The organism is Xanthobacter sp. (assembly GCF_041911315.1).
GTDB classification, from domain to species: Bacteria; Pseudomonadota; Alphaproteobacteria; order Rhizobiales; family Xanthobacteraceae; genus Xanthobacter; species Xanthobacter aminoxidans.
The window spans coordinates 1-55117 of the sequence record NZ_JAYRPE010000017.1 but is presented as its reverse complement, the minus strand read 5'-3'; the positions used below and the strand labels follow the sequence as shown (position 1 = coordinate 55117).

Genomic DNA, 55117 nt, shown 5'->3' with positions numbered 1-55117 from the left:
TCGAAGAAGGCGAGCGGGGTGCGCCCGCCCGAGACGGCGAGGCTCGCCATGCCGTCGCGGGCGATGCGGCGGCGCAGGGCCTCGGCCACATGGGCGGCAAGCGCCCGGGCGAGGCCGGCCGAATCCTCATAGGTGTTGAGGGCGATGGGTGTGGTCGGCGGGGTCACGGGAAGCCTCAGGCGTCATCGGTCCAGGTGCGCCCGTCCCGTTCGATCAGGGCGATGGCGGCGGAAGGCCCCCATGTCCCGGCCGTGTAGGGCTTGGGCTGGTCGCGCGAGGCCCGCCATGCGTCGAGGATGGGATCCACCCAGCGCCAGGCGGCTTCCACCTCGTCGCGACGCATGAACAGGGTCTGGTTGCCGCGCACCACGTCCATGATAAGCCGCTCGTAGGCGTCCGGGTTCCGCACGCCGAAGACGGAGGCGAAGCTCATGTCCAGCGGCACATGCTGCAGGCGCATGCCGCCGGGGCCGGGATCCTTGATCATCAGCCAGAGCTTCACGCCCTCGTCCGGCTGCAGGCGGATCACCAGGCGATTGGCCATGATGGGGCCGGCGTGGTCGTCGAACACCGAATGGGGAATGGGCCGGAACGCCACCACGATCTCGGACACGCGCGAAGCGAGCCGCTTGCCCGTGCGCAGGTAGAACGGAACGCCGGACCAGCGCCAGTTGCCGATCTCCGCCTTGATGGCGACGAACGTCTCGGTGCTGCTCTCGCCGGAGCCGAGCTCCTCCAGATAGCCGGGCACCGCCCCGCCGGCCGAGGCGCCGGCGCGATACTGGCCGCGCACCGTCATCTGCGCGAAATTGCTCTCGTTGATGGGCTCCAGCGCCTTGAGCACCTTCAACTTCTCGTCGCGCACCGCGTCGGCGTCGAGCGAGACGGGCGGCTCCATGGCCACGAGGCAGAGGAGCTGGAGGATATGGTTCTGCACCATGTCGCGCAGCGCGCCGGCGGTGTCGTAATAGCCGGCGCGGCCGGCGGTGCCGATGCTTTCGGCCACGGTGATCTGCACATGGTCGATGTGCGCGTTGTTCCACACCGGCTCGAACAGGGCGTTGGCGAACCTGAGCGCCATCAGGTTCTGCACCGTCTCCTTGCCGAGATAGTGGTCGATGCGGAACACCGCCTCCTCGCGGAAGACGCGCCCGACCGCCGCATTCACCTTCTGGGCGGAGGCGAGGTCCTTGCCCACCGGCTTTTCCACCACCACGCGGGACAGGTCGGTGACCAGACCGAACGCGCCGATGCGCGCGCAGATGGGATCGAACAGGTCCGGCCCCACAGCCAGATAGAAGACGCGGACGCGATCTTCCCCCGCCTTCAGCGTCGCGGCGAGATCGGGCCAGCCCTCGTCGGAGAGGGCATCGACCGCCACATAGGTCAGACGGTTGAGGAAGCGGGCCAGCACCGCCTGGTCCACGTCCTCGACACCATCCGCAACGCCGAGCGCATCACGGGCGAAGGCACGGAAGTCGTCATCGGGCAGAGGGCGGCGGGAGGTGCCGATGATGCGCGCGTCGTCCGGCATCTGGCCGGCGAGGTCGCGCTCGAACAGCGCTGGAAGGAGTTTGCGACGGGCGAGATCGCCGGTGGCACCGAAGACGACGATATCGAAGGGCTCGACAGTGACCACGCGCGCGACCATTCGGCCTTTCTCCCTCATCGGAGGCCTTGCGCCCCCTGCGCCGACCGGCCGACCCGCAGCCGGATCAAGGCCCGGCATGCCGGCGCAACGGCAGTCTAGAGCAGGCGTCGATCGGATTGCACCGCAATCTGAGCGAACACCACTTTCTCTTCCCACGGCTTCGGAGACAGGCGCGCGACAGGCGGGAGCGTGGCGCCAGGCGGCGCACGAAAATGCCCGGCCGCCATAAAAGCAAATCCGCGCGACCGGGATCGCGCGGATGCAAAAGCTCATAAACCGACTGAGGGAACGCTTTCGACGGTCAGCTCGAATGCCCGGCGTTGCGGACCTCAGCGACCTGGGCGTTTCAGCGGGTGGTGGGGCGCGGCTTGGACGGAATCAGGCCTTCGCGCTGGGCGCGCTTGCGGGCCAGCTTGCGTGCACGGCGGATGGCCTCGGCCTCCTCGCGGGCGCGCTTCTCGGACGGCTTCTCGTAGTGGCCACGCAGCTTCATCTCGCGGAAGATCCCCTCGCGCTGCATCTTCTTCTTGAGCGCCTTGAGGGCCTGATCGACGTTGTTATCGCGGACGAGAACTTGCACGTGTTTACCTCTTCGAGCTGTTGCGCCGAGCCGGAGCCTTACCTGATCTGAAACATCGGACCGCAGAAGATGGCGCGTGCGCCTGTCCTCGACCTGTCCGAAGGAAGCGCTCTCTTACCAGAAGAGGTGCAGCTTGTCCACACGCCTCGCAACGGCGAAAACGGGAGGCGGCGCCTTGCGCCGGCTCACTTTCCCGCGCGCCGGCATCGACTCGCGGGGTACTTCGCCGAACGCGTCAGCCGGCCGTCGTCAGGCCGGATTCGCTCCGGGCGGGCAGCATGAAGATCGGGGTGCCGCTCTTCTGCGCCTCGCGGCAGAGGGCGTCGAGCTCGCTGCGGATGGCGGCATCGGAGAAGCAGGTGGCCGCCTCGCGGATGCCCTGCATGAAGCGCAGTTCGATCTGGATGACCCGCCAGCTGCAATAGCGCCCGGACCGGGCCATATGCCGTGCAAGGTCGCGCAGCCATTCGGAGAAGCGGTCCTTGATGCGATCGTCGGACAAAGACATCTGCCACCACAGTTTCGGATCATGGCTTCGACGGTACAAAAAAACCGCCGTGGACGCCCGATTCATGCGTCAAACGCTGCGATGCGTCATCATGGCGATTCGTCTCAGTCCCTAGGGGAAGAGCCGGCTCACGAGTCAGCAGCCTTCGCCATCCGGCACGTTCGCGCAGGCTTCGGGATCGCGCGCGACCCGCACCACATGGCCCATCTTGCGGCCGGCGCGGGCTTCTTCCTTGCCATAGAGGTGCAGGTGCGTGCCCGGCTCTGCGAGGAGAGCGTGCCAGTCATGCACGTCCGCACCGATGAGATTGGTCATCTGCGCCCGACCGAGGCGCGAGACCTCGCCGAGGGGCCAGCCGGCGATGGCGCGCACATGCTGCTCGAACTGGGAGGTGACGGCGCCGTCCTGGGTCCAGTGGCCGCTGTTGTGCACGCGCGGGGCGATCTCGTTGACGATCACCCGCTCGCTCGACCCCTGGCAGACCACGAACAGCTCGACCGCGAACACGCCCTCGTAGTCGAGCGCGTCGCCGATGTCCCGCGCGATGGCTCGGGCCTTGCGCGCCGCATCGGCGGTGAGCGTCGCGGGAACGGTGGAGGTGTGCAGGATGTGCTCGCGGTGCACGTTCTCGGTCACGTCATAAGCGCAGAAGGCGCCGTCGCCGCGACGGGCCGCGACCACGGACACCTCGCGGACGAAGCTGACAAAGCCTTCGAGGATGGCACTCTGCCGTCCGAGGGCGTGCCACGCGGCGGTGAGATCCTCGCCGGGGCGGATCATCACCTGCCCCTTGCCGTCATAGCCGAAGCGGCGCGTCTTCAGCACGGCAGGCAGGCCCAGCTGCGCAACCGCGGCTTCGAGATCGGCGAGGCTGTCCACTGCGGCGAAGGGCGCGGTCTCGATGCCGAGGTCGCGCACGAAGCTCTTCTCCGCGAGCCGGTCCTGCGTGATGGCGAGCGCCTTGGCGCCGGGCCGCAGCGGCACCCGCGCGGCGAGGAACTCGGCGGTGGCCAGCGGTACGTTCTCGAACTCGTAGGTCACGACGTCGACCCCGGCCGCGAAGCGCGCCAGCGCGTCGAAATCGTCATAGGCGGCGCAGATATGGGCGGCGCTGACGTGGAAGGCGGGGCTGTCCTTGTCCGGGCACAGTACATGCGCCTTGAGGCCAAGCTCCGCTGCCGCGAGCGCGATCATGCGGCCGAGCTGCCCGCCGCCGAGGATACCGATAACACTACCGGGCTTGAGCATGGTCAGACCGGCCGTTCCGCCACCGCTTCCGTGCGCGCGGCGCGCCAGGCGTCGAGCCGGTCGGCGAGGGCGGGGTCGGAGAGCGCCAGCACGGCGGCCGCCAGCAGGGCGGCGTTGGTGGCGCCCGCAACGCCGATGGCCAGCGTACCGACCGGGATTCCGGCCGGCATCTGCACGATGGAATAAAGGCTGTCGAGGCCGGAGAGCGCCTTGGACTGCACCGGCACGCCGAACACCGGCAGGGGCGTCAGCGCCGCCACCATGCCCGGCAGGTGCGCCGCGCCGCCGGCACCGGCGATGATGACCTTGAAGCCGTCCGCCTTCGCGCTTCTGGCGAAGGCATACATGCGATCCGGCGTGCGGTGGGCGGAGACGATGCGGCAGTCGTGCGTGATCCCGAGCGCATCCAGCGTCTCGGCCGCATGGCGCATGGTCTCCCAGTCGGACTGGCTGCCCATGATGACGGCAACGTCAGCCGTGCTCATCCCTCATACCTTCGCGAAAACGGAAAGCGCGGGCTTTATAGGATTGGCCGGGGCGCGGCAAGGGGGAGGGGCGGGAACCTCACCGCCAGCGGCGGTGGAGCCAGAGCCATTGTTCGGGATATTCGCGCACCCAGCCCTCGATGACTGACGTGACGGCCTGCATGGCGCCCACCACCTCGATCTTGCCCTCGCCGTCGCGGGGGAGGGCGATTTCCTCGGTGATCTCCACTCGGAAGCGGGCGCCGGGCAGGCGGATGACGCGCATGCCGTGCACCGGGCAATCGAACTGGCGGGCGAGGCGGGCGAGCGTCGGGTTGGTGGCGCAGGGGCGGCCGAAGAACATCACCGGCGGACCGCCGGTCCAGTACTGGTCGATCAGCATGCCCAGATGCTGCCCCTCGGCCAGCATGCGCGCCATCTGGCGGCCCGCATCGCGGCCGGCGCGCACGAGGCCGGGCATGGTGCCGGAGCGCATCTCCTCGATCAGCTCGGCGGCGCGCTTGTTGTTGGGCGCGCGATAGAGCACGCCGCCCGGCACGCCGAACGCGGCGCCGGCGATGGCGCACAATTCCCAATTGCCGGTATGGGCGGTGAAGAACAGCGCGGGGCGGCCGTCGTCCCGCAGGCGCTGGAAGATTTCCGCGCCCTTCACCTCGATCCGGCCCGCGTTCGGATGCGCGGGATCGTAGTCCCACAGGCGATCCTGCTGGGCGAACTCGGCGGCGAGGCGGCCCATGTTGGCCCAGATGCCGCGGATGAGGGTGTTGATTTCCGCCGGGCTCTTCTCCGGGTAGGCAGCGGCGAGATTGCGCCGCGCCACCTTGCTGACCGCGAAGAACGGGCCGAGCAGCTTGGCCCAGAAGGCCATGCCGCCGGCCGAGAGCCACAGCGGCCACAGGCGCAGCCACCACACGGAGAAGCGCACGTAGCCCGCGACCAGCACCTCGATGGCGGGCGCGAGCGCCAGCTTCAGCCGATGGATGGCCTTGCGGACGGGGAGGGGGAGCCGGGCCACGGTTGCGTGCGCCGCCCCCGCCTCAGAACTTCACCACGATCTTGCCGAACACCTTGCGGCTTTCCAGCCGCTCCAGGCCCTCGTTGAAGTTCTCCAGCGGCACCACGGTGTCGATGACGGGCTTGACGCCCCGGCCCATCTTCTCGAGCCCGTCCGCCACGTTGCGGATGGTGGCGCCGAACGAGCCGAAGATCTTGTACTGGCGCTGGAACAGCTGCATCAGGTTCATCTGCACCGAGACGCCCGAGGTGGAGCCGCAGGTGACGAGCCGCGCGCCGGGCTTCATGGAGAGCAGCGAGGCGTTCCAGGTGTCGGCGCCCACATGCTCGAACACCACGTCCACGCCCACCTTCTTGGTGATCTTGCGGACCTCGTGCTCGAAACGGTCCTTGCGGTAGTTGATGACGTGGTCGGCGCCCAGCGCCTTCGCCTTTTCCATCTTCTCGTCATCGCCCACGGTGGTGATGACGGTGGCGCCCACGTCCTTGGCGAGGCGGATGGCGGCGGAGCCGATGCCCGAGCCGCCGGCATGGACGAGCACGGTCTCGCCCTTCTCCAGCTTCGCATTGTCGAACAGCATATGCTCGACGGTGGAGAAGGTGATGCCGGCGCAGGCCGCTTCCTCGAAGGAGACGCCCTCAGGGGCGGGGATCACCAGTCGCTCGGGCATGTTCAGCACGTCGCGGGCGAAGCCGTCGATGTGGAAGCCGAGCACGCCGCCCACGTTCTGGCAGAGGTTGTCGCGGCCCTTCAGGCAGTTGGCGCAGTGGCCGCAGGTCATGGCGCCGTACATGGCGACCGTCTGGCCGACCTTGAGGCCGCGCACGTCGGCGCCCAGCGCCACGATCTCGCCGGCGGCCTCGGCGCCCACCACGAGGGGCATCTTGCGCTTGGCGAAGGCCATGCCGCGCCAGCCCCACACGTCGATGTGGTTGAGCGCCAGCGCCTTCACCCGGATCTGCACCTCTCCGGCGCCCGGGGCTTCCGCCTCGGGGAGATCGACGAGTTCGAGCTTGCGGTCGGAGACGAGCTGGAGGCCACGCATTGTTATTCTCAAAAGGTTGGATCAGCGGTGGGCGGCGAGCGAGGCGGAGAGCCCGCCATCCACCGGCAGAATGGCGCCGGTCATATAGCCCGCGCCGGGGGAGAAGAGAAAGGCCACCACCTGTGCCACGTCGTCGGGGGTGGCGAAGCGGCCGGCGGGGATCTGCGCCTCCATCTTCGCCCGATAGTCCGCGAACTTCTCCAGCATGGCGGTATCGATGAAGCCGGGGGCGACATAATTCACCGTCACGCCGCGCCGTGCGGTCTCGATGGCGAGGCCGCGCACATGGGCGAGCAGGGCGGCCTTGGACGCGGCATAGGCGGCATTGCCCTGGTTCGCCTGCAGTGCCGCCACCGAGCCGATGGCGACGATGCGGCCGGCCCTGGCGCGGGTCATGGGACGCACCAGAGCACGGGCGAGGCGCACGAAGGCGAAGTGGTTCACCTGCATCACCGCCTCGGCCTTGTCCTGGTCGATCATGGCGGCGAGCGTGTCGTAGGAGGCGCCGGCGTTGTGGCAGAAGCCGAAGTAGGTCTCCCCGGCCTCCAGTTCTTCGGCGAACGCCTCCACCGCCGCGCGGTCGGCGAGGTCGAGGGGGCGAGCCGAGATGACGGCACCGGGCGTCGCCGCACGGACGTAGGCGATCAGCGCCTCCGCCTCGGCGACCGCCGAGCGGTAGGTGAAGACGACGGGATAGCCGGCCTCGGCGAGCCGCCGCACGATGGCCGAGCCAAGCCCGCGGCCGCCGCCGGTGACGAGGATGGGAGCGGTCATCGGTTGAGGCCAGTTCCGGTGCGCGATCCGCTCACGCCGGTTCCGCCGCGAGCACGAGGCAGACGTTCTGGCCGCCGAAACCGAACGAGTTGGAGATCACCCGCCGCACCTGGGCGTCGCGGGCGACGTTCGGCACCACGTCGAGCGGGATGGCCGGATCGGGGATGTTGTAGTTGATGGTCGGCGGAATGCGGCCGTTCTGGATGGTCAGCAGCGACACCGCCGCCTCGATGGCGCCCGCCGCCGTCAGCGTGTGGCCGATCATGGACTTGTTGGAGGAGATCGGCGTTGCCGCCAGCTTCTCCTCGCTGAACACGCCCTTGAGGCCCACATATTCCATGCGGTCGTTTTCGGGCGTGGAGGTGCCGTGGGCGTTGATGTAGTCCACGTCATCAGGGGTCACGCCGGCGTCGGCAAGTGCATTCTTCATGCAGCCGATGATCGGGCGGCCGTCCGGGCTCGACCGGGTGCGGTGGAAATTGTCGGCCATCTCGCCGCAGCCTTCCAGCACGCCGAGGATCTTCGCGCCGCGCGCCACCGCATGGGCGTAGCTCTCCAGCACGAAGGCGGCGGCGCCCTCGGCCATCACGAAGCCCTCCCGATTCTTGGCGAAGGGCCGCGCGGCTTCCTCGGGCTTGTCGTTGGCGGTGGTGAGCGCCGACAGCAGGGAGAAACGGATCAGCGCCTCGGGATGCACCGAGCCGTCGGTGCCGAGGGACAGCGCCACTTCGGTCTCGCCGCGGCGGATGGCCTCGACGCCGAGCTGGATGGCGGTGCCACCCGAGGCACAGGCGGTCGACAGGGAAATGGGCTGGCCCTGCGTGCCGAACTTGTCGGCCAGCCGGTCCGCCACCGAGCCGAACAGGAAGCGCTCATGCCACGGCCGGAACTGGCCGGAGGCAGCGGCGCCGAGGAGGTCGCGATAGACGATGGGGTAATGGCCCACCGCATCGGCAAGCTGCTGGCGCTCGGGCCATTCCAGCTCCACCGGAGGAACGGCGGCGAACAGCGGGCCGGGGAACTCGCCGGGCGTGCCGATGCCGGATTCGGCGATGGCTTCCTCGGCGGCGAGGGTCGCCAGCTTCTCGGAGAGGTTGGGGGCGGCCACGCGGCCGTCGAACAGGAAGTCCACCGTGCCGGCGATGGTCGTGCGCATGCCCTCGATGGGGAAGCGCGTGATGGTGTGGATGCCGGATTCACCCGCGGTGAGGCGGCGCCAGTTGTCTTCCTTGCCCTGGCCGAGGGAGGTGACGATGCCGATACCCGTCACCACCACGATGGGGCGGCCGAATTTGTCGAGATGCGCCTGCGTCATGATCGCGGCTCCTGTCGTTGAAGCGCGCCCGCCCCGGCGCCGCTCGAAGGGCGCGCCGGGACCCGCGCTGTGGGAGGGCCCGGCACTCGCGCCGGAAAATACGCCGAAGCCGGCGCAAAGGACAATCGTCCGTCCTCCCCTCGCGGGAGAGGGAGAAAAGCCCTCAGGCCTTCTCCACCAGTCCGGCGCCTTCGCCCCGCCAGTGGCCCACCTGGGTCACGATCACGCGGGATACGCCGTCCGCCGCCTTTTCAAGCGGGTCGCCGGCGAGTGGCGGGAACAGGGTGCCCTTGGACACCGTCAGCGCCGCAAGGGCGAGGGCGGCGATGAACTGGGCCTCGAAGCCGTGCCCGATGCGATTGGCGACGGCCCGCACGGGCAGGCCGCTCGCTGTCAGCGCCTCGGCCTCGGCCTCGGTCGCCTCACGAGCGCCGGTGACGCCGGAGATGACAGCGGTGCCCGGCGCGGTGCCGGCCTTTTCGAGGAGCGACTTCACCTTGGCGGTCACGGCCCCGGCGACGGCGCGCTTGGCCCGCTCCGACCAGACGCCGGACAGCTTGGCGATGGGCGTGGCGCCGCGGGCCTTGGCATGCTCCGGCGATTCCAGCACCAGGAAGGCGCCCATGGAGCCGGAGGCGATGCCGGGGGCGGTGAAGGCCGGGCTGAAGTCGCCCTTCATGCAGAAGGCGTCGAGATCGTTGAGGAGCAGCGTGTCCTCGCGCTCGGCATTGTAGGCGCCGCCCACGAGGCCGATCTCGCTCTGGCCCGCCGCGATGCGGGCATAGGCGATGCGCGCGGCGTCCACGCCCGAGCTTTCCTCGCCCATGAAGGTGCGCGAAGAGCCGGTGACGCCGTGGACGATGGAGATGTTGCCGGCCAGCAGATTCGAGAGCTGGGCCAGCGAGAGGGTCGGCCGCAGGTCCGACAGCAGGCGCTCATTCAGGAGGCGGCCAGCATCGTTGGAGGCGGAAAGATCGTTCAGGATCGCCGCATCCACCTGGAAATCGCGTTCGCCGCCGCCGGCCGCGACCACCATGTCGGTGTTCGACAGGATTTCGGCGTTCTTGGCGATGCCCGCGCTGTCGAGCGCCAGGCCGGCCGCATAGGTGCCGATGCGCTGCCAGGGCTCCATCTGCCGCTGGTCGCCCTTCTTGGGGATCTGGCTGTCGAAGCTCACCTTCACCAGCGGATGGACCACATAGGGCGCGAAGGTGGTATTGTCCGTCACCGGGGCCGAGCCGGCGGCGAAGGCCTGCCAATGGGCATCGAGCCCCTCCCCGAGGGAGGAGACGAGGCCGATGCCAGTGATCCAGACGTCGCGCTGGATCCGGCCCCGGCCTTCAGTCACGTCAGGCATCGGCAAATTCCGAAAGGGGGAAAGAGACGTACTCGGCAACCTTCATCACCACCGCTTTCATCTTGCCCTCGGGCCAGGGCAGCACGCGGAAGGTAAGCTCGGCGCTGCAGATGGGCTTGCCCTCAAGGGTGGCGTTCGTCTTGGCGACGACGAAACCGGAACCCTCGTGCAGGATCTGCGAGTAGAGGTCGAGGTTCTGCCCCGGCAGCACGAAGGTGCGCAGCTTCGCTTCCTTCACGGTGGCGAGGAAGGGCATCTTTTCGAAGCGGTTGCGCGCAAGCACCAGCCAGCCGGTGGTCTGCGCCATGGCTTCTATGAGCAGCACGCCGGGCATGATGGGGTAGCCGGGGAAGTGCCCCTCGAAGATGGAGCTTTCCTCGGGCACCATGCCCTGGCAGTGGATCTTCTCCAGCGACGGGTCGATGGCGACGACCCGGTCGATCATCTTGAAGACTTCAGGACGCATCTATCGGCCTCAGGCGGCCTTCGCAGCGACCAACTCGTCGATGCGGGCGCAGAGGTTCTTGAGCACGAAATACTGCTCGGTCGTGGCCTTGCCGTCGTTCACTTCCTGCGTCCACTGCTCCAGCGGCAGCTTGATGCCGAAGGCCTTGTCGATGGCGAACGCGATGTCGAGGAAGTCGAGGCTGTCGATGCCCAGATCGTCGATGGCGTGGCTGTCCGGCGTGATGGTGTCGCGCGGAATGTCGCAGGTTTCCGCGATGATGTTGGCCACCGTGTCGAACGTCGAAGACATGGACTGACGCCTCTCGTATGCTCGGCCCTTGCGGTCGCGGCCCGCCCGCGTGGCGCGCAGGCTTTGGTGCAAGGCACCGACCGGGGCCGAGGGATGGCCGCATGGCCCCTTCGGAATGAGTTGTCGGCCCCTATAGCGAAGGCTGCAAGAGGTTTCAATGGCCGACGCCGAACGGTCCGCGCGAGAGGCTTCTCCCGCGGCGGCGCCGTGCGTTGATGCTGCTTCGCACGCCAGCCGCCCGGAGGCAAGGGGGCATGCCTCCCGCCGCGCTCAAGCAGACAAGGGAGAGCAGGTCCTGGACAGGCGTTTGGCACGCCGGCGGCGTGCGTTCACCGACACCGTGGGGCGGGCATCAGCGGCCATCAGACGCGTCATTCCGGAAGGCAATGACGCGTCGATTCGGCCGGGGGCGGCGCGGGCGTCCCTCAGATCGCGCCGGAGAAGGTATTGCACTGCTGCATGGAGCCGGTCTTCAGGCCGCGCGTGAACCAGTTCACCCGCTGCTGCGACGTGCCGTGGGTAAAGCTGTCCGGCACCGCAAAGCCCTGGGACCGCTTCTGCAGCGTGTCGTCGCCGATGGCGCTCGCCGCGTTGAGCGCCTGCTCCACGTCGCCGGGCTCCAGAATGCGGAAGCGGTCGTTGGCGTGGTAGGCCCATACGCCGGCGAGGCAATCGGCCATCAGCTCGACGCGGACCGAGAGGTTGTTGGCCTCGGCGCGGGACGAGGCGCGGGCCTGGGCCTGCTGCACCTTGGGCAGGATGCCGATGAGGTTTTCCACATGGTGGCCGACCTCGTGGGCGATCACATAGGCCTGCGCGAAGTCGCCCCCCGCCTTGAAGCGGTTCTTCATCTCCTGGAAGAAGGTGAGGTCGAGATACACCTTCTGGTCCAGCGGACAATAGAACGGCCCCATGGCCGACTGGGCACCGCCGCAGGCCGAGCGCGTGGAGCCGGAGAACAGCACCAGTTTCGGATCCTGGTAGATCTTGCCGTCGGCGCGGAACAGCTCGGTCCACACGTCCTCGGTCTGGGCGAGGACCGCCGCCGCGAAGCGCCCAAGCTGGTCCGTGGGCGGGGCGGTCGGCCGGCCGCGCTGGGGCGCGGGGGCGGCCTGCTGGGTGGAGCCGCCGCCGTTGATGGCCTCCAGCCCGCCGATCAGCAGCGCCGGATTGATTCCCAGCGCCCAGCCGATGAGGCCGACGATGATGATGGTACCGATGCCGAGACCGCCGCGGCCGCCGGGCATCTGGAACCCGCCGCCGCCGCCGCCATCGCCGCGCCGGTCCTCAACATTATCGCTGGAGCGGAAATCCTCCCACCGCATGCTCTTCTCCCGCGGACGCCAACGCCGGCAGCTTGAACCCTGAGCTTGAACATGGGCTGACACGGCACAAGGAGCAATCCCCGGCCCCCGCCCCGGTTCCATGCTATCAACGACGGCGTGGCCGAATCGCTCGGCCCGCCTGTCGCCGGGGCCTCGTCGGGCGCGCCGAGACCCATGCCGCCGCGTCGAGAGCCGAACCCCAGCCGCACCTCGATGGAGCCGCAGCCCGCTGCGCGCCAGCGCGGCCGTCCGCCGAAGGTCAAGGTGCCTGTGGCGGATGCGTGGATCGGCCTCGATTTCACCCGGGAGCGCGGCCTTTACGCCCAGGGGCATGCGCCCATCGCCGGTGCGGACGAGGTGGGGCGCGGGCCGCTGGCGGGGCCGGTGGTTGCGGCCGCGGTCGTGCTCGATCCGGAACGGGTGCCGCAGGGCCTTGACGATTCCAAGCGGCTGACGCGGGCGAAGCGCGAGGCGCTGTATCTCGAAATCTGCGCCACGGCCGAGGTGGCGGTGGCCATGGCGCCGCCCGAGCGCATTGACCGCGACAATATCCGGCAGGCGACCCTCTGGGCGCTGGCGCAGGCGGTGCGCGGGTTGTCGCGCCGCCCGGCCTTCCTGCTGGTGGATGGCAACGATCCGCCCAAGGTGCCCTGCGCGGTCGAGGCGATCATCGGCGGCGACCGGCTGATCGCCTCCATCGCCGCGGCCTCCATCGTCGCCAAGGTGGTGCGTGACCGGCTGATGGCCTCCCTCGGCGCGGCCTTTCCCGCCTATGGCTTCGAGCGGCACATGGGCTACGCGACGGCGGAGCACAGCACCGCGCTCGTCACCCACGGCCCCTGCCTGCACCACCGCCGCTCCTTCGCGCCGGTGCGCGAGCAGCAACTGGGCCTGTTCGGCGGCGGGCCGGTCCCGGACGCTGCGGAATAGCTCTCAACGAGAGATTGGAAGCGGTCGAGAAGCTGGCGCAAGCCGGCACCGCGCCACGCGTTTGAGCGGCGCGCTTGAATTGGCCCAATCCAAATCTGGCGCAAGATTGATGCGTGCCGATTGATCCGCCGCCGCCGGCTCCTGCACACCCGTGCGGGAAGCGCGGTCGTGGCCGGCCATGGACAGTGCCGGTGCCGCCCTTCCCCGTTCCGCCGGCGTCATGCGCGGCGGTTCTCTCTTGGTGGAGAAGGCGATGGTCAGTGAAAAGCTGGAAGCGAAGCTGAACGAGCTGTTGAACGGCGAGATGGAGGCCCATCACGTCTACACCCAGGCCGCCGCCTGGGCGTCCGCCCACAAGTTCTAGGGCGTGACCAAGTTCCTTCTCGGCCATGCCAAGGAGGAGATGGGGCACATGCTGAAGTTCTTCGAGTTCCTCGATGACCTCGGCGCGCAAATCGCGCTGCATGGCCACCAGCGGCCGGTGATCTCCGCGGGCAACGTCCGCGAGCTGTTCCTGCGCATTCAGGAAGAGGAGCGCAAGGTGACGGCCCACATCGTCGAGGCCATCACGCTCGCGCGCGCCGAGAACAGCTTCGAGACCGATTCCTTCCTCGAGTGGTTCTCCCGTGAGCAGCACGAGGAAGAAAAGCTCTGCCGGAAGATCCTCGACCGGATCGACCTCATCGGCGAGGGACCCCACACCGCCTATTTCATCGACAAGGAGCTGGGCAGCCTCGCCGCGTGAGCCGAGCCCAAGCGCATGAGACGCGGGCCGGGGCCGGGGTCGTCCGGCCGCGGCCCCGGCTTCAGTGGTAGCCTTCGCCTTCCCGCACCTTCCCGCGGAAGATCCAGTAGACGAAGACGATGTAGCCCAGCACCACCGGCAGCAGGAAGATGACGCCGAACAGCATCAGGATCTGGCTCGGCGGGGCGGCCGCCGTCTGCCACACGGTGAGGCTCGGCGGCACGAGGTAGGGGAAGGTGGAGATCGCGAGGCCCACGAAGCCGAGCACGAACAGCCCGATGGTGCCGAAGAAGGGCAGCATCTCCCGCCCGGTCTTCAGCCAGTGCCAGACCAGATAGGTGAGCACGGCGGTGATGATGGGCACCGGCGCCAGGAAGAAGATGTTGGGCCGGGAGAACCAGCGGGTGGCGATGCGATCGAACGCCAGCGGCGTCCACAGGCTCACCAGCCCCATCAGCACGACGACGGCGAGGAGCAGCGGGATGGCGTGGCTCCGCGCCCGGTCGGCGACGGCGCCCTCGGTCTTCACCAGCAGCCAGGTCGAGCCGAGCAGGGCATAGCCCACGACCACGCCGACGCCGCACAGCAAGGCGAAGGGCGTCGCCCAGTCGAGCGGGCCGCCGGCGAAGGCGCCGTCCTTCACCGTGATGCCCTGCACCAGCCCGCCGAGGATGATGCCCTGGAAGAAGGCCGCCACCAGCGAACCGGCCGCGAACGCGAAGTTCCACAGTCGCCGGCTGGAGGCCGCGACCCATCGGAATTCGAAGGCGACGCCGCGGAACACCAGGGCCAGCAGCATGATGATGACCGGCAGGTAGAGCGCCGGCATCACCACGGCGTAGGCCTTGGGGAAGGCCACCCACAGGCCGCCGCCGCCGAGGATGAGCCAGGTCTCGTTGCCGTCCCAGAAGGGGGCGACGGTGTTCATCATCACATCGCGTTCCTTCTCCTCCTTGGCGAAGGGGAAAAGGATGCCGATGCCGAGGTCGAAGCCGTCGAGCACCACATACATGATGACCGCGACGCCGATGATGAGACCCCAGATGACGGGGAGATACCATTCCATGGTCATGTCCTCCTGCGCGTCGGCGGATCAGGTTCCGGGGGTCATCTGGCCTTCGCCATGGGCGGCGGCGATGGGGCGGGTGGGGCGTTCGCGGGCCGGCGGCTGGATCAGGGTCTGGTCGGGACCGCGGACGATGAGCCGGTTCATGAAGTGGATGCCGGTGGCGAAGATCACGGCGTAGACGACCACAAACAGCGTCAGCGACAGCCCCACGGTCCAGCCGGCGAGGGGCGACATGGCATCCTCGGTTCGCAGCAGCCCCTCCACCACCCAGGGCTGGCGGCCCTGCTCGGTGACGATCCATCCGGAGAGGATGGCGATGAAGCCCAGCGGCCATGCCCAGGAGGTGACGATCAGGTACCAGCGGGTCGTGGTCTCACGGCCCTTGAAGATCAGCCAGGCGCCGATCCAGCCCAGAAGGATCATGACGACGCCCACGCCCACCATGGCGCGGAAGCCGAAGAAGGGGCCGAACACCGGCGGGCGATCCTGCGGCGGGAAGTCCTTGAGGCCGGGGAAGAGCCCGTCGAGGCTGTGGGTGATCATCAGCGAGGCGCCGTGCGGGATGGAGATCTCGAACAGGTTCTTCTCGGCCTTCTCGTCCGGCCATGCGAACAGCACCAGGGGCGCGGGCTTGGAGCTGTCCCAGTGCGCCTCCACCGCCGCGATCTTGGCCGGCTGGTAGTGCGCGGTATTGAGGCCGTGGCTGTCGCCGACGAAGGCCTGGATGGGGCCGACGATGGCGAGCATGCCGATGCCCATCACCATCATCACCTTCGATTCTTCCTTGAACTTGCCGGCGAGCAGGTAGCGCGCGCCCACCGAGAGCACCACCAGCGAGGTGGTGAGGTAGGCGGCGAGCAGCATGTGCGGCAGGCGCCAATGGAAGCTCGGGTTGAAGATGATCTCAAGCCAGTCGAGCGGGTATGCCGCGCCACTGCGGATATCGAAGCCGGCCGGCGTCTGCATCCAGCTGTTGGCGGCGAGGATCCAGAAGGCCGACATGAAGGTGCCGAACGCCACCACGCAGCAGGACAGAACGTGCAGCCACGGCGGAACCCGGTTCCAACCGAACAGCATGATGCCGAGGAAGGTCGCCTCCAGGAAGAAGGCGGTGAGCACCTCGAAGCCGATGAGCGGCGCGACCACCGAGCCGACGAATTCGGCATAGCGGCTCCAGTTGGTGCCGAACTGGTAGGACAGCACGATGCCGGACACCACGCCCATGGCGAAGGAGACGGCGAAGATCTTGGTCCAGAACCGCGCGAGGCGATGGAACACGTCCTTCCCGGTCCACAGCCAGATCAGCTCCAGCGTCGCGATGAAGGCGGACAGGCCGATGGTGAAGGCGGGAAATATGATGTGGAAGGAGACCGTGAAGGCAAACTGCATGCGCGCGAGGGTGACGGGATCGAAATCCATGGCGTCCGCTCCTGGGGCAATCCCGGCAGGGCTGCGCGCCATCCCGCCGCGGATGGGTGCATGCAACCTGCTGGATGCCATCGGACCATAGACGGGGTAACCGGCGGCGTCGATACTCCGGTGCGTGAATCGCTCCTCCGGCCGATGCCCGGATGCCGCACCTTCCGCATGCCGTTACGTGCGGCGCCGCAGGACGCAGAGGAGTGCGGCAACGAGCGCCATGATGGCGACGAGGACGAGGCCCCATTCCACGGCATTCACCAGCGCCGGCCCCGACACATCCCTTATCCGGTCCGTCATTCCCCCGGCCTGCTTCAGGCCCAGCGACAGGGTGGACGTCGCCCCCGCGACGCCGAGGCTGGTGCCCAGCACGCGCATGAGGTTCAGCAGGGAGCCGGCCTGCGTCGCCAGCTCCGGCGGCGCGGCCTTGAGGGTGGCGTGGTTGTTGGGGGCGATGAACAGGCCGAGCCCCGCGCCGAACAGCATGAAGGCGCCGAAGCTCACCAGCGGGCTTGCGGCCGAATCGCCGACGCCGAGGCCCAGCACCAGCAGACCCAGCAGGCACACGCCCATGCCGCTGGCGCCGAGCACGCGGATGCCGAGGCGATCGGCGAGGCCGCCGCTGAACGGCGCCACCAGCCCGAGAATCACCGGAATGACGGCAAGGCGCAGGCCCGCCTCCCAGGCGCGTTCCCCGTAGCCGTGCTCCAGCAGGAACGACATGAGAAAGAACATGGCGTAGAGCATGGCATAGCCGAGCACCACGGCACCCGCGCCCAGCGCGAAGCCGGGATTGGCGAACAGCTTCAGGTCCACCAGCGGAAACGCCGCGCGCCGCTCCTGCCGCACCAGCAGCCAGATGAGCCCGGCGGAAAGGACCACGCTGCCGATCGTCTCGGGAGAGGTGAGGCCCCAGCCGGCGGCGTGGTTCAGCGCGCGGACCAGGATGACCAGAGCCGGCGCGAGCAGCAGGGCGCCCAGCCAGTCGAAACAGGCCTCGGGGCGCGCGCCGCGCGTGCGGGGCAGGGCGATCCAGCCGGCCATCGCGGCGAGGAGGCCGAACGGCACCGTCAGCCAGAAGATCCACGGCCAGCCCAGCGCACCCAGCACGATGCCGCCCACCGCCGGCCCCGCGCTCATGCCGATGGCCTGCGCCGCCGCGAACACGCCCAGCGCTCGCCCGCGCTTGTCCTCCGGCACGGCGGCGACGAGGATGGCGATGCTGTTGGCGCCGAGCAGTGCCCCGCCGATCCCCTGCACCACCCGCGCCGCCACCAGCGAGGGCAGGTCCGGCGCCAGCGCGCACAAAGCGCTGGCCGCGACGAAGACGAGATAGCCGAGGAGATAGAGCGTCTTGCGGCCATACGTCTGGCACAGGCGCCCGAAGATCGGCAGGAAGGACGCGAAGGCGACGAGATAGCCCAGCGACACCCAGCTCACCGCATGGAGCCCGGCGTCGAACGTGGTCGCCAGCGTGGGCAGGGCGAGCTGGACGATGGTGGCGTCGAGCTGGCCGACGAAGGCACCGATGGAGACGAGGCCGACGACGATCCAGGAATGCCACGGCAATGCTTCAAGCGCTGCGAGGGGCGCCGGTTCGTGCGTGAGGCGGGCGAGGCGCGCCCTCAGTGGACGGCGCACGGACCCATCCGGTGCGGCGCTGTCTGGAAGTCCCTGCTCCATCGATCCATCGTCGCTGTGTACGGCTGTGTTCTAGTCGAAGGCGGCAGGTCTTGTCATGCGGGTCCAGCCTGCGGCGCAAGGCTGGAGATCGGCCGGGCGATCTTCTATCACCACTCCTCTCGGCCGCGACGGCGGCACGGCGGAACCGGGGACGGCATATGGCGCGAAGGCTCGATCTGACAGGACGGGTGGCGGTGGTGACGGGTGGGGCGAGCGGCATCGGCCTTGCCGCCGCAACCGCCATGGCGGAGGCCGGCGCCCGCGTCATCCTCGCCGACCGGGACGGGGAGGCCGCCGGGCGCGCCGCTGCCGGCATCCCCGGCGCCGAGGCCCTGGCGTTCGATGTGACCGACGAGGCGGCGGTCTCCGCCGCGTTCGGGCAGGTGGTGGCCGGCCATGGCGGCCTTGACATCCTCGTCAACAATGCCGGCCTTTCCATCCGCAAGGGGCTGACGGAACTCCAGCTCGCCGACTGGGAGAAGGTGTTCGCGGTGAACGTCACCGGCGGCTTCCTCTGCGCGCGGGCGGCGGTGCCGTCCATGACGGCGCGGGGCGGCGGCGCCATCGTGAACGTCTCGTCCATCATGGGGCTGAGCGGCGGCGGGCCGTATCCCAACCCCGCCTATCAGGCGAGCAAGGGGGCGGTGGTGAATTTCACCCGCGCGCTGGCCATCGAGCTGGCGCCGGTGAAGATCCGCGTCAATGCGGTTGCGCCCACCTGGGTGCGCACGCCCTTCATCGATCCGCTGATGCGCGACCCGGACAAGCTCGCCGCCATCGAGAAGCTGATGCCGCTCGGCCGCATCGCCGAGCCGGAGGAGGTGGCGGACGCCATCCTGTTCCTCGCGAGCCCCATGGCGGCCATGGTGACAGGCCACGTGCTGGCCGTCGACGGCGGCTTCCTGGCCCAGTGAGACGCCCGGCGCAATGAGGGCCGGCGCCGTCTCTACGCCCCAGCGGGCTGAGCCAGCGGCCCCGTCCCCTCCATTGTGCCGTCCGCGCGCACGAACAGGGCAGCGAGGCCGAGGTGGCGGGCGAGGGCTGGTCCCTCGCTTGCTCCGCGCACCAGCAAAGCGGTCGCCCAGGCGTCCGCCGCCATGCAGGTCTCGCCGAGCACGGTGACAGCTGAGAGGTCGTTCTCCAGCGGCGCCCCCCGCGCCGGGTCCATGGTGTGGGAGAGCACGCGCCCCGCCACCTCCACCCGGTGGCGATAATTGCCCGAGGTGGCGACGGCGGCGCCGGAGAGTTCGAGCACGCCGAGGATATCCCGCTCCCCCACGGAGGGCCGCTCATGCGCCACGGTCCACGGCCGGCCGTCCGGCTTCAGGCCTTCGCCGCGCATCTCGCCGTCGATGCCCACCAGAAAGGAGGAGAGGCCGGCCGCGCGCATCTCGCGGGCCAGCTCATCCACGCCGAAGCCCTTGGCGATGCCGGCCAGATCGAGCCGGAGCGGCGCCAGCCGCCGCGCACGACAGCCGGCCGGATCAAGCTGCAAGGTCTTGGGCGGCTCGAAGGAGGGCCGGCCGGCAAGCCCCGCAATGCGTCCGCCATCCGGCCCCGGCGCTCCGCCGAAGCCCCATGCCCGGACCAGATCGCCCACTCCGATGTCGAACGCCCCGCCGGAGAGGCGGCCGATCTCGAGCGCGGTGGAGAGGACGTGCATCAGCTCGCGGGGGATGGGCCTCCACGCCCCGATGGGCGCGGCGTTCAGCCGTTCCAGATCGGAGGCCGGCCGGAAGGTGGACATCTGCTGTTCCACCCGCTCCACGGCGGCCTGGAGGCCGTGGGTGAGCGCCGCTTCGTCCATATCATCTGCGGCGAAGAAGGTGGCGGACCAGCGCGCACCCATGGCTGGCCCGCTCAGGGCGCGGCGACGGAGCGCCGTCGCATCCCGACCCGCATCAATAGACATCTTCGACATAGCGTCCGCTCGATTTGAGAGTGGGAAGGTCGAGGCCTAGCGGGCGCACCACCGGCTCCAGCGCGCGGGTCACGGCCTCGGCCATGTCGCGGCCGCCGCAGACGAGGATCTGCGCGCCCTGCTTCACCAGTTCCCGCAGGCGCGGGGCATCGGCGGCAATGCGGTCCTGCACATAGGCGCTCCCGTCCGCATCCCGTGAGAAGGCGGTGCGCAGCGTGGTCAGCCGTCGCTCGGCCAGATGCTGGGCGAGTTCGTGCTCATAGAGGAAATCGGACGCCGCGCTCCGCCCGCCCCAGTAGAGATGCACCGGGCGGCCCGCCGCATTGGCCCGCACGAATCCGGCCAGCGGCCCGATGCCGGCCCCCGCGCCGATGAGGATGAGCGGGCCGCGTCCCTTGGCCGGACGGAAGGTCGGATTTTCCCGGATGAAGGCATCGATGCCCTCGCCGGGCCGGAGCCCGTGCAGGAGGGTGGAGCACAGGCCGCCCTCGCGCAGCCGCACGCAGATTTCCAGCACGCCGTCGCGGGTGGAGGAGGCTAGCGAATAGAAGCGCGGCATGGCCTCGCCAAGCTTCTCATTCACAGGCGGCACGATGCCCACGAGGTCGCCGGCCTCGAAGGCAGGCAGGGGGCCGGGCGCGCCGGTGCGCGGGTCAACGGGCGCCGTGAAGCGCAGGATCGCCACGGGCGCGCCCACCGCCTCGCCGTAAAGCTCCCGCCCGGCCAGCACCAGTCGGGTGGTCTTCGGCGGCTCCGCCACGTGGGTGAGCACGAGGTCGTGCCCCAGCACATCCCCCAGATCGTGGCCCCATTGGGCGAATTCCTGGGGTGAGCGGCGATCCACCCGTTTCATGGGCAGGAGCTGCGGGCAGCCGCGCGCGTCCAGCGCATCGGCGACATCACGCGCGAACCGGCAGAAATGCGGGAAGCTGCGATCGCCGAAGCCCAGCACCGCCACCGCCGGCTGCCCCGGCAGCTTTGCGAGGCGGGACAGGAAGTGTCTGGCCGATTGGGGCGCGGCCCCCTCGCCATAGGTGGCGGCGAGCACCAGGACGCGCGGGGCGGCCATATGCGCCGCGCTCACGTCATTCATGGCCGCGGTGTGGACCTTGTGGCCGGCGGCGGCGAGGGCCGCGTGCAGGGTGCCCGCGAAACCCCAGGTGGAATTGCCCTCGCTGCCCACGAGGATCACCGTATCCGCCGCCCGCGCCGGGACATTGGCGCCGATGCGCGGCCGCGCCGCCCGCCGCCGCAGCCACAGGACAAGGCCCGTTCCGCCGAGCACGGGGACCATGGCCGAGGCGAGACCCAGCAAAAGGCCGAGCATCCAGGCGCCGCGCCCGGTGTGCAGCGTGCGCACGAGGTCGTTCATCCGCTCCAGCGCCGTCGCCGGAGTCATGGCGAGGGTGGCGCCGGTGGCGGCATCCACCAGCCGCTCGCCACCGGCGGTGACGAGGGTGAAGACGTCGGTGGGGTCGGCGGGGTCGGGGAAGGTGAGTTCGCGCAGATCCTGGAGCTTCACGCTGTTCAGGCCGGCGAGCGTCCCGACGGGCGCCGGCGCGCCGCCGCTGGCGGTGACAGCGGGGGTGGTCGCCGCCGTTTCCGGCAGAAGCCCGAAGGTGCCCGCCGACATCCACAGGCCGGTCAGCGACGACAGGAGCAGGCCCACGGCCGCGAGCCGGCCGAGTTCGCCATGCCAGCGCTGCGCTGGGGTGCCGCGGATGGGCCGCAGCAGCGCCCCCATGCCGCCGAGCCGGCGGGCCAGCATTAGGAGGCCGGAGACGCTGAGGCCGAGCATCGCCAGCGCGCCGATGGCCGCCGCCACGCGCCCCGCATCGCCCATCAGGAAGGCGCGGTGCAGGTTGGTGATGAAGCGGGTGGTGTCCGATACCGCGTAAGGCCCCAGCCCCGCGCCGGTGGCGGGATCGATACGCTCCACGCCACGCGTGCCGCCCTCGTCGAAGGCCGCCGTGAGGCTGCCGTCCGCCCGCAGCCGGATGGCGCTGACGCCGGGATGGCGCGCGGCGACCGCACCCGCGACGTCCGCCACGCTGGCGGATGCCGGTATGGCCGGGGCGGCAACGTGGTTCAGCGCCGGTTGCACGGAAAGGACCGTGCCGGAGAGGGCGGTGACGGCAAGGGCCAGCGCCAGCGCGATGCCGGGCAGGCCATGGAGGCGGCGAAGCATTTTGGGGGGTGTCCGAAGGGGGATCAGAAGGTGACGGTGAAGGACTTCACATAGCCCTTGCCGGCGATGGGCTTGCCGGACGCGCTTGCGGCGAGGGGGGCGACCACCTCGGAGGGATTGTCCATCCCGTCCTCGACCGCCGTGTCCACATGGACCTGGTAGCCGGCATCGATCATGGCATCGGCGAGATCGAGGGTGATCTTCAGCGTCTTGCCGGAGCCGACGCTGGCGCCGGTGATGCCGTCGATCTCGGTGGGCCGTCCGCCGGAGGCGCGCTGCCAGTCGGAGAGGTGGCGGTAGTATTTCGCCTTGCCCCCGGCCATCCAGAGCGTGCCCTTGTAGGCGCCGGCCGCATCGGTGACGTACAGCACCACATAGGCGCCGTTGCCGCCATAGGGCTTCAGGGTGGTCTCGAACGTGACCTGCCGCGCCTCGGCCAGCACCGGCGACAGCAGGGTGGCGGTGGCCGCCACGGCGGGAAGAACGAATTTCATCTGATTAGTCCTTTGAAGGTGTGCGGGGGCGGCCGAGGGTCACTGCACCTCGACCTTGGGCCGGGCCTTGCCCTGGAACAGGCCGTTGTCCGGCACCGGCGCGGCGGGATCGGCCGGGCCGTTCTGCGGAACGGCACCGGCCCGGGCGCCCGGGCGGCCGTCATCGTCGTCGTCGTCATCATCATCGTCGTGATGGCGGCCGTGATGGCGCTCCTTGCCCTCGCGCCGATGGTCGTTGTCGGCGAGACGGAGGGGGCGGGCGTCGGCGCGGGCGGCGTCGTCACGGCTGTGGAAGGGGAGATCGAGATGGTCGATCTGGGTCGCCGCCAGCGCCACGCCGAGGCCGGCGGTGGAGAGGAGGAGGGCGGTTCCGATCAGGGTGCGCGTCTTCATGGAGGGCTCCGGCGTTTGATGACGCTGACACCCTCTCGAACCAACCTGACAGCCGCCTGAACCCCCTGCTGAATCGCGTTCAGCTTGCTGTCAGGATCGCGCTTCGGGAAAGCGCACGACGGCGCTGAAGCCCTCCGTCGCCCCCGGGATGGGCGAGGCGATTTCCAGCATTAGCCCCGCCCCGCGGCAGATGGCGGCGGCAATGGCGAGGCCAAGGCCCGAGCCCTCCGCCCCCGTCGGTCCCCGCTCGAACGGCCGCAGCAACTGGGCCATCCGTTCCGCCGGAACGACGGCGCCATGGTTGGTGATTTCCAGCCGGTCGGCGGTGAGGCGGACATGGACCGGGGTGTCCGGTGCGCCGTGTTTCAAAGCATTTTCAATGAGGTTGCGCGCCAGAACCGCGAAGGCGTCGGCGTCGAGATCGCTGACGGGCCCGCCCTCCGCCGCGATGCTGAGGGCGATGTCTCCCGCGCGGTCGGTCCGGCGGTCGAGGTCGGCGATCACATGGCGCAGCACCGGCGCGAGCGGCGCCGGTGCCTCCGCGAGCAGGCCGGCGCCTTCCGCCTTGGCGAGCTGGAGCAGCTTCTCCGACAGGCGCGAGAGGCGGCGCAGTGCGCCTGCGATGGCGCGTGCGCGCTCCTGCGCCGGTCCTTCCGGCAGCTCGGCCACGAGCCGCTGGGTCTGCGCCAGGGCGGCGGCGATGGGGGTGCGCAGCTCATGGGCGCTGTTGGCGGCAAAGCCCCGCTCCGCCTCCAGAGCCCCGCGCAGGCGCTCCATGAGCGCATTCACGGCGCCTGCGACGGGTGCCATCTCCTCGGGCAAACCCTGCTCCGGCACGGGCGCCAGGTTGCCCCGCCCCCGCGCGGCGATGGCATGGCGGAAGGCGAGCACCGGCTTCAAGGTGAGGCGAAGCGTGATCCAGACACCGGCAAGCGCGATGGGCACGAGGGCGACAAGCGGCCAGATCAGCGCCATGACCGCCCGCCAGACCGCGGCGGCGCGATGGTCCAGCTCCTCCGCCGTGGTGACGATGACGGTGCCCCGCACCGCCGCTTCCGTGTAGGTGCGCAGCCGGGACGTGGTGTGAAAACCGGGGGCGAGGCCGGCGGGAATGGCCATCTGCTCGGCGTCGCTGGACTGGAGCAGCACACGGCCTTGCGCGTCACGCACCACATAGGTGATGAATTCGCGGTGTGGACCCACAGGCGGCATATGGTGCGTGCCGGCCCCATCCTCGCGCGCGAGCAGCTCGGAATAGGCGAGGGGCAGCACCCGCTGGGCCACCTCCTGCAACGCGCTGTCGAAGACCTCATCGATCTCGTGCCGCAGCACCAGCCCCGCAACCGTCGCCGCCGCGAGCCACAGGGCGGCCACCGACAACGCGAGCCACAGGCCGAGGCGCCGGCGCAGGCTCCAGCGTCCGCTCATGCGCCGCCTCCCGGCGTGCCGAGGCGATAGCCCATGCCGCGCACGGTCTCGATCACGTCGGCACCGAGCTTCTTGCGCAGGCGGGCCACATAGACCTCGATGGTGTTGCTCTCCACCTCCGCATCGAAGGAATAGAGCCGCTCCTCCAGCTGCGGCTTCGACATAAGCTGGTGCGGCCGCTGCACGAAGGCCTCGAACAGCGCCCATTCCCGCGCTGTCAGGGCCACGGCCTGCCCGGCGCGGCGCACCGAGCGGGCGGAAAGGTCCACCTCGAGGTCGCCGAGCGTGACCAGCGGGTTGGGATTGCCCGCATAGCGCCGCCCCACGGCGCGGATGCGCGCCGACAGCTCGAACAGGTCGAACGGCTTCACCAGATAGTCGTCGGCACCGGCGTCGAGGGCCGCGATGCGGTCGGAGATCTGGTCGCGGGCGGTCAGCACCATCACCGGCGTCGCGGCGCCCGTGCTGCGCAGCTTCCTCAGGAAGTCGGAGCCGCGCCCGTCGGGCAGCATGAGGTCGAGAAGGATCAGATCGAAGGCCGCGGCATGGACGGCGTGTTCGGCATCCGCAAGGCGCGTCACCCAGTCGGCGCCGTGCCCGTCCGCGACGATCTGGTCGCGCACGGCCATGCCCAGGACGGGATCGTCTTCGATCAGCAGGATACGCATCTGTCACCTCGGCGGGGCGCATGGCAATCTAGCGCGGCCGGAACTGGAACGGGCGAGAGAATCTGCCCCTGCGTTCAGGTGAGTGTCAGCTTGGCGTGCTTTTCATCAGGCTTGGTCGGAAGGAGTTCGCGCGGTGAAACGCTCGGGGTTGGCAGTGCGGAATATCTTGGCGGGCCTGATTGTTGCCGGCCTCGCCGCCACGCCAGCGGCCGCGGAGCACGATTGCAATGTGCCTCTGGCCGACTGGCAGCCGCGTGAGGCTTTGCAGAAGAAGCTGGAGGCCGAAGGCTGGACGGTGCTCTCCATCCGCTCGGACGACGGCTGCTACAAGGTGCGCGCCACCAACCCGCAAGGGGCGCGGATGAAGGCGAAGTTCGACCCCGCGCGCTTGGAACGGGTCCCCGACCGGGACGACGATTGATCGGCTTCGCCCGGGCTGGGGCGCCATGAGGGGGACGCTTAGGCCGAGCCGCCGACACGTCTTTCAAGAGCAGAATGCGGGGCCCTTCTCCACCCCGGCCCGGTTCGTCCAGCGCTCCCGCGCGAGGCGGTGATGTAGACATCCCATCGCGCACCCCCGTCGGGTGCAGTTTTCAACCCACGGCGGGGCTGCCGCCGGGCCAGGGGGAGAAGGCGGTGGGAACGAGGATGCGGTTCTCCATGGTCATGATCATGGGCCGAATCTTGGCAAGGCACGCCTGCCAGCCGGGCTGCGCCGCCAGCTTCTCGCGCCGCTTGCGGCGCTCCTCAAGGTCCGCATAGGCCCAGAAGTGGACGAGCTGGTTCTGGGTGCCGATCTCGGTGGTGAAATAGCCGAGGAAGCCGCCGAGGATTTCTCGCTGCAGTGGCAGGCCTTCGCTGGTGTAGATCGCCATGTAGTCGGCAATGTTCACCTCGGTGTGGAGCACGTACATCCGCTCTTCGACGATCATGGGCGATGGCTTTCCTGCTCTGCGGCGTCGGGCGCCTCGTCGACGATGGTGTTGGCGAGGATGCCGATGCCCTCGATCTCGATCTCGATGAGGTCGCCGGCCTGCATGAAGCGCGGCGGCGTGCGGGCGAAGCCGACGCCGGCGGGCGTGCCGGTGGCGATCACGTCGCCCGGCTCCAGCGTCATGACGGCGGAGAGGGTCTCGATGAGGTTCGCCACGGGGAAGATCATCTCGCGGGTGGAACCGTCCTGCAGCGTCTCGCCGTTGAGCCGCGCGGCGATGCGCAGGTTATCGACGCCGGAGGGCAGCGCCTGCGGCGTCACCAGCTCGGGGCCGATGGAGCCGGAGCGGTCGAAATTCTTGCCCATGGTCCACTGGGTGGACTTGCGCTGGAAATCGCGGATGGAGCCGTCGTTGAAGCAGGAATAGCCCGCCACATGCTGAAGGGCATCGGCGGCGCGGACATGATGCGCGGTCCGCCCGATCACCACGGCCAGCTCGGCTTCATAGTCGAAGCGTTCGGACAGGGCCGGGCGCACCAGCGGCTGCCCGTGCCCGACCAGCGAGGTGGCGGTGCGCAGGAAGACCGCCGGATAGGTGGGGATGGGGTGTCCGCCCTCGCGCGCATGGTCCGCATAATTGAGGCCGATGCAGATGATCTTGCCCGTGAGCGGCACCGGCGGCAGCAGGCTCACCTGCGCCAGCGCAATGGCATTGGCCTCGGGCAGGGGCGCTGCGCCCTGCAGGGCGGCGAGAAGGGCGGTGAAGGATCCTCCCGCCAGCCCCGCGAAGGGAACGACGTCGTCCTGCCGGCGCGTGCCGAATTGGATGCGGCCCTGATGTTCGAAACGGACGATGCGCATGATGGCCTTTCGCACAGCAGCGGGGCCGGACAACCCCGGCCGCCCCGGCGTGCCGATGGGATTACTTGAGTTCGTGGCCGGCGAGATCGCCGTCGAGGAACTTGTTGGGGCGCAGGAACATGGAGATGACGAGCGCGCCGTTGGGCGAGCGGGCCACATGCTGGTTGCCCGCCGGGCGCCAGACATAATTGCCGGAGAGCGCCTCGCCTTCCGCATCCACGATGCTGCCCTCGAGCACGTAGGTCTGCTCGATCTCCACATGCTCGTGGCGGGGCAGCTCGGTGCCGGGCTGCCAGCGGAAGAGGGCGGTCATGAGTCCCGTCTCCTCGTCGAGGAGGAGGATCTTCATGTCGATGCCCTTGGTGGGGGTGGGCTTCCACGGCAGGCTCGCCACGTCCACGTAGCGGGACTCCTTCGGACCGAGCCTGTCCTCGCCGGCGAGGCCGGGGGTGATTGCGACCATGTTCAGCTCCTGAAAATCGATGCGGGACTCGGGTTGAGCGGGGCATTCGGCCGGGAGCCCGCAGCCTCCCGGCTTCGCTGAAGGGGAACAGCCCGGCGAGCTCAGTTCTGCTTCACGAGGGCGCAGCCGCCGGCCTCAAGCGGCTTGAAGGCCTGATCGGCAGGAGTCTCGCCGATCTTGGTGTAGAGATCCCACGGCCCCTTGGACTCGGCCGGGCTCTTCACCTTGAACAGGTACATGGGATGGATCTTGCGGCCGTCGGCCCGCACGTAGCCCTTGCCGAACGCGAGGTCGTCGGTGGGCAATTCCTTCATCTTGGCGACGATGGCGCGGCCGTCCGCATCGCTGTTGAGGGCCTGGACCGCCTTGAGATAGTGGAGCACGCCGGAATAGACGCCCGCCTGGAAGGAGGTAGGCATGGCGCCGTTCATCTTCTCCGAGAACTTCTTGGCGAAGGCGCGCGTCTGGTCATTGAGATCCCAGTAGAACGGCTCGCTGAGATAGAGACCCTGGCCGCTGGTGAGGCCGAGGGACTTGATGTCCGTGAGGTACACGGCGAGCGCCGCCAGCTTCTGCTTGCCCTGGGTGATGCCGAATTCGGCCGACTGCTTCATGGAATTGGTGAAGTCGGCGCCGGAATTGGCGAAGCCGATCACCTTGGCGCCGGAGGCCTGGGCCTGCAGCAGGAAGGAGGAGAGGTCCGACGAGCCGAGCGGATGGCGGACGGAGCCGACCACGGTGCCGCCGGCATTCTTCACGATCTGGCCTGCCTCGCGCTCCATGTCGTGGCCGAAGGCATAGTCCACCGTCACGAAGTACCAGCTGTTGCCGCCGGACTTCAGCACTTCCGTCGCCGTGCTCTTGGCCAGGGAGTAATTGTCGAGCGTCCAGTGGACATGGTTGGGCGTGCAGGAATCGCCGGTCAGTCGATTGCTGTTGGAGGTGGCGATGACGGCCACCTTGTTCTTTTCCTTCACCAGCTGGACCAGCGCCAGCGAGATGGAGGAATTCGGAATGTCGGCGATCATGTCGACGCCGTCCACGTCGAGCCACTTGCGCGCGATGTTGAGGCCGATGTCCGGCTTGTTCTGGTGGTCTCCGACGATGATCTCGATGGGCGTATTGCCGATCTTGCCGCCGATCTCCTCCACCGCGATCTTCGCGGCCGCGACCGAGCCGGGGCCGGCCATGTCGGCATAGATGCCGTTCTGGTCGTTGAGCACGCCGATGCGGACGACGCCATCGGTGAACTGGGCCCGTGCGGCGGAGGTCGCCGCGAGGGAAAGGCCGCCCACCGCCAGGGCAAGGGCGGTGCGGGTCAGCATGCGCTTCATCTGTGTTTCCTCCCCATGATCGGACGCCGGGGCGCCCAATGCGCGCCTGCCTTTGCAGGTCGTTTTCTGCGTAAAGAGCGAATAACTAAAAATCTCATTTTATGAGACTAGTGTCAATGTATTTGCGGCGCGGGCATTGGCGGGGGCGAGACCATCTGCGCCCCGCGCCCTTAGCCCATGTAGGCGCCGCCGTTCACATCCAGGATGGCACCGCAGACGAAGCTGGCGCCGGGGGAGCAGAGGAAGGCGATGGGCCAGGCGATCTCTTCCGGTCGGCCGAAGCGCGGCACGGGCATCGCCTCCAGCGCCTTCGGATCGGCGGTCGCCACCATGCGTGTGAGGGTGGAGCCGGGCGCCACGGCGTTCACCAGCACTTCCGGCGCGGCGCGACGCGCCAGCCAGCGCACGAAGGTGTGGATCGCGCCCTTGGAGGCGGCATAGCTCACCGGCGAATGGGCATAGGTGCCGCCGGTGTGGGCGGCGACGGAGCCGAGCAGCACGATGCGGCCGTTGCCCCGCGCTTTCATGGCGGGAACCAGGGCGCGGGCGAAGTGCGCAGGCCCCGCCACGTTCACCGCCATGACCTCGTGGAAAAGGTCGTCCCAGTCGTCGGCCAGCCACTGCTCCTGCGGAAAGATGCCGGCATTCAGCACGGCGGCGTCGAGCGGCCCGGCCTCCCGGCACAGGGCCTCGACCGCCGCGCGATCGCGCACATCGCAGGCGGCGTAAGCGTGGGTCTGGCCGTGATCGCGGACGAGTTCATCCGCAAGGCCGGGCGCATCGCCCGCATCGGTCAGTACCATCTCGGCGCCAAGGCGCGCGCACAGATGCGCCGTCGCCCGCCCGATGCCGCCGGCCGCGCCCGTGAGCAGGATGCGCATGCCGGAAAGATCGTAAGGCGCGCGGGATGTCATCGGCCGCCCTCCAGAGGACATGCAAACGTGACGCGGTCCCGGCTGGGGACCTTTTCTGGATGGGGCATGGCGTTTCCGTGTTGTAGATTATTCTCGTAATATGAGACTATTTCTGTATCTTGATGTCTGTCAATCGCTCCCGGCCTGCAACGGTCAGGTTTCCGACGGGGTCCGACGGGCGGCAGTCCCGCGCGGTGGCGCCTAAACGACGGTGGGCTGCGCGGATTTGAAACTGCTCGCAAATTTCAATCCGCGAGCGTGCGGCCCTATAATGCCGCGACAGGTGCTGCGCCTCGGGCGCATGACGCCGCGAGCCGAAGGGACGCTGCATGAGCAGTCTCGACAAGATGCTGAAGGTGCTGGACCTTTTCGGTGAGGACCGCATGAGCATCCAGCTCGATGACGTGCAGGCGGCCGGCGCCTCCCGCGCCACCGCTTATCGCTACATCCAGTCCCTGTGCGATTCGGGCCTGCTCGCCCCCACCACGGGCGGCAGCTATGTGCTCGGCCCGCGCATCATCGAGCTCGATCGCCTCGTGCGCCGCGCCGACCCGCTGCTGACCCGCGCCGGCGGGCCCATGCGGGACGTGAGCGCGCGGCTCGGCATCAATATGATGCTGTGCAGCTATTACGGCGACAAGGTCATGTGCGCCGACATCGTGTGGCCCGAGCGTTCGGTGCCGGAATATTACGAGCGCGGCCGCCCCATGCCCATGTTCCGCGGTGCCATGGCCAAGACCATCCTTGCCCACCTCACTCCCTACCAGCTGCGCAACATCATGCTCTGGCACGGGGAACTTGTGCGCGAGGCGGGCCTCGGCGAGAACTGGGAGCAGTTCCGCTCCAACATGTCGCGCCTGCGCCGCGACGGCTACTGCATCACGCGCGGCGAGGTGATCCCCGATCTCGTGGGCATCGGTGCCCCGGTGTTCGATGCGGAGCGGCGCGTCCTCGGTAGCGTGGTGTTCGCGCTGCCGGAGGCGCGCTTCCAGAGCGCAGGCAAGGAAGAACTGGTGGCCGAGATCAAGACTCTCGCTGCCCGCATCACCAGCGCCATCGCCGGGGAGGCCGGGGTGCGGCCGGCCCAGCGGGCGGCACGCCCGCGCAAGATCCGCAGCCCCGTTCCCGAGGACGCCTCATCCGTGGAGTGAGCCACCACGCTCGGGGTCAGGAGATGGAGAGGCCGCTGTCCACGGGCAGCACGTGCCCGGTGGTCCGGCCCGAGGCATCGGACGCAAGGAACAGCGCCGCCTGCGCCACATGCTCCGGCTCCACCATGCCCAAGAGGTGGGCGGCGGTGAGCCTCTGGGTCGTCTCCAGCTGCTCCAGTTGCGCCACCACCCGCGGCGTACGGGTGACACCCGGCGCCACCGCATTCACGCGGATATTGTGGGGCGCATATTCCACGGCCATGGAGCGGGTGAGTGCAGCCACCGCGCCCTTGGCGGCGGTGTAGGCATCCTTGCCCGGCCAGCCCATCAGGGCCACCACGGACGCTGCATTGACCACCGCGCCGCCGCCGGCCTTGATGAGCTCGGGAATGCCGAAACGGCTGACGAGCCAGGTGCCGTGCAGGTCGAGCGTCATGGCCCGCCAGAATTCGTCGTCCGGCGCGCGGGTGAGGTCGCTGTCGCGGGTCGTGGAGCCGCCGGCATTGTTGTAGATCACGTCGAGCCGGCCATAGTGCGCGACCGCCGTTGCAACTGCCGCTTCCACGCTTGCCGCGTCGGTCACATCGGTGCGCACGAACAGGGCGTCGCCGCCAGCCGCATGGATGCGCGCCGCAGTCTCTTCTCCCGCCTCTGCATCGATCTCGGCGACGACGATGCGCGCGCCGTTCCGCGCGAACAGCTCCGCCGCGCACCGGCCGATTCCGATGCCCGCCCCCGTGATGAGGGCGACCTTCCCGTCGAGCATTCCGTTCCTCCCCCGTCCCGGATTCTGCGCCGCGCGCGTCCGGTGATCGCTTTAACGACTATTAATCTCGTATTATGCGATTTTTAGTTTATTCTAGAATTCGTGGCAAGGGGTATTCGGGGGCGGAGGCGCGACCGGAGGCCAGCCGGCCGCGAACGATAAAGCCGGGAGAAGAGCATGAAGGAGCTGGAGGGGCGCGTCGCCATCGTCACCGGGGGCGCGCGGGGGCAGGGCGCGGCCGAGTCCCGGCGTCTGGGGCGCGAAGGCGCGGCGGTGCTGGTCTGCGACGTGCTGGTGCCCGAGGGCGAGGCGTTCGTGGCGGAGCTTTCGGCCGAGGGCATCGACGCCCGCTTCCGCCCTCTCGACGTGACAGATCCCGAGGCCTGGGCTCAGGCGGTGGAAGAGGTGCGCGGCTGGAAGGGGCGGCTCGACATCCTCATCAACAATGCCGGCATCATCAACCGCAGCACCGTCTCCGCCACCGAGCCGGATGCCTGGGAGCGGGTGCTCAAGGTCAACCTCACCGGCGCCTTCCTCGGCATCCGCGCGGCGGTGCCGCTGATGGAGGAGACCGGCGGCGGCGCCATCGTCAACATCTCGTCGAACAGCGCCTTTTCCGGGCATTACGACCCGGCCTATACCGCGAGCAAATGGGGCCTGAGGGGTCTTACCCGCAGCGCTGCCATGGAATATGCCGCGCGCGGCATCCGCGTGAACGCCGTGTGCCCCGGCCTCGTGGTGACGGCCCTCAACGCCGCGAGCCCGCACCTTCAGCCGATGATCAGCATGACGCCCATGGGCCGCAGCGGTACGCCGGAGGAGATCGCCGAGCTGGTGCTGTTCCTCGCCTCGGATCGCTCCGCGTTCATCACGGGCGAGGACTTCGTGATCGACGGCGGCTTCACGGCCGGCGCGAGCTATCGGCGCGTGGCCGTGGAAACCGGTATCTATTGAAGGGGCGGGGCATCGCGCAGGCAGCTGCGCGATGCCCTCGTCACGGAGCGGGTCTTCCGGGCCTCAGCGCAGGTCTATGAGGATCTTCAGCTCCTGCCCGGCGGGGTCGAGGAGGGCTTCGAAGCCGTTGGCCACCACCTCGTCGAGGCGGATGCGGCGGGTAACGACCTTTTCCGCCGGCAGCAGACCCTTGCCGATCAGCGCCGCCACCTTCGGCCACATGAGGGTCGTGTAGCACCACGAGCCGCGTACATCGATGTCCTTGAAGGTGACGGTGAAGCCATCCACCGCCGGCTTGCCCACATGCAGCCCTACCTGCACCACCACGCCCTGCCGACGCACCGCGTCGATGCAGGTGGCGAGCGCCGCCTCGGCGCCCACGCATTCGAGCGCCACGTCCACGCCCACATGGCCTTCGGTCTGGTCGCGGATGGCATCGGCCACCGCGTCCCGCTTCGGATTGAGGGTGATGACATCAGGCAGGATGGCCCGCGCCATGGCGAGGCGGTTGTCGTTGGTGTCGGAGAGGAAGATCTGCGTCGCCCCCGCTGCCCGCGCCGCCAGCACCTGCAACTGCCCGATGGGCCCGGCGCCGGTGACGAGCACGCTCGATCCCGGCTTCACCCCGCCACGCTCGGCGGCATAGACGGTGACCGCCGTGGGCTCCACCAGCGCCGCCTGCTCGTCGCTGACGAAATCCGGCATGGCGAAGACGTTGTAGTCGTTCACCAACGCGTATTCCGCCATGCCGCCCCATTGCCAGCCGAGGCCGATGATGGCGAGGCTCTCAGAGAGCTGGTAGAGGCCGCGCGTGCCGAAATAGTCGTCGCGCGGCGACACCATGGGCTGCACCGAAACCCGGTCGCCCACCTTCACGTTCGTCACCTCCCTGCCGATGGCGACGACGGTGCCGCCGAATTCATGGCCCAGCACCTGCGGCAGCTTCGCGCCGGTGTAGGGATGCGGCTCGGTCGGGATGAAGATGGGGCCGGCGGCGTATTCGTGCAGGTCGGTGCCGCAGATGCCGCAGAAGCTGTTGCGGATGACGACCTGGCGGGGGCCGGGGGCGGGCGGATCGCTGATGTCCTCGACGCGCACGTCGCGTTTGGCGTGGAAGCGGGCGGCCTTCATGGGCGTTTCTCCCTTGTGTCTGTTCTTGATGGTTGATCAGGCCGGCTCGGTGGCGAGGGCGTCGAACGCCTCCAGCGCCTTGCCCGCGTAGACGGCGGACGGCCCGCCGCCCATCTCGATGCACACGCCGAGGATCTCGGCCACTTCCGCGCGGGTGGCGCCGTGGCTCCGCGCATTGGCGGCGTGGAACACGATGCAGTCCGCACAGCCCTGATGCACGGCGATGGCGAGGGCCACCAGTTCCTTCATCTTGGCGGGCACGGCGCCGGACTTCGACGCCTCACCCATGAGACCGCGGAAGGCCGTCATCACCTGCGGCGCCGCCTTGGCGAGGGCGCCGAAACGCTGGTTCATCTCTCTCAATTGCTGGGGCACGGAAGATGTCATGGCATTTCCTCAGGTGAAGACCATGCCGCCGTCCACGAGCAGGGACTGGCCGGTCATGAAGTCGGATTGGGACGAGGCGAGGAAGCGGGCGACGCCGACGAGATCGTCGGGGCGCGAGGCGCGACCCAGCACGGCGCCGGCCGCGAAGGTGTCGAAGGCCTCGTTCTCGCCGTGGGTCAGGCCGCTGTCGCGGAAGCCCTTGTCGATCACCTTCCACATGTCGGTGGCCACCACGCCGGGGCAGAAGGCGTTGGCGGTGATGCCCTCCTTGCCGAAGGCGCGGGCGGCGGCCTGAGTCATGGCCACCACCGCGAACTTGCTGGCGCAGTAATGGGCGAGGGGCTCATAGCCCTGCTTGGCGGCGATGGAGGCGGTGTTGATGATCTTGCCGCCGCCACCCTGCTTGCGGAACGTCTTTACCGCCTCCTGCATGCCGATGAGCACGCCGAGCGCGTTCACGTCGGTGACAAAGCGCCAATCCTCCTCGGTGATGTCGAGGAAGGGCCGCGTCTGGGCGACGCCAGCGTTGTTGAACAGCACGTCGAGCCGCCCAAAGGCCGCAACCGCCTTGTCGATGAGCGCGCGCACCTGCGGCCGCTCACGCACGTCCACCGGCACGGCGATGGCGGTGCCGCCCTTGTCCGTGATCTCGTTCGCCACCTTCGTCGCTGCCGCCTCTGAAAGATCGGCGACGACGATGCGCGCACCGTCCCCCGCGAGGGCTCTGGCGATGGCGGCGCCGATGCCGCCGGCTGCGCCGGTGATGATGATGCTCTTGTCCTTGAGATCGGACATGTGTCCTCCTTCGCCGGTCGCCCTGGCGCGCCGGCGCTTGTCGTTGCAGGGTTTCAGGCGGTCAGCGCTTGAGGTGGTCGAGCAGCAGCTCGTTCACCCGGCCGGATTTTTCCATCTGCACCATGTGGCCGGCGCCGGGCAGCACCTCCACGGTGGCGCGGCCTTCCAGCGCGCCGGCATGGGCGGCGGGAATGACGCGATCGGTCTCGCCCCAGACCACGAGGATGGGCGCGTCGGTCTGCTTCAGCCTGTCGGCCAGCACATGGGTCTGCCGCTCGGCGGGGAAGAGATTGGCGGAGAGGGCGGTCAGCGCGCTGTCCACCCCATCGAGGCGCTTGTACTTGAGGATATCCTCGATCAACTGGCGCGTCACTGTTCCCGGATCGTGGAACAACTGCTCCAGCACCGGCTTCATGTCGCGCCGTGAGCCGGCGGCGACGAAGCCGTCGGTGTAGCCGGAATTGATCTCCGGCCCGAGCCCGGCCGAGCCGATGAGCGCGAGGGAGGCCACCCGCTCCGGATGCTCCAGCGCGGCGGCGCTCGCCACCGCCCCGCCCATGGAATGGCCCACGAGATGCGCGCGCGGAATTGCGAGCGTATCCATGAAGGCGATGAGCGCTCCGGAGAGGAAGGCGAGGTTCGCCTCGCCCACCGCCTTGTCCGATTGCCCGTGCCCCGGCAGGTCGAGGGCATAGACCGTGGCGGCCTCGGCGAGGGCGTCGATGTTGAACAGCCAGTTGTCGAGGTCGCCGCCGAAACCGTGGACCAGAACCACGGTTTTCCCGCCCTCGCCTCGGCGGGCGTAGCGCAGGCGGCCGGCGGGCGTGTCCACGAACTCATAGCGCGGGCCCGAGGCCTCCTCCCCCGCGCCCGCCTCCTCCGGCACCGCGAAGGCGGCGACGAAGGCGTCGATCTCGGCGTCCGGAACGTCCGCATCGGCCAGCACGCCGATGAGTGCCTTTACCGGATAGACCGTGCCCGGCGTGCCGAGGGTCCGGCGCAGGACGCCGGCATCGCCCGCCTCCACCACGCCGGCGATCTTGTCGGTCTCAACCTCGACGATCTCGTCGCCGATGGCGATGGCCGTGCCCTCCGGCTTCAGCCAGCCCGTGACCTTGCCCTCCGCCATGGAGAGCCCCCACTTGGGCATGACGATGGGCTTGATGCGCGTGTCCGTCATTGTCCGATGTCTCCGGCGATCAGGCGGCGAGCGCCTGGGGATGGGTCTTCAGCACGGCGGCCGCGATGGCGTCGGCGGAGGGGATGTAGAGGTCCTCCAGCGCGGGCGAGAACGGCACCGGCGTGTGTGGCGCGGTCACCATCTGCGGCGCCGCCTTCAGCGCCCCGAAGGCCTGCTGGGCCACATAAGCCGCGACATCCGTGGCGATGGAGCAGCGCGGATTGGCCTCGTCCACCACCACCAGGCGGCCGGTGTTTTCCACGCTCTCGATCACCGTGTCCCAGTCGATGGGCGAGAGGGTGCGCAGGTCGATCACCTCCGCCTCGATGCCGCTGCGCTTCGAGAGGGTCTGTGCCGCCTCCAGCGCGCGGTGGACGGTGAGGCCGTAGCTGACGATGGTCACGTCGCGCCCGTCCCGCACCACGTTCGCCTCGCCGAAGGGGATCGCGTAGGGCTCGGCTGGCACGTCCGCCTCGCTGGCGTAGAGGTTCTTGTGCTCGCAGAAGATCACCGGATCGTCGTCGCGGATGGACTGGATCAGGAGGCCCTTGGCGTCATAGGCGTTGGAGGGGCACACCACCTTCAGCCCGGGCACGTGGGTGAACATGGGGGTGAGCATCTGCGAGTGCTGCGCGGCGGCGCGGAAGCCGGCACCGACCATGGCGCGGATGACCACGGGCGTCTTCGCCTTGCCGCCGAACATGTAGCGGAACTTGGCCGCCTGGTTCAGGATCTGGTCGAAGCACACGCCCATGAAGTCGAGGAACATCAGCTCCGCCACCGGGCGCATGCCGCAGGCGGCGGCGCCGATGGCCGCGCCGATGTAGGCGCTCTCGGACAGGGGCGTGTCCATCAGGCGGTTGCCGTGCTTGCCGTAGAGCCCCTTGGTGACGCCGAGCACGCCGCCCCAGGCGTCCATCTCCCCCGGCGAGCCGGAGCCGCCGACGATATCCTCGCCGAGCAGGATGACGGAGGGATCGCGGCGCATTTCAAGGTCGAGGGCTTCGTTGATCGCCAGCTTGAAGCTGAGGGTGCGGGACATGGTTTCCTCCAGGAAATCGTTGGGCCGTGCGGGTTCGCTGTCGTGGCTCAGTAGGAGACGTAGACGTCGCTGGTGAGCTCCTGCGGCGTCGGCTGCGGCGCCGACTTGGCCGAGGACACGGCGTCGTCGATGAGGCTCGCCACTTCGCGGTCCATGAGCGCGATCTCGGCATCGGAAACGATGCCCGCCGCCGTCACGCGATCGGCGAAGATCTTCAGGCAGTCGCGGTTGAGGCGGTTGAAGTCGTTCTCGCCCTTGGCCTTGTAGGTCTGGCTGTCGCCCTCAAAATGGCCGTAGAAGCGCACCATCTTGCATTCGAGCAGCGCCGGCCCGCCGCCCGCGCGCGCCTTGGCGATCAGTTCGCCGGCCGCCTTGTGGACGGCAAAGAAGTCCGTGCCGTCCACGCTGACGCCCGGCAGGCCGAAGCCGTGGGCGCGGTCGAGAAAGTTGTCCACGCCCGTTGCGTAAGTAACCGAAGTCGCCTCTGCGTATCCGTTGTTCTCCAGCACGAAGATCACCGGCAGGTTCCAGACGGCGGCGAGGTTCATGCTTTCGAGAACCGTGCCCTGGTTGGCCGCGCCGTCGCCGAAGAAGGTGATGCCCACGCCGCCGTCGCCGCGGCACTTGGCGGCGAGCGCAGCGCCGCAGATGAGCGGCGCACCGGCGCCGAGGATGCCGTTGGCGCCCATCATCCCCTTGGAGAGATCGGCGATGTGCATGGAGCCGCCCTTGCCGCGGCAGGAGCCGGACGACTTGCCGTAGATCTCGGCCATCATCTCCTCCACGTCCACGCCCTTGGCGATGCAGTGCCCGTGGCCGCGATGGGTGGAGGCGATGCGGTCGCTGTCGGTGAGGTGCATCATGATGCCAGTGGCGCAGGCCTCCTCGCCGGCATAGAGGTGGACGAAGCCGGGGATGTCGCCCTTGGCGAATTCCACGTGCAGCCGCTCCTCGAAATCGCGGATGGTCCGCATGGTGCGGTAGGCCGCAAGCAGCGCGTCCTTCTCCAGCGGAATGGGATTGTTGGACAGCGCGCCGTCGTCGGTCTGCATGGGCGACGTGATGGACATGGGCTTTTCCTCCTCCTTCGGATCGACGGGACCGGCAGGGAGGAAGGGCAGCCGCAGGCGCGCCCGTTCCCGGCCCGCTTCTGGCGGAGCGGGCCACGTTTCCTTCCCTTGCCGTGTTCTTCAGTGCCGGCTTCGCGCCGGCTTGATGGAAAGGACAAGAGCAAGGGGCGGGCCAATCGCGCCCGTCGCGTCAAACCGTTGCGGGACAAGGCGGTGCCGCCAGCGTGGCGCGGGGGCACCTGAGGCGGTGACGCCACAGGTGTGGCGCCGCGCGTGCCACAGGTGTTGCAGCTTGGCCCTCACCATGGATTTCGCGGACACACCCCTGACCCGCGGAAAGGCTTGCGGGCGCTCCATTTCGCGGCAACACTCGCGCACAATAAAAAACGATCTGGGAGGATCGTCATGCGACAGGAGCAGGTCGCGCATATCGACGAGCTCATGCGCGCGGCGAGCGGCTTGCCCGTGCCGTCACGCGGCACGCGCGATCCCGTCATCATGAAGTCCTGGCAGCGCTGTGTCAGCGAGCACCGTCTCGATCCGGTGGTGTTGCGCGAGCCGTTGATCCTGCCCTCGACGCAGCTGCGCGAGCATCAGGACGCCATGGACGAATTCACCCACACCGCGCGCTTCGGAGTGGAGACGCTCTATCGGGACGTGGCGGGGCTCGGCTACGTGCTGCTGCTCACCGATGCCAAGGGCATCACCGTGGACTTCATCGGCGATCCCACCTTCGACGCCACCCTCATGCGCGCCGGCCTCTATCTCGGCGCCGACTGGAAGGAGCCGAGCGCGGGCACCTGCGCCGTGGGCACCTGCATCGCCACCGGCGAAGCGCTGGTGGTGCACCAGACCGATCATTTCGACGCGACCCACATCCCGCTCACCTGCACGGCAGCGCCGGTGTTCGATCCCTCCGGTGCGCTCGCCGCCGTGCTCGACATCTCGGCGCTGCGCTCCCCCCAGCCGAAGGAGAGCCAACTCCTCGCGCTCCAACTGGTGAAGTCGGTCGCGCACAAGATCGAGACGGCGAACCTGCTCAATCGCTTCCGGGGCGAGTTCATCCTGCGCCTCGCGCCCTCGCCCGAATTCGCCGACGTGGACCCGCCTTATGTGCTGGCGGTGGACAGTTCCGGCTGCATCGCCGGTTTCAACAGCAAGGCCCGCGCGCTGCTGAGGCGCGAGCTGGAGGCACGCCCGCAGGCCGATGCCGTGCGGCCGCTGGTGGGGCGCCGCCTGAGCGAGTTCATCGAGATCGCCATCGACGACCTGCCGCGCCTTGGCCCGGCGAGCCCCGTGGCGCAGCGCATGGTCCGCCTCGCCGGCACGGGGACGCCCATGTTCGCCCATTGCCAGCTGCCCGCCCGCATCTCCACGCGGTCGGTTGCGGCCGCCCCGCCGAGCCTGCCAGCACCGCTCGCCGGCCTCCACGGCGGCGATGCGGCCATGGCGACGGTGACGGCCCGCGCCGCGCGGCTCGTGAACACGCAGATGAACCTCATCGTCTGCGGCGAGACGGGCACCGGCAAGGAATTCCTCGCCAAGGCCATCCACGCCGCCGGCGCCCGCTCCGCGCGGCCTTTCGTGGCGGTGAACTGCGCGGCGCTGCCGGAGACGCTGATCGAGGGCGAATTGTTCGGCTACGAGGCGGGCGCCTTCACCGGCGCCGTCGCACGCGGCCGCAAGGGCCTCGTGCTGGAGGCGGACGGCGGCACGCTGTTCCTGGACGAGATCGGCGACATGCCGCTGACCCTCCAGACCCGCCTCCTGCGCGTGCTGGCGGAGCGGGAGGTAACGCCGTTGGGTCGCACGCGGCCGGTACCGGTGAACATTCGCGTCATCGCCGCGACCCACCGCGATCTCCTCGCGGAGGTGAACGCCGGCCGTTTCCGCGAGGACCTCTATTTCCGCCTGAGCGGCGCCGTCCTGACCTTGCCGCCGCTGCGCCGCCGCGCCGATTTCGAGTGGCTGGTGGAGCGCCTGCTGGAGGAGCGGGGCAAGGCGGCGAAGACCCGCTTCAGCCTGTCGCCGGACGCGCGCGATCTGCTGCGCGCCTATCGCTGGCCCGGCAATATCCGTGAGCTGATGAACACGCTCGATTTCGCCTGCGCGCTCGCCGCCGAGGGGACGATCCAGTGGGAAGACCTTCCCGAACGCCTGCGCGAGGCTGACGTCCCGCACGAGGCGGGCGCGGCTGCCCTGTCGCCCGCCTTCCCATCAGGGGAGGGGGAGATCGCCCACGACCGGCTCCTCGCTGCCCTACGGGCGCGGAGCTGGAACATCTCCGCCGTCGCCCGCGACCTCGGTGTGGACCGCACCACGATCCACCGCCGCATGCGCCGCTACGGCATCGCTCGCCGCGTCTAGGGCCAACCATGCGCGCAAAGAGGGGATGCGCGATGGCCCGCTTCGGCGGTCCCTGAATGGATCTCATCGCTCTAAGCCGACCTGAGGTCAGGCTCCGCCACGCGCCGGCCGGGGCGCAGCGCCGAATGTCGCCATCTCGCCTACGAGCCACGCTTCGAGCGCCCTCAGTTCCGCGCGGATGGCCGCCTGCGGCGAGATCCACAGCCTCAGGTGCCGCGCGCCGGGCGTGAAACCGAACGGCGCCACCAGCCGGCCGGATTGCAATTCGCTCAGGGCCAACATGTGCGGCACCACCGCAACGCCGAGGCCGCAGGCCGCCGCCTGGATGAGCAGATAGAAATGATCGAAGCTGCGCTGCGCCTTGAGGGTGAGGCCGCCGTTGCCGGTCGCCTCGGCCCAGTCCCGCCACGCCTCCGGCCGGGTGTTGGTGGCCAGAAGGTGCGCGCGCGCCAGATCATCCGGCGTCGCCAGCGGCATGGCGGCGAGATAGTCCGGGGCGCAGACCGGGCCGATCCACTCCGCGCCCAGTTCGCGGATGATGGCGTCGCGTGGTGGCGGGATGGTGGAGGAGCGGATCGCCAGCGAGATGTTGTCGCGGCTGAAATCTACCTTGTCGTAATTCATGTTCAGCTCCACCTGTACGTCCGGATTGCGGCGGTGAAACCCGGCCATGCGCGGGATGAGCCAGCACAGCATGATGGAGGCCGAGCAGGAGAGGGTCAGCGGCCCCGGCCGCACCCGCTCAAGCGTGGCATGGATCACCCCGAACGCGGTCGTCAGCCCCTCGGCGAGGCGCTGGCCTTCGGGCGTCGGATCGGTGGCGGTACCCCGGCGGGCCAGCAACTGCACGCCGAGCGTCGCTTCCAGCGCCTTCACATGGCGGCTGACGGCCCCGTGCGTGACGCACAATTCCTCCGCCGCCCGGCTCATGCTCCGGTGCCGCGCCGTGGCCTCGAACGCGCGCAGCGCCACCAATGATGGCAAGGGGTGGCTCGGCTGTTGAGACATCGGTTGAAGGCTCGGTTTCGCTGCAATGCAGCATCAAAGATGTGAGTTTAGCTCACATCCGGCGGACAACAAATCGATTGTTCCTGCCGCCTCCCAGCGCCTAATGGCGCACGTCAGCTCCGAGCCCGGGCAGCCACCTGCGCGGCGTCCCGAGCCCAAAAACAAGAATGCGCAGACGGCAACCCATCTGCCTTATCTGGGAGGATAACCATGCCTGAGCCCGAGGTGTCGGCCGTCGAGCGGTCGGCCATCAGCAAGGTCTGCTGGCGGCTGACGCCGTTCATCGGCCTGATGTTCTTCATCAACTTCCTCGACCGTACCGCCGTGTCCTTCGCCGGACCCAACGGCATGACCAAGGACCTCGGCCTGAACGCCGCACAGTTCGGCTTCGCCGCGGGCATCTTCTTCCTCGGCTACATCCTCCTGGAAGTGCCGAGCAACCTCGCGCTCCACAAGTTCGGCGCGCGGCGCTGGCTGGCCCGCATCATGGTCACCTGGGGCATCGTCGCCCTGCTGTTCACCTGGGTGAGCAGCGTGGAAGGCCTCTATTTCCTGCGCTTCCTGCTGGGCGTTGCCGAAGCCGGCTTCTTCCCCGGCGCGATCCTCTATCTCAGCCTGTGGGTACCGGCACGTCATCGCAACAAGGTGCTGGCGCTGTTCTATGTGGCGCAGCCGCTCACCATCGTCATCGGTGCGCCCTTCGCGTCGGCGCTGATCGGTGCTGACGGGCTGATGGGCCTTGCCGGCTGGCGTGTCATGTTCTTCGGCGTCGCGGTGCCGGCCATCGTGGTGGGCGTGATCGCCTGGTTCTACCTCGTGGACAAGCCGGCCGACGCGAAATGGCTGACCGCCGCGGAGCGCTCCTGGCTCACGTCCGAGCTCGCCAAGGAAGAGAAGGCGAAGGGCGGCTCGCACAACATCCTCGCCACCGGCGCGCTGCTGAACGGACGGGTGTGGCTGCTCTCCTTCGTCTATTTCGGCCTCATCTACGGCCTCTATGCATTGGCCTTCTTCCTGCCCACCATCATCTCCGGCTTCGAGGCCCAGTTCGGCTCCAAGTTCAGCGTGATGCAGAAGGGCTTCATCACCGCCATCCCCTATCTGCCCGCGGCGTTCGCCCTGGTGCTGTGGAGCCGACAGGCGGCGAAGACCGGCGTGAAGCCCTGGCACGTGGGCCTGCCCGCCCTCATCGGCGCGGTCTCCATCCCGGTGGCGCTCTACATGAACTCGCCTGCGGCCACGGTGGCGGTCATCACGGTCACGGCCTGCGCCATCTTCTCGGCACTGCCCAACTTCTGGGCCATCCCCGCCCGCTTCCTGTCGGGCGCCGGTGCGGCGGCGGGCATCGCCCTCATCAACACGGTAGGCAATGTGGCCGGCTTTGCGGCACCCTTCATCACCGGATGGGTGAAGGATGCCACTGGCTCCTTCCAGGCGGCGATGCTGCTGGTGGGCGGCTTCATGCTCCTCTCCGCGGTGCTGACCCTGGTGGTGGCGCGGCAGGGCGAGAGCCTCGCCGACAGGGCCGCGGCTCCGGCGCGCTCGGCCTGACGGCGCAACTGAACAAGCACGAGGGGCCGGCCCTGCCGGCCCCGATGAAGACGACGGGAGAAACAAGATGGATGCGAAGATCGCGCTGTTCGGCGCCGGCGGAAAGATGGGCGTGCGCCTGTCCAAGAACCTCGCCAAGACGGACTTCCGCGTGGCCCATGTGGAGGTCAGTGAGATCGGCCGCAAGCGGCTCAAGGACGAGGTGGGCGTCGACTGCACCGAGGTGGATGCCGCCCTCGACGGCGCCGATGTGGTGATCCTCGCCGTGCCGGATACGCTCATCGGCAAGGTCTCGCACGCCATCTCGCCCAAGCTGAAGGCAGGCACCATGGTGATGCTGCTGGACGCCGCAGCACCCTTCGCCGGCCATCTGCCGGAGCGGCCCGACCTCATCTATTTCGTCTCGCACCCCTGCCACCCGTTGATTTTCAACGACGAGACCACCGAGGAAGGCCGGCGCGACTATTTCGGCGGCGTGGCCGCGAAGCAGTCCATCACCTCCGCGCTGATGCAGGGGCCGGACGAGGCGTTCGCCCTGGGCGAGGCGGTGGCGAAGGCCATCTACGCCCCCATCCTGCGCTCCTATCGCCTGACCGTTGAACAGATGGCGATCCTGGAGCCGGGCCTGTCCGAGACCATCTGCGCCACCTTGCTCGATGTGATGCGGGAAGCCATGGACGAGACGGTGCGGCGGGGGGTGCCGGCGGAGTGCGCGCGGGACTTCCTGCTGGGCCACATGAACATCCTTGCGGCGGTGACGTTCAAGGAGATTCCGGGCATGTTCTCAGATGCTTGCAACAAGGCCATCCAGTTCGGCAAGCCGCGGCTGATGCGGGACGACTGGCTCAAGTGCCTGGACAAAGACGAGATCGCCGAGAGCATCCGTCGCATCACCTGAGCGGTACCAGCTCCCCCGAGAGCCCAACCAATTCCTCAACAAAGGCAATTGGTTGGACTCACCTGACAGACGACCTTGGGAACCCGTGTGATGAGCGATCGTGTCCATGCCACCTACTGGATGGAGACCGGGGGCGACCCGGCGCGGACGGCGGAGGTCATCGCCGGGGAGCAGTCGAGCGGCACCTTCGTGGCGCTGGCCACCGAGACGGCGGAGCTGAAGCAGCGTTCGGGTGCAAAAGTCGAGCGTCTTGAGATACTTGACGTGGTGGACAAGCCCAGCCTTCCGGGCGCCATGGCGTCCGATCGCTACACGAGGGCGACGCTCGAACTGTCCTGGCCGGTGGAGAATTTCGGCCCGTCCCTGCCGAACCTGATGTCCACCATCGCCGGCAATCTGTTCGAGTTACACCAGGTTTCCGGTCTGCGTATCACCGGCCTTCAGCTGCCATTCGGCTTCACGTCAGCTTTCAAGGGTCCGGCCTTCGGCATTTCCGGCACCCGCCGCCTCGCCGGAGTGGCGGAGGGTCCCATCATCGGCACCATCATCAAGCCCTCCATCGGCCTCACAGCGGAGGAGACCGCGCAGCAGGTGCGCGAGCTGATCGCCGGCGACATCGACTTCATCAAGGACGACGAACTGCAGGCCGACGGCGGCCGCTGCCCGTTCGAGGAGCGGGCGCGGGCGGTGATGCGGGTGGTGAACGATGCGGCCGACCGGCGGGGCCGCAAGGTGATGGTGGCCTTCAACATCACCGGCGACCTGGACGAGATGCGCCGCCGCCATGACCTCGTGCTGGAGCTGGGCGGCACCTGCGTGATGGTCTGCCTCAATTCCATCGGCCTCGTGGGGGTGCGGGAGATCGCCCGCCATGCCCAGCTGCCCTTGCACGGCCACCGCGCCGGCTGGGGCACGCTCTACCGCGCCCCGGCGCTGGGGTGGGACTATGCCCCCTGGCAGCAGCTCTGGCGGCTGGCGGGGGTGGACCACCTGCATGTGAACGGGCTCTACAACAAGTTCTCCGAGAGCAACGAGAGCGTCATCGCCGCCGCCCGCGCGGTGCTGGCGCCCATCAATGACACGGCCCCCATGGAAGCCATGCCGGTCTTCTCCTCCGGCCAGACCGGACGGCAGGCGGCACAGACCTATGCCGCCATCGGCTGCGCCGATCTCATCCACACGGCGGGCGGCGGCATCTTCGGCCATCCCGCCGGGGTACCGGCCGGCGTCGAGGCGCTCAGGGCGGCGTGGCGGGCGGCCATGGCGGGGGCGAGCCTTGAGGACGAGGCGACCCGCAGCACCGCGCTGAAGACCGCGCTCGGCTTCTGGCGATGACTTCGGGGACCAAGACCGGGGCGGCGCTGCCGGAGGGCCTGCTCCTCGCTTATTACGGCGACGACTTCACCGGCTCCACCGACGCGCTGGAGGCGATCACCGCGGCCGGCGTGCCCTCGGTGCTGTTTCTGCGCCCGCCCACCGAAGAGATGCGCGCGCGCTTTCCCAATGCCCGCGCCATCGGCCTTGCGGGCTCCTCGCGCGGGCGCTCGCCGGAGTGGATGGACAAGGAGCTGCCGCCCCTCTTCGCCCGCCTCGCGGCGCTGGGCGCGCCGGTGCTGCACTATAAGGTGTGCTCCACCTTCGATTCCGCCCCGCATGTGGGCTCCATCGGCCGCGCCATCGATCTCGGGGTGCGGCAGATGGGCGGCGGCTGGTCGCCCATGGTGGTGGGCGTGCCGCGCCTCGGCCGCTACCAGATGTTCGGAAACCTGTTCGTCACCTGGAACGGCACCACCTACCGGCTGGACCGCCACCCCACCATGTCGCGCCATCCGGTGACGCCCATGGACGAGGCGGACCTCGGCCGCCATCTCGCCCGCCAGACGGACCGGCGCATCGCCCTCATCGATCTCGCCGAGATCCGTGCCGGCAAGGCGCAGGCGCGCTGCGACGCGCTCCGGGGCGATGACACACCCGTGGTGCTCATCGACGTGATGGATGAGGCGACCCTGGTGGAGGCCGGACGGCTCATCTGGGAAAACAGGGGCGACGGCCTGTTCTCCGCCTCCTCCTCCGGCCTGCAATATGCGCTCGCCGCCTATTGGCGCAGCCTCGGCCTGCTGCCGGAAACACCCGGCCTGCCGAAGGCTACGGCCGTGGAGAAGATCGCCGTGGTCTCGGGCAGCTGCTCGCCGGTGACGGCAGCGCAGCTCGCTCACGCGCGGACCGCCGGCTTCCACACGGAGCGGCTGGACCTCTCCCACGCGCTCTCCGACGCCCATCGGGAGGCGGAAATCGCCCGCGCCGTCGCCACGGCCATGGATGCGCTTTCCCGCGGCCAGAGCCCCGTCGTCTACAGCGCCGAGGGGCCGGACGACCCGGCCGTCACCGGCTTCGACGCCACCGCCGCTGTGGCCGGCCTCTCCCGTGCCGATGCGGCGCGGCGGGTGGGCACGGTGCTGGCGGAGATCATGCGCCGCATCGTGGAGAGCGGCGCGGTGCGGCGGGTGATGGTGGCGGGCGGCGACAGTTCCGGCGAGGTGATGGAGGCGCTCAACATCTTCGCCCTTGACATCGTCGCCGGCCTCGCCCCCGGCGCCCCCCTGTGCCGCGCATGGTCCGACGATCCACTCTATGACGGGCTGGAACTGGTGCTGAAGGGCGGCCAGATGGGGCCGACCGGCTTCTTCCCTGAGGTGAGGGGCTAAGGCGCTCTGCATTCCTGTCGCGCGCACTCCCAGGGCCGGCTGTCTTGATGCCGCCGGCCCGGATCGTTCTTTAAGCCCCGCGCCATGATCGACGGGATCGAGCTGCCGCTCCGGCTCCGAGTGCGCCCGGTTCAGCGCAATTCGAGGACCACGCTGAAATCGCCGTCGCCCCCTTCGAAGCGCAGCGCGCCGCCGTGGGCGCGGGCGACTTCTCCGGCGATGGCGAGGCCGAGGCCGGAGCCGGACGAGGCGGCGCCCTTCTGGAACGGCATGGCGACACGTGCCTGATCGGTCGCGGGAATGCCGGGGCCGTCGTCCCACACCCGCAGCGCGACGCCGTCCGGTGTGCGTTCCACGGATACCGACAGCCGCTTGCGGGCACCGTGCATCAGGCCGTTGTGGATCAGGTTGGCCAGCGCCTCGCCGACGCTGATGGCGTCCACATCGAGCAGCGGCGCGCCCTCCAGCGGCACGAAGCTGATGGAGATTTCCCGATCGAGGGTGAGCGGCACGGCGCGGGAGAGCACGGCCTTCGCCAACGCGTTGAGGTCGGTGGGCGCAAGGCTCTGCGCGCGGGCGCGGTGGAGCACCATGGCGTGGTCGAGCAGCTGGCTGGTGAGCCGGCCCAATTCGGCGATGCGCGACCTCACCCCCTCCAGTTGCGCGGTGTGTGCGGGATCGTCCGTCTCCAGCAGTTCCACCTGCGCATCGATGGCGGCGAGCGGCGTGCGGATCTGATGCGCGGCATCGGCGATGAAGCGCTGCATGAGCGCGATGCGCTCCCGAAGCCGCAACATGAAGCCGTCGATGGCCTCCACCAGCGCCCGCGCCTCGGGCGGCGGGGTGAGGGCGATGGGGCTGAGGTCGTCCGGCTGCCGGCCGGCGATCTCCCGCTCGATGCGGGTCAGCGGCGAGAAGACGAGGCGCAGGCTGAGCGCCGCCGTGGCGAGGGCGAGAAGGCTCATGGCCGCGATCATGGCGAGAGCCTTGGAGGCGAGGTCGGACGTGAGCGCAGCGCGCGCGCCGAGCGTCTGCGCGACGATGATGCGGGTCCAGCCGTCGCCGGGCGCGCCCTCCACCTTGCGGACGAGGCCGGCGACGCGCACCGGCTGCCCCTGATACTGGCCGTCCTCCAGCACGACGCCCTTGCGCAGGCGTTCCGGCGAGGCCGCGAGCGTGAGGTCGCCATAGCCCGCCACCACGATGCCGCGCGGATCGGTGACGCTGTAGAACACGAGGTCGTAGGCGGAGAGCGTCGCGATGGCGGCGACCGGCGGATCGAGGGTGACGACGCCCCCTTGCAGATAGATGTTCTCCGCGATCTGCACCGCCCCGCCCACCAGCAGCTTGTCGTAGGCATCGCGGGCGGCCAGCGTCGCATATTGCCAGGCGGCGAGGCTCAGGACCGCGGCGCCCAGCAAAAGGATCGCCGCCAGCGCGGTGAGCATGCGGGCGCGGAGCGAGGCCCGGAGGTCACGAAGCGACAAGCTGGTAGCCCAGGCCGCGCTCGGTGCGGATTTCAACGGACGTGGCGGCGAGCTTGCGGCGCAGCCGGGTGATGAACTGCTCCACCGCATTGGTGCTGGGATCGCGGTCGAAGCCGAACAATTGCTCCAGCAATTCCTCCTTGCCGACGAAGGCGCCGGGGCGCGAAGCGAGGATTTCCAGCACGGTCAGCTCGCGCCGGGTGAGATCGAGCGGCGCGCCGGCGATCATCGCCGTGCGTCCCGCCCGGTCGATCACCAGCGGGCCGGCCTTGATGGTGTTGTCCGCCATGCCCGCCGCCCGGCGCAGCAGGGCCCGCGCCCGTGCCTCCAGCTCGCGATAGTCGAACGGCTTCACCAGATAGTCGTCGGCGCCGAGGTCGAGGGCGCTGATCCGGTCGTCCACCGCCGAGCGGGCGGTGAGTACCAATACGGGCGTGCGCAGGCCGCGCCGGCGCAGGTGCTTCAGCACGGTGAAGCCGTCCATGTTGGGCAGCATCACGTCGAGCACCACGAGGTCGTAGGGCTGCACCTCGATCAGCTCGCTCGCGGTGCGCCCGTCGGTCTCCCAGTCCACGGCATAGCCGATGCGCTCGAAGCGCTTCTGCACCGCGAGGCCGATCTCCGGCGTGTCTTCCACCAGCAGAATGCGCACCGAACGCTCCCGCGATCAAAGCCGCCCCGTGTCAGGTTCGGGTCAGGATCGCCGGCTATGATCCTAAGCAAGGTCGCCGAAGTGCACCAAGAACAATTTGCGCCGATCGGCGCGGGGAGGAACGATGACTATGCATCCAGACCAGACTGGATTCGCACCGCTGCTCAGCGTCGAGGGCGTGACCCTTCAATACAAGACGCCCGACAGTCTCGTCACGGCCACCTATCGCGTGGACTTCAAGGTCTACGATTCCGACCGCTTCGTTCTTCTCGGTCCGTCAGGTTGCGGCAAGTCCACGCTGCTGAAGGCCATCGGCGGATACATCACGCCGACCGAGGGCAAGATCCGCCTCAAGGACCATGAGGTGAAGGAGCCCGGCCCGGACCGCATGATGGTGTTCCAGGAGTTCGACCAGCTCCTGCCATGGAAGACCGTGGGCGAGAACGTGATCTTCGCGCTCACCTCCTCCGGCCGCCTGGGCGCGGCCGAGGCGCGCGAGCGGGCGCGCACCTACATCGACAAGGTGGGCCTCACCAAGTTCATCGACAGCTATCCCCACATGCTCTCCGGCGGCATGAAGCAGCGCGTCGCCATCGCCCGCGGCATGGCCATGGAGCCGGACGTTCTGCTGATGGACGAGCCGTTCGCCGCGCTCGACGCGCTCACCCGCCGCAAGATGCAGGACGAACTGCTGCAATTGTGGGACGACACGCGCTTCACCGTCCTGTTCGTCACCCACTCCATCGAGGAGGCGATCAAGATCGGCACGCGCATCCTCCTGCTCTCGCCCCATCCCGGCCGGGTGCGGGCGGAGCTGAACAGCGTTCCGGCCGAACAGATGGGCACCTCGGCGCAGGTCGAGCTGGAAGCCCGCATCAACGACATGCTCTTCGGACACTGAGGACACGCCCGTGAACCAGACCCTCGCCTTGCGTCCGGAGATCGTCAATCCGGAAACGCCCCTCGGCAACATCACCGTCGAGGCCACCCTTTCGCCCTTCGAGCGCATCTACCGCATCGGCGCGGTGCGCAAGGCCATCATTCTCGTGGCGCTGGCGGCGCTGTGGCAGGCCTATGGCCTGTGGCTCGCCAACCCGCTGCTGTTCCCCACCTTCACCGACACGCTCTCGGCCTTCTTCGAGAACATCGCCAACGGGGTCATTCCGGCGCGCACCTTCTCCTCGCTGGAGACGCTGCTCATCGGCTATGCCATCGGCATCGTGCTCGCCGCCGTGCTGACCACCATCGCCATCGGATCGCGGCTCGGGGCGGACCTGCTGGAGGCGCTGACCTCCATGTTCAATCCGCTGCCGGCCATCGCGCTGCTGCCGCTGGCACTCATCTGGTTCGGGCTCGGCAAGGGCAGCGTCATCTTCGTGCTGGTGCATTCGGTGCTGTGGGCCATCGCGCTCAACACCCATTCGGGCTTCCGCGCCGTCTCCAAGACGCTGCGGATGGTGGGCATGAATTACGGCCTGCGCGGTCTGAAGCTGGTGCGGCTCATCCTCATCCCCGCCGCCTTCCCGGCCATCCTCACCGGCCTGAAAGTGGGCTGGGCCTTCGCCTGGCGCACGCTGATCGCGGCCGAGCTGGTGTTCGGCGTATCCTCCGGTTCCGGCGGCCTCGGCTGGTTCATCTTCGAAAACCGCAACCAGCTGGAGACGGCCAACGTCTTCGCCGGCCTGTTCACCGTCATCCTCATCGGCCTTGCCGTGGAAAACCTGATCTTCGCCACCATCGAGCGCAAGACCGTGCATCGCTGGGGCATGCAGCACTGACCCGGGTCGCCAAACCCGTCATCGAACGAGAACACAAAGGGAGAGAGACATGGGCTGGATGAAGTGCCTCAAGGCCGCCGCCGTCGCCGTCGCAGCGACGCTCGCCGCCGGCGCCGCGCAGGCGGAAGTGAAGGACGTCCGCATCTCGAAGGGCTACGGCATCCTCTATCTGCCGCTCATCGTGATGGAGGACCAGAAGCTCCTCGAGAAGCAGGCGGAGAAGGCGGGCCTTGGCCCGCTCAAGGTCAACTGGCTGATGCTGGACGGCGGCAACGTCATCAACGACGCCATGATGGCCGGCTCCCTCGACATCGCCGGCACCGGCGCGCCCGGCTTCATCACGCTGTGGTCCAAGGCCAAGGGCATCCCGAACGTGGAGGTGGTCGGCGTCAGCGGGCTGTCCTCCACTGCCCTGTGGATGAACACCAACAATCCGGCCGTGAATTCGCTCAAGGACTTCAAGTCCTCCGACAAGATCGCTTTGCCGGGCATCAAGACCTCGCTCTCGGCCGTCATTCTCCAGATGATGGCGGCGCAGGAGTTCGGCCGCGAGAACTACGCCAAGCTCGATCCCATGACGGTGGGCCTGCCCCATCCCGAGGCGCTCGCGGCCCTCACCGCCGGCCGGACCGAGATCACCGCGCACTTCACCTCGCCGCCCTTCTCCTATCTGGAGGTGAAGAACCCCAATGTGCGCCGGGTGGCCAACTCGGTGGACATCCTCGGCCGCCTGACCATGGACGTGACCTTCGCGCCCAAGCGCTTCGTCGATGCCAACCCGAAGGTGGTGCAGGCCTTCCTCGACGCGCTCGACGAGGCGGATCAGTTCATCGCCAAGGACAAGGCGGCCGCAGCCGAGATCTATGTGCGCTCCTCCAAGGTGAAGACCACCCAGCAGGAGGTGCTGGAGATGCTGGAGGACAAGGACACCTGGTTCTCCACCACCCCCGAGGGCATCATGAAGATCGCCGATTTCATGCACCTCGCGGGCTCCATCAAGGCGAAGCCGGCGAGCTGGAGCGACCTGTTCGTGCCGCAGCTGCGCACCCGCAGCGGCAGCTGAGGGGCAGCCGCGCCTCACCCTTGAAGGTCGGATAGACCGAGGCTCGTGTGAGCCGAGTTCAACGGGGGGAGGGGGCGCGTATCGCGGCGGACCGGCCGGCCGCAGCCCCCCGTCGAGCCTTCCCAAGCGCGTCGCCCCATTGTGTGGGCGCCGCGGAGGGATATCCTCGCCCCATGGACATGATCCGCATTCTGCTGGTCGACGATCATCCGATCGTGCGCGAGGGCTACCGCCGGCTGCTCGACCGTCAGCCCGGCCTTTCGGTCGTGGCCGAGGCGGGCGACGGGATCGCGGCGCTCACCGCCTTCGCCGCCCATGCGCCGGATATCGTGCTGATGGACCTGTCCATGCCCGGCGGCGGCGGCTTCGCGGCGGTGGAGGCCATGGTGGCCCGCGATCCGGGGGCGCGGATCATCGTCGTGTCCATGCACCAGGGCGCCATCTTCGCCCAGAAGGCCATGGCGGCGGGCGCGCGGGGCTTCGTGTCCAAGAGCAGCCCGCCGGAGGAACTGGTCAAGGCCATCACGGCGGTGGCGGCGGGGCGGCGGGCGCTGTCGTCCGACATGGCCCAGGAGCTGGCCCGCACCTCGCTCGGCACCGACGAGATCGCCAGCCTGACACCGCGGGAGCGCGAGATCCTGCTGCTCGTCGCGCGCGGCATGAACGGACGCTCCATCGCCCGCAGCCTCGGGCTCTCTTCCAAGACCGTCCAGAACAACCTGTCGCTGATCCGGGCCAAGCTCGGCGCCTCCGGCGACGCCGACCTGGTGCTGAAGGCTCAGCGGTCCGGCCTCGTCCCGGCCATCTGATGCGCCGGCTCCTGCCCCAGCTGGTGCTGCGCGTGCTGGCGGCGGGGCTTGCCACGGTGGTGGTCGCCGCCGGCTGGGTGCTGTGGGATACGGCGCAGGCCGCGCGGCAGGATGTGGCGACCACCGCCGTCCGCGTCGCCGACGCCATCGCCGCCCGCCCGAGCTTCGAGGGGCTCGCCTTCGGCGGCGTGGCGCCGGTGCCGGTGTTCCGCGACTGGCAGGCCTTTCCCGCCTGGACCCTCATCGCACCGGGGATCTGCGTCGAACTCGGCGCGCGGGAGAATCCGCTGCACCGGCGCTGCGGCCCCTATGTCGCCGCCGACGTGGCGCCGCCGGGCTGGTTCGTCTGGCTGGCGGGGCACCTCGGCCTGATGCCTGAGCCCATGTCCGTGCCGGTGCGCACGCGCTACCTGACCGATGCCTATGTCACCGCTTCGGCCGACACCGGCGTCGTCATGAGCCGGGCCTGGACGCGGACCGGCGACCTGATGCGGGTGGCGGTGGGCATGGCGGTCGGCGGCTCCATTCTCACCGGCCTGCTGATGGTCCGGCTCCTCGCCCCGTTCCGCATCATCCTGAGCGGCATCGAGCGCCTGCAGCGGCGCGACTTCTCGGCCGGGCTGCCGCCGCTCCACGTCGCCGAGTTCGATCGCCTGAGCACAGCGCTGAACCATACGGCGGAGACGCTCAAGGAGGCGCAGGCCATGCGCACCGAGCTGACGCGCCGCCTGTTCACCATGCAGGAGAGCGAGCGGCGTGCGCTCGCCCGCGAGCTGCACGACGAGTTCGGCCAGTGCCTCACCGCCACCCGCGCGCTGGCCACGGCCATCGCGCAGTCGAAGGAGACCACCGCCGAGGACGGCGCGCGGATCGCCGAGATCAGCGGCCAGATGATGGACAGCCTGCGCGCCGAGCTGTCCCGCCTGCGCCCGCCCGATCTCGACGACCTCGGTCTGCGCCACGCGCTGGAGCGGCTCGTCGCCGACTGGCGCAGCCGCGTGCCTGCTATCCGCTTCGCGTTGGAGCTGAAGGGCGACATGGAGGCGGTGCCGGACACCCTCGCCCTCAGCCTCTACCGCATCGCCCAGGAATGCCTCACCAATGCCGTCCGCCATGGCGGCCCCGGCAGCGTCATCCTGACTCTGGAGGTCGCCGAGACGATCACCCTGACCGTCGAGGACGACGGCGCCGCGCGGCCCGACAGCCGGGCGGGCGACGGCTATGGCCTGCTCGGCATCCGCGAGCGGGTCGATGCGCTCGGCGGCAGCTTCGCGCTGCTGCCGTCGGGCGGCGGCATGCGGGCGACGGCACGTCTTCCCCGCTGATCCGGGTGATCTTCCCGAGCCGGCCGGGAAGGGCTCTCTGGCGGCGCGGCACCGGGCGCCCCCATCCTCTCCCGACCATGGGAGGCGCCGGGCATGAACGACATGAGCCATCCGATCACCCGCCTCGGCAGCGCCGTCGCCGCCGGGCTGATCGGCCACGAGGCGCTGGTGGAGCGGCTGCTGATCGCCCTGCTGGTCGGCGGCCATGTGCTGATCGAGGGGCCGCCGGGCATCGCCAAGACCCGCGCCGTCAAGCGCCTCGCCGCCAGCCTGCCGGGAAGCCACGCCCGCATCCAGTGCACCCCGGACCTTCTGCCCTCGGACCTGACGGGCACCCAGGTGTTCCGGCCGGAGACCGGACGCTTCGATTTCGTCGCCGGGCCGCTGTTCCATGCGCTCGTCCTGGTGGACGAGATCAACCGGGCGCCGCCCAAGGTGCAGTCGGCGCTGCTGGAAGCCATGGCCGAGGGGCAGGTGACATCCTCGGGCGTCACCCGCCCGCTGCCGCAGCCCTTCATGGTGGTGGCGACCCAGAACCCCATCGAACACGAGGGCACCTTTCCCCTGCCCGAAGCCCAGATGGACCGCTTCCTGCTCCACCTGTCCCTCGGCCTGCCCCACGCCGAGCAGGAGCGCGCGATCCTCGATCTCGTCGCCGCGGAGCGGATCGCGGGGCCGGCACAGGCGGAGGCCGCGCTGTCGCCGGACACGCTGGCGCAGGCCAAGGCCGAGGTCGCGACCGTCCATCTCGCCCCGGCGCTCAAGGATTTCATCGTCCGGCTGGTGATGGCCTCGCGGCCCGGTGGCGTGGTTGCCGAATGGGTGGAACACCCCGTGTCGCCGCGCGGCACGCTGGCGCTGGCCGCGGCGGCGCAGGCCCTGGCCTGGCTGAAGGGGCGCGACTACGGCCTGCCCGAGGATGTCATTGCCCTCGCGCCCGACGCGCTGGCCCATCGGCTGGTGCCGACCTGGGCCGCCGTCGGCGAGGGGCGCACCGGCCGCAGCCTCGTCGCCGACATCCTGAAGGCGGTGGAGCCATGGTGACGGCGGCGCTCGATGCGCCCGGCATCCGGCTCGTCGCGGCGGAACTGCTGGCGCTGCGCGACACGCGCCTGCCGCGCACCCGCCATCGCCCGGTGACGCGGCGCCCCGGCGCCGTGCAGGGGCGCCCACCCGGCTCCGGCATGGACCTTCGCGAGATCCGCGCCTTCGCCGAAGGCGACGACTTCCGGCGGATCGATCCCGCCGCCACCGCCCGCACCGGCGCGCCGCACATCCGCAGCTTCCATGAGGAGCGCGACGACACGGTGCTGCTGATCGCCGATTTCCGGCCGGCCATGCTCTGGGGCACCGGGGACAGCCTGCGCTCGGTGCACGCCGCCCGCGTTCTAGCCCGGCGCGGCTGGCAGGCGGTGGCGCGCCGCGCCGTCCTCGCCGCCATCAGCCTCGATGCATCCGGCGTTGCCGTCGCCGCCGCGGGCGCCGGGGTGGCGC

At 69.0% G+C, this 55117-nt stretch carries 57 protein-coding genes (1 of these 57 cut by a window edge); 19 read left to right on the top strand and 38 right to left on the bottom strand.

What is annotated here, in order from left to right; genetic code table 11:
• The 14 genes from pgl to ACE3QW_RS06650 form a co-directional block, all read right to left on the bottom strand.
• Window positions 1-167 carry the beginning of a 6-phosphogluconolactonase gene (pgl, locus tag ACE3QW_RS06715; protein WP_374250916.1) on the bottom strand. Its footprint begins 544 nt before the window's first position, so only the first 167 of its 711 coding nucleotides appear in the window; the start codon lies at window positions 165-167; the stop codon falls past the left edge of the window.
• A gap of 8 nt (window positions 168-175) precedes the next feature.
• Complete coding sequence (gene zwf, locus ACE3QW_RS06710) at window positions 176-1651, bottom strand: glucose-6-phosphate dehydrogenase (protein WP_029557674.1); 1476 nt, start codon at window positions 1649-1651, stop codon at window positions 176-178.
• Window positions 1652-1997: 346 nt separating this feature from the next.
• Window positions 1998-2231 (bottom strand): 30S ribosomal protein S21, encoded by a 234-nt coding sequence (gene rpsU, locus ACE3QW_RS06705; protein WP_029557675.1) that lies wholly within the window; start codon window positions 2229-2231, stop codon window positions 1998-2000.
• Between the two features lie 235 nt (window positions 2232-2466).
• Window positions 2467-2739, bottom strand: coding sequence for a hypothetical protein (locus tag ACE3QW_RS06700; RefSeq protein ID WP_024279927.1), 273 nt, complete (start codon window positions 2737-2739; stop codon window positions 2467-2469).
• 135 nt (window positions 2740-2874) lie between these two features.
• Window positions 2875-3987 (bottom strand): 5-(carboxyamino)imidazole ribonucleotide synthase, encoded by a 1113-nt coding sequence (locus ACE3QW_RS06695; protein ID WP_374250915.1) that lies wholly within the window; start codon window positions 3985-3987, stop codon window positions 2875-2877.
• Between the two features lie 2 nt (window positions 3988-3989).
• A complete protein-coding gene (purE, locus tag ACE3QW_RS06690) occupies window positions 3990-4472 on the bottom strand; it encodes a 5-(carboxyamino)imidazole ribonucleotide mutase (RefSeq protein ID WP_029557677.1) in 483 nt (160 codons plus the stop codon).
• Between the two features lie 79 nt (window positions 4473-4551).
• Window positions 4552-5487: a lipid A biosynthesis lauroyl acyltransferase gene (locus ACE3QW_RS06685; protein ID WP_374250914.1), complete on the bottom strand. Its 936-nt coding sequence runs from the start codon at window positions 5485-5487 to the stop codon at window positions 4552-4554.
• Window positions 5488-5509: 22 nt separating this feature from the next.
• A complete protein-coding gene (locus ACE3QW_RS06680) occupies window positions 5510-6532 on the bottom strand; it encodes a zinc-binding dehydrogenase (RefSeq protein ID WP_024279923.1) in 1023 nt (340 codons plus the stop codon).
• A 21-nt stretch (window positions 6533-6553) separates the two neighbouring features.
• A complete protein-coding gene (locus tag ACE3QW_RS06675; RefSeq protein WP_374250913.1) occupies window positions 6554-7306 on the bottom strand; it encodes an SDR family NAD(P)-dependent oxidoreductase in 753 nt (250 codons plus the stop codon).
• Window positions 7307-7337: 31 nt separating this feature from the next.
• Entirely contained in the window at window positions 7338-8621 is a 1284-nt protein-coding gene (locus tag ACE3QW_RS06670) for a beta-ketoacyl-ACP synthase (RefSeq protein WP_024279921.1), read from the bottom strand.
• A gap of 163 nt (window positions 8622-8784) precedes the next feature.
• On the bottom strand, window positions 8785-9978 hold the full coding sequence (locus ACE3QW_RS06665) for a beta-ketoacyl-ACP synthase (RefSeq protein WP_374250912.1): 1194 nt from the start codon (window positions 9976-9978) through the stop codon (window positions 8785-8787).
• On the bottom strand, window positions 9971-10444 hold the full coding sequence (locus ACE3QW_RS06660) for a 3-hydroxyacyl-ACP dehydratase FabZ family protein (protein WP_024279919.1): 474 nt from the start codon (window positions 10442-10444) through the stop codon (window positions 9971-9973). The genes ACE3QW_RS06665 and ACE3QW_RS06660 overlap by 8 nt, the downstream gene beginning before the upstream one ends.
• Window positions 10445-10453: 9 nt before the next feature.
• A complete protein-coding gene (locus tag ACE3QW_RS06655; protein ID WP_012113283.1) occupies window positions 10454-10735 on the bottom strand; it encodes an acyl carrier protein in 282 nt (93 codons plus the stop codon).
• A gap of 425 nt (window positions 10736-11160) precedes the next feature.
• Window positions 11161-12060: a neutral zinc metallopeptidase gene (locus ACE3QW_RS06650; RefSeq protein ID WP_374250911.1), complete on the bottom strand. Its 900-nt coding sequence runs from the start codon at window positions 12058-12060 to the stop codon at window positions 11161-11163.
• 174 nt (window positions 12061-12234) lie between these two features.
• Here ACE3QW_RS06650 and ACE3QW_RS06645 point away from each other — a divergent pair, with 174 nt between their 5' ends.
• From ACE3QW_RS06645 to ACE3QW_RS06635, 3 genes are all read left to right on the top strand, one after another.
• A complete protein-coding gene (locus tag ACE3QW_RS06645; RefSeq protein WP_374250910.1) occupies window positions 12235-12990 on the top strand; it encodes a ribonuclease HII in 756 nt (251 codons plus the stop codon).
• A 178-nt stretch (window positions 12991-13168) separates the two neighbouring features.
• Window positions 13169-13354, top strand: coding sequence for a hypothetical protein (locus tag ACE3QW_RS06640; protein WP_374250909.1), 186 nt, complete (start codon window positions 13169-13171; stop codon window positions 13352-13354).
• A 3-nt stretch (window positions 13355-13357) separates the two neighbouring features.
• Window positions 13358-13735 (top strand): ferritin, encoded by a 378-nt coding sequence (locus ACE3QW_RS06635; RefSeq protein ID WP_374250908.1) that lies wholly within the window; start codon window positions 13358-13360, stop codon window positions 13733-13735.
• Between the two features lie 61 nt (window positions 13736-13796).
• Here the strand turns inward: ACE3QW_RS06635 and cydB are convergent, their stop codons facing one another.
• The 3 genes from cydB to ACE3QW_RS06620 form a co-directional block, all read right to left on the bottom strand.
• Window positions 13797-14801, bottom strand: a complete 1005-nt coding sequence (gene cydB / locus ACE3QW_RS06630) for a cytochrome d ubiquinol oxidase subunit II (protein WP_374250927.1) — start codon at window positions 14799-14801, stop codon at window positions 13797-13799.
• A gap of 27 nt (window positions 14802-14828) precedes the next feature.
• Entirely contained in the window at window positions 14829-16223 is a 1395-nt protein-coding gene (locus tag ACE3QW_RS06625) for a cytochrome ubiquinol oxidase subunit I (protein ID WP_029557687.1), read from the bottom strand.
• A 174-nt stretch (window positions 16224-16397) separates the two neighbouring features.
• The gene (locus ACE3QW_RS06620) at window positions 16398-17864 is read right to left on the bottom strand and encodes an MFS transporter (protein WP_374250907.1); all 1467 of its coding nucleotides are present in this window, start codon (window positions 17862-17864) and stop codon (window positions 16398-16400) included.
• 200 nt (window positions 17865-18064) lie between these two features.
• Between ACE3QW_RS06620 and ACE3QW_RS06615 the strand changes: the two genes are divergently transcribed.
• The gene (locus ACE3QW_RS06615; RefSeq protein ID WP_374250906.1) at window positions 18065-18820 is read left to right on the top strand and encodes an SDR family NAD(P)-dependent oxidoreductase; all 756 of its coding nucleotides are present in this window, start codon (window positions 18065-18067) and stop codon (window positions 18818-18820) included.
• A gap of 32 nt (window positions 18821-18852) precedes the next feature.
• Here the strand turns inward: ACE3QW_RS06615 and ACE3QW_RS06610 are convergent, their stop codons facing one another.
• From ACE3QW_RS06610 to ACE3QW_RS06585, 6 genes are all read right to left on the bottom strand, one after another.
• Window positions 18853-19827, bottom strand: a complete 975-nt coding sequence (locus ACE3QW_RS06610) for an FAD:protein FMN transferase (RefSeq protein WP_374250905.1) — start codon at window positions 19825-19827, stop codon at window positions 18853-18855.
• On the bottom strand, window positions 19808-22015 hold the full coding sequence (locus ACE3QW_RS06605) for a PepSY domain-containing protein (protein ID WP_374250904.1): 2208 nt from the start codon (window positions 22013-22015) through the stop codon (window positions 19808-19810). Before ACE3QW_RS06605 ends, ACE3QW_RS06610 begins: the two co-directional genes overlap by 20 nt.
• Before the next feature lie 23 nt (window positions 22016-22038).
• Window positions 22039-22509: a DUF2271 domain-containing protein gene (locus ACE3QW_RS06600; protein WP_374250903.1), complete on the bottom strand. Its 471-nt coding sequence runs from the start codon at window positions 22507-22509 to the stop codon at window positions 22039-22041.
• A 39-nt stretch (window positions 22510-22548) separates the two neighbouring features.
• Window positions 22549-22902, bottom strand: coding sequence for a hypothetical protein (locus tag ACE3QW_RS06595; protein ID WP_374250902.1), 354 nt, complete (start codon window positions 22900-22902; stop codon window positions 22549-22551).
• A 90-nt stretch (window positions 22903-22992) separates the two neighbouring features.
• Complete coding sequence (locus tag ACE3QW_RS06590) at window positions 22993-24330, bottom strand: ATP-binding protein (RefSeq protein ID WP_374250901.1); 1338 nt, start codon at window positions 24328-24330, stop codon at window positions 22993-22995.
• The gene (locus tag ACE3QW_RS06585; RefSeq protein ID WP_374250900.1) at window positions 24327-24998 is read right to left on the bottom strand and encodes a response regulator transcription factor; all 672 of its coding nucleotides are present in this window, start codon (window positions 24996-24998) and stop codon (window positions 24327-24329) included. Before ACE3QW_RS06585 ends, ACE3QW_RS06590 begins: the two co-directional genes overlap by 4 nt.
• 166 nt (window positions 24999-25164) lie before the next feature.
• On the opposite strand from ACE3QW_RS06585, the gene ACE3QW_RS06580 reads away from it, so the two are divergent.
• Entirely contained in the window at window positions 25165-25419 is a 255-nt protein-coding gene (locus ACE3QW_RS06580) for a PepSY domain-containing protein (protein ID WP_284145573.1), read from the top strand.
• Between the two features lie 172 nt (window positions 25420-25591).
• On the opposite strand, the gene ACE3QW_RS06575 is transcribed toward ACE3QW_RS06580, so the two are convergent.
• The 5 genes from ACE3QW_RS06575 to ACE3QW_RS06555 all read right to left on the bottom strand — a co-directional run bounded on the left by ACE3QW_RS06575 (window position 25592) and on the right by ACE3QW_RS06555 (window position 29504).
• Complete coding sequence (locus tag ACE3QW_RS06575) at window positions 25592-25930, bottom strand: NIPSNAP family protein (RefSeq protein WP_374250899.1); 339 nt, start codon at window positions 25928-25930, stop codon at window positions 25592-25594.
• Window positions 25927-26793, bottom strand: a complete 867-nt coding sequence (locus ACE3QW_RS06570) for a fumarylacetoacetate hydrolase family protein (RefSeq protein WP_374250898.1) — start codon at window positions 26791-26793, stop codon at window positions 25927-25929. Before ACE3QW_RS06570 ends, ACE3QW_RS06575 begins: the two co-directional genes overlap by 4 nt.
• Before the next feature lie 61 nt (window positions 26794-26854).
• The gene (locus tag ACE3QW_RS06565) at window positions 26855-27256 is read right to left on the bottom strand and encodes a cupin domain-containing protein (protein WP_024279902.1); all 402 of its coding nucleotides are present in this window, start codon (window positions 27254-27256) and stop codon (window positions 26855-26857) included.
• A 101-nt stretch (window positions 27257-27357) separates the two neighbouring features.
• Complete coding sequence (locus ACE3QW_RS06560; RefSeq protein WP_029557699.1) at window positions 27358-28590, bottom strand: ABC transporter substrate-binding protein; 1233 nt, start codon at window positions 28588-28590, stop codon at window positions 27358-27360.
• A gap of 170 nt (window positions 28591-28760) precedes the next feature.
• The gene (locus ACE3QW_RS06555) at window positions 28761-29504 is read right to left on the bottom strand and encodes an SDR family NAD(P)-dependent oxidoreductase (RefSeq protein WP_374250897.1); all 744 of its coding nucleotides are present in this window, start codon (window positions 29502-29504) and stop codon (window positions 28761-28763) included.
• 329 nt (window positions 29505-29833) lie between these two features.
• Here ACE3QW_RS06555 and ACE3QW_RS06550 point away from each other — a divergent pair, with 329 nt between their 5' ends.
• Window positions 29834-30655, top strand: coding sequence for an IclR family transcriptional regulator (locus ACE3QW_RS06550; RefSeq protein ID WP_024279899.1), 822 nt, complete (start codon window positions 29834-29836; stop codon window positions 30653-30655).
• Between the two features lie 16 nt (window positions 30656-30671).
• On the opposite strand, the gene ACE3QW_RS06545 is transcribed toward ACE3QW_RS06550, so the two are convergent.
• On the bottom strand, window positions 30672-31421 hold the full coding sequence (locus tag ACE3QW_RS06545; protein WP_374250896.1) for an SDR family NAD(P)-dependent oxidoreductase: 750 nt from the start codon (window positions 31419-31421) through the stop codon (window positions 30672-30674).
• 177 nt (window positions 31422-31598) lie between these two features.
• On the opposite strand from ACE3QW_RS06545, the gene ACE3QW_RS06540 reads away from it, so the two are divergent.
• Complete coding sequence (locus ACE3QW_RS06540) at window positions 31599-32375, top strand: SDR family NAD(P)-dependent oxidoreductase (RefSeq protein ID WP_374250895.1); 777 nt, start codon at window positions 31599-31601, stop codon at window positions 32373-32375.
• 63 nt (window positions 32376-32438) lie between these two features.
• Here ACE3QW_RS06540 and ACE3QW_RS06535 read toward each other — a convergent pair whose 3' ends face one another.
• From ACE3QW_RS06535 to ACE3QW_RS06510, 6 genes are all read right to left on the bottom strand, one after another.
• Window positions 32439-33506 (bottom strand): 2,3-butanediol dehydrogenase, encoded by a 1068-nt coding sequence (locus ACE3QW_RS06535; RefSeq protein WP_374250894.1) that lies wholly within the window; start codon window positions 33504-33506, stop codon window positions 32439-32441.
• A gap of 36 nt (window positions 33507-33542) precedes the next feature.
• Window positions 33543-33893 carry a carboxymuconolactone decarboxylase family protein gene (locus ACE3QW_RS06530; protein WP_024279895.1) on the bottom strand — a complete coding sequence of 117 codons (351 nt, stop codon included), beginning with the start codon at window positions 33891-33893 and terminating at the stop codon, window positions 33543-33545.
• A gap of 9 nt (window positions 33894-33902) precedes the next feature.
• The gene (locus tag ACE3QW_RS06525; RefSeq protein WP_374250893.1) at window positions 33903-34688 is read right to left on the bottom strand and encodes a glucose 1-dehydrogenase; all 786 of its coding nucleotides are present in this window, start codon (window positions 34686-34688) and stop codon (window positions 33903-33905) included.
• Window positions 34689-34749: 61 nt separating this feature from the next.
• Window positions 34750-35868, bottom strand: coding sequence for an acetoin dehydrogenase dihydrolipoyllysine-residue acetyltransferase subunit (locus ACE3QW_RS06520; protein WP_374250892.1), 1119 nt, complete (start codon window positions 35866-35868; stop codon window positions 34750-34752).
• A gap of 19 nt (window positions 35869-35887) precedes the next feature.
• On the bottom strand, window positions 35888-36910 hold the full coding sequence (locus ACE3QW_RS06515) for an alpha-ketoacid dehydrogenase subunit beta (RefSeq protein ID WP_250167830.1): 1023 nt from the start codon (window positions 36908-36910) through the stop codon (window positions 35888-35890).
• Between the two features lie 47 nt (window positions 36911-36957).
• Window positions 36958-37980 (bottom strand): thiamine pyrophosphate-dependent dehydrogenase E1 component subunit alpha, encoded by a 1023-nt coding sequence (locus tag ACE3QW_RS06510; protein ID WP_374250891.1) that lies wholly within the window; start codon window positions 37978-37980, stop codon window positions 36958-36960.
• Window positions 37981-38385: 405 nt separating this feature from the next.
• Here ACE3QW_RS06510 and ACE3QW_RS06505 point away from each other — a divergent pair, with 405 nt between their 5' ends.
• Entirely contained in the window at window positions 38386-40347 is a 1962-nt protein-coding gene (locus ACE3QW_RS06505; protein ID WP_374250890.1) for a sigma-54-dependent Fis family transcriptional regulator, read from the top strand.
• Between the two features lie 87 nt (window positions 40348-40434).
• Here ACE3QW_RS06505 and ACE3QW_RS06500 read toward each other — a convergent pair whose 3' ends face one another.
• Entirely contained in the window at window positions 40435-41355 is a 921-nt protein-coding gene (locus tag ACE3QW_RS06500) for a LysR substrate-binding domain-containing protein (RefSeq protein WP_374250889.1), read from the bottom strand.
• 210 nt (window positions 41356-41565) lie between these two features.
• Here ACE3QW_RS06500 and ACE3QW_RS06495 point away from each other — a divergent pair, with 210 nt between their 5' ends.
• From ACE3QW_RS06495 to oiaK, 4 genes are all read left to right on the top strand, one after another.
• Window positions 41566-42906 (top strand): MFS transporter, encoded by a 1341-nt coding sequence (locus tag ACE3QW_RS06495; RefSeq protein ID WP_038193276.1) that lies wholly within the window; start codon window positions 41566-41568, stop codon window positions 42904-42906.
• 67 nt (window positions 42907-42973) lie between these two features.
• Window positions 42974-43804, top strand: coding sequence for a phosphogluconate dehydrogenase C-terminal domain-containing protein (locus tag ACE3QW_RS06490; RefSeq protein WP_374250887.1), 831 nt, complete (start codon window positions 42974-42976; stop codon window positions 43802-43804).
• A gap of 90 nt (window positions 43805-43894) precedes the next feature.
• The gene (locus tag ACE3QW_RS06485) at window positions 43895-45139 is read left to right on the top strand and encodes a ribulose-bisphosphate carboxylase large subunit family protein (RefSeq protein WP_374250886.1); all 1245 of its coding nucleotides are present in this window, start codon (window positions 43895-43897) and stop codon (window positions 45137-45139) included.
• The gene (gene oiaK / locus ACE3QW_RS06480; RefSeq protein WP_374250885.1) at window positions 45136-46509 is read left to right on the top strand and encodes a 3-oxo-isoapionate kinase OiaK; all 1374 of its coding nucleotides are present in this window, start codon (window positions 45136-45138) and stop codon (window positions 46507-46509) included. The genes ACE3QW_RS06485 and oiaK overlap by 4 nt, the downstream gene beginning before the upstream one ends.
• Window positions 46510-46640: 131 nt before the next feature.
• Here the strand turns inward: oiaK and ACE3QW_RS06475 are convergent, their stop codons facing one another.
• Both ACE3QW_RS06475 and ACE3QW_RS06470 read right to left on the bottom strand, forming a co-directional pair.
• Entirely contained in the window at window positions 46641-47957 is a 1317-nt protein-coding gene (locus ACE3QW_RS06475; RefSeq protein ID WP_374250926.1) for a sensor histidine kinase, read from the bottom strand.
• 25 nt (window positions 47958-47982) lie between these two features.
• Window positions 47983-48648: a response regulator transcription factor gene (locus ACE3QW_RS06470; RefSeq protein WP_250167824.1), complete on the bottom strand. Its 666-nt coding sequence runs from the start codon at window positions 48646-48648 to the stop codon at window positions 47983-47985.
• Between the two features lie 124 nt (window positions 48649-48772).
• Here ACE3QW_RS06470 and ACE3QW_RS06465 point away from each other — a divergent pair, with 124 nt between their 5' ends.
• From ACE3QW_RS06465 to ACE3QW_RS06435, 7 genes are all read left to right on the top strand, one after another.
• Complete coding sequence (locus ACE3QW_RS06465) at window positions 48773-49549, top strand: ABC transporter ATP-binding protein (RefSeq protein ID WP_374250884.1); 777 nt, start codon at window positions 48773-48775, stop codon at window positions 49547-49549.
• Between the two features lie 10 nt (window positions 49550-49559).
• Complete coding sequence (locus tag ACE3QW_RS06460; RefSeq protein ID WP_374250883.1) at window positions 49560-50426, top strand: ABC transporter permease; 867 nt, start codon at window positions 49560-49562, stop codon at window positions 50424-50426.
• Window positions 50427-50475: 49 nt separating this feature from the next.
• Window positions 50476-51489 carry an ABC transporter substrate-binding protein gene (locus ACE3QW_RS06455; protein WP_374250882.1) on the top strand — a complete coding sequence of 338 codons (1014 nt, stop codon included), beginning with the start codon at window positions 50476-50478 and terminating at the stop codon, window positions 51487-51489.
• A gap of 173 nt (window positions 51490-51662) precedes the next feature.
• Complete coding sequence (locus ACE3QW_RS06450) at window positions 51663-52298, top strand: response regulator transcription factor (protein ID WP_024279878.1); 636 nt, start codon at window positions 51663-51665, stop codon at window positions 52296-52298.
• Window positions 52298-53623, top strand: coding sequence for a histidine kinase (locus ACE3QW_RS06445; RefSeq protein ID WP_374250881.1), 1326 nt, complete (start codon window positions 52298-52300; stop codon window positions 53621-53623). Before ACE3QW_RS06450 ends, ACE3QW_RS06445 begins: the two co-directional genes overlap by 1 nt.
• 93 nt (window positions 53624-53716) lie before the next feature.
• A complete protein-coding gene (locus ACE3QW_RS06440; protein WP_029557718.1) occupies window positions 53717-54667 on the top strand; it encodes a MoxR family ATPase in 951 nt (316 codons plus the stop codon).
• Window positions 54661-55117 (top strand): DUF58 domain-containing protein (locus ACE3QW_RS06435; protein WP_374250880.1); only part of this gene is annotated, 457 nt, incomplete at its 3' end. The genes ACE3QW_RS06440 and ACE3QW_RS06435, both read left to right, overlap by 7 nt.

Bases quoted from the DNA above. Each gene is read 5' to 3' on its own strand.
- ACE3QW_RS06610 (WP_374250905.1), bottom strand. From the start codon at position 19,827: ATGTCGAAGATGTCTATTGATGCGGGTCGGGATGCGACGGCGCTCCGT.
- ACE3QW_RS06695 (WP_374250915.1), bottom strand. From the start codon at position 3,987: ATGCTCAAGCCCGGTAGTGTTATCGGTATCCTCGGCGGCGGGCAGCTC.
- ACE3QW_RS06565 (WP_024279902.1), bottom strand. From the start codon at position 27,256: ATGGTCGCAATCACCCCCGGCCTCGCCGGCGAGGACAGGCTCGGTCCG.
- ACE3QW_RS06545 (WP_374250896.1), bottom strand. From the start codon at position 31,421: ATGCTCGACGGGAAGGTCGCCCTCATCACGGGGGCGGGCATCGGAATC.
- ACE3QW_RS06670 (WP_024279921.1), bottom strand. From the start codon at position 8,621: ATGACGCAGGCGCATCTCGACAAATTCGGCCGCCCCATCGTGGTGGTG.
- ACE3QW_RS06570 (WP_374250898.1), bottom strand. From the start codon at position 26,793: ATGCGCATCGTCCGTTTCGAACATCAGGGCCGCATCCAATTCGGCACG.
- ACE3QW_RS06500 (WP_374250889.1), bottom strand. From the start codon at position 41,355: ATGTCTCAACAGCCGAGCCACCCCTTGCCATCATTGGTGGCGCTGCGC.
- ACE3QW_RS06585 (WP_374250900.1), bottom strand. From the start codon at position 24,998: ATGCGTATCCTGCTGATCGAAGACGATCCCGTCCTGGGCATGGCCGTG.
- ACE3QW_RS06645 (WP_374250910.1), top strand. From the start codon at position 12,235: ATGCCGCCGCGTCGAGAGCCGAACCCCAGCCGCACCTCGATGGAGCCG.
- ACE3QW_RS06505 (WP_374250890.1), top strand. From the start codon at position 38,386: ATGCGACAGGAGCAGGTCGCGCATATCGACGAGCTCATGCGCGCGGCG.
- ACE3QW_RS06625 (WP_029557687.1), bottom strand. From the start codon at position 16,223: ATGGATTTCGATCCCGTCACCCTCGCGCGCATGCAGTTTGCCTTCACG.
- ACE3QW_RS06650 (WP_374250911.1), bottom strand. From the start codon at position 12,060: ATGCGGTGGGAGGATTTCCGCTCCAGCGATAATGTTGAGGACCGGCGC.
- ACE3QW_RS06445 (WP_374250881.1), top strand. From the start codon at position 52,298: ATGCGCCGGCTCCTGCCCCAGCTGGTGCTGCGCGTGCTGGCGGCGGGG.
- ACE3QW_RS06515 (WP_250167830.1), bottom strand. From the start codon at position 36,910: ATGTCCCGCACCCTCAGCTTCAAGCTGGCGATCAACGAAGCCCTCGAC.
- ACE3QW_RS06540 (WP_374250895.1), top strand. From the start codon at position 31,599: ATGAAGGAGCTGGAGGGGCGCGTCGCCATCGTCACCGGGGGCGCGCGG.
- ACE3QW_RS06490 (WP_374250887.1), top strand. From the start codon at position 42,974: ATGGATGCGAAGATCGCGCTGTTCGGCGCCGGCGGAAAGATGGGCGTG.
- ACE3QW_RS06595 (WP_374250902.1), bottom strand. From the start codon at position 22,902: ATGAAGACGCGCACCCTGATCGGAACCGCCCTCCTCCTCTCCACCGCC.
- ACE3QW_RS06665 (WP_374250912.1), bottom strand. From the start codon at position 9,978: ATGCCTGACGTGACTGAAGGCCGGGGCCGGATCCAGCGCGACGTCTGG.
- ACE3QW_RS06555 (WP_374250897.1), bottom strand. From the start codon at position 29,504: ATGACATCCCGCGCGCCTTACGATCTTTCCGGCATGCGCATCCTGCTC.
- ACE3QW_RS06680 (WP_024279923.1), bottom strand. From the start codon at position 6,532: ATGCGTGGCCTCCAGCTCGTCTCCGACCGCAAGCTCGAACTCGTCGAT.
- ACE3QW_RS06550 (WP_024279899.1), top strand. From the start codon at position 29,834: ATGAGCAGTCTCGACAAGATGCTGAAGGTGCTGGACCTTTTCGGTGAG.
- ACE3QW_RS06615 (WP_374250906.1), top strand. From the start codon at position 18,065: ATGGCGCGAAGGCTCGATCTGACAGGACGGGTGGCGGTGGTGACGGGT.
- ACE3QW_RS06525 (WP_374250893.1), bottom strand. From the start codon at position 34,688: ATGTCCGATCTCAAGGACAAGAGCATCATCATCACCGGCGCAGCCGGC.
- ACE3QW_RS06450 (WP_024279878.1), top strand. From the start codon at position 51,663: ATGGACATGATCCGCATTCTGCTGGTCGACGATCATCCGATCGTGCGC.
- purE (WP_029557677.1), bottom strand. From the start codon at position 4,472: ATGAGCACGGCTGACGTTGCCGTCATCATGGGCAGCCAGTCCGACTGG.
- ACE3QW_RS06560 (WP_029557699.1), bottom strand. From the start codon at position 28,590: ATGAAGCGCATGCTGACCCGCACCGCCCTTGCCCTGGCGGTGGGCGGC.
- ACE3QW_RS06520 (WP_374250892.1), bottom strand. From the start codon at position 35,868: ATGACGGACACGCGCATCAAGCCCATCGTCATGCCCAAGTGGGGGCTC.
- ACE3QW_RS06530 (WP_024279895.1), bottom strand. From the start codon at position 33,893: ATGACATCTTCCGTGCCCCAGCAATTGAGAGAGATGAACCAGCGTTTC.
- ACE3QW_RS06535 (WP_374250894.1), bottom strand. From the start codon at position 33,506: ATGAAGGCCGCCCGCTTCCACGCCAAACGCGACGTGCGCGTCGAGGAC.
- ACE3QW_RS06590 (WP_374250901.1), bottom strand. From the start codon at position 24,330: ATGAGCGGACGCTGGAGCCTGCGCCGGCGCCTCGGCCTGTGGCTCGCG.
- ACE3QW_RS06605 (WP_374250904.1), bottom strand. From the start codon at position 22,015: ATGCTTCGCCGCCTCCATGGCCTGCCCGGCATCGCGCTGGCGCTGGCC.
- ACE3QW_RS06640 (WP_374250909.1), top strand. From the start codon at position 13,169: ATGGACAGTGCCGGTGCCGCCCTTCCCCGTTCCGCCGGCGTCATGCGC.
- zwf (WP_029557674.1), bottom strand. From the start codon at position 1,651: ATGGTCGCGCGCGTGGTCACTGTCGAGCCCTTCGATATCGTCGTCTTC.
- ACE3QW_RS06575 (WP_374250899.1), bottom strand. From the start codon at position 25,930: ATGATCGTCGAAGAGCGGATGTACGTGCTCCACACCGAGGTGAACATT.
- ACE3QW_RS06465 (WP_374250884.1), top strand. From the start codon at position 48,773: ATGACTATGCATCCAGACCAGACTGGATTCGCACCGCTGCTCAGCGTC.
- ACE3QW_RS06440 (WP_029557718.1), top strand. From the start codon at position 53,717: ATGAACGACATGAGCCATCCGATCACCCGCCTCGGCAGCGCCGTCGCC.
- ACE3QW_RS06495 (WP_038193276.1), top strand. From the start codon at position 41,566: ATGCCTGAGCCCGAGGTGTCGGCCGTCGAGCGGTCGGCCATCAGCAAG.
- ACE3QW_RS06600 (WP_374250903.1), bottom strand. From the start codon at position 22,509: ATGAAATTCGTTCTTCCCGCCGTGGCGGCCACCGCCACCCTGCTGTCG.
- ACE3QW_RS06700 (WP_024279927.1), bottom strand. From the start codon at position 2,739: ATGTCTTTGTCCGACGATCGCATCAAGGACCGCTTCTCCGAATGGCTG.
- ACE3QW_RS06660 (WP_024279919.1), bottom strand. From the start codon at position 10,444: ATGCGTCCTGAAGTCTTCAAGATGATCGACCGGGTCGTCGCCATCGAC.
- cydB (WP_374250927.1), bottom strand. From the start codon at position 14,801: ATGGAATGGTATCTCCCCGTCATCTGGGGTCTCATCATCGGCGTCGCG.
- ACE3QW_RS06485 (WP_374250886.1), top strand. From the start codon at position 43,895: ATGAGCGATCGTGTCCATGCCACCTACTGGATGGAGACCGGGGGCGAC.
- ACE3QW_RS06655 (WP_012113283.1), bottom strand. From the start codon at position 10,735: ATGTCTTCGACGTTCGACACGGTGGCCAACATCATCGCGGAAACCTGC.
- ACE3QW_RS06675 (WP_374250913.1), bottom strand. From the start codon at position 7,306: ATGACCGCTCCCATCCTCGTCACCGGCGGCGGCCGCGGGCTTGGCTCG.
- ACE3QW_RS06475 (WP_374250926.1), bottom strand. From the start codon at position 47,957: ATGCTCACCGCGCTGGCGGCGATCCTTTTGCTGGGCGCCGCGGTCCTG.
- ACE3QW_RS06455 (WP_374250882.1), top strand. From the start codon at position 50,476: ATGGGCTGGATGAAGTGCCTCAAGGCCGCCGCCGTCGCCGTCGCAGCG.
- oiaK (WP_374250885.1), top strand. From the start codon at position 45,136: ATGACTTCGGGGACCAAGACCGGGGCGGCGCTGCCGGAGGGCCTGCTC.
- ACE3QW_RS06510 (WP_374250891.1), bottom strand. From the start codon at position 37,980: ATGTCCATCACGTCGCCCATGCAGACCGACGACGGCGCGCTGTCCAAC.